At 71.2% G+C, this 55267-nt stretch carries 56 protein-coding genes and 1 pseudogene; 38 read left to right on the top strand and 19 right to left on the bottom strand.

Annotated elements, in window-relative coordinates:
• From AB0O21_RS33940 to AB0O21_RS33920, 5 genes are all read right to left on the bottom strand, one after another.
• Positions 1-407: biotin carboxylase N-terminal domain-containing protein (locus AB0O21_RS33940; RefSeq protein ID WP_365177639.1), on the bottom strand; the 407-nt coding region annotated here is incomplete at its 3' end.
• 70 nt (positions 408-477) lie between these two features.
• On the bottom strand, positions 478-1179 hold the full coding sequence (locus AB0O21_RS33935) for a 4'-phosphopantetheinyl transferase superfamily protein (protein ID WP_365177636.1): 702 nt from the start codon (positions 1177-1179) through the stop codon (positions 478-480).
• 36 nt (positions 1180-1215) lie between these two features.
• Positions 1216-1956 (bottom strand): 3-oxoacyl-[acyl-carrier-protein] reductase, encoded by a 741-nt coding sequence (gene fabG, locus AB0O21_RS33930; protein WP_365177633.1) that lies wholly within the window; start codon positions 1954-1956, stop codon positions 1216-1218.
• Between the two features lie 395 nt (positions 1957-2351).
• The gene (locus AB0O21_RS33925) at positions 2352-3302 is read right to left on the bottom strand and encodes an NAD-dependent epimerase/dehydratase family protein (protein ID WP_365177630.1); all 951 of its coding nucleotides are present in this window, start codon (positions 3300-3302) and stop codon (positions 2352-2354) included.
• Between the two features lie 25 nt (positions 3303-3327).
• On the bottom strand, positions 3328-4335 hold the full coding sequence (locus AB0O21_RS33920) for a ScbA/BarX family gamma-butyrolactone biosynthesis protein (protein WP_365177627.1): 1008 nt from the start codon (positions 4333-4335) through the stop codon (positions 3328-3330).
• A gap of 483 nt (positions 4336-4818) precedes the next feature.
• On the opposite strand from AB0O21_RS33920, the gene AB0O21_RS33915 reads away from it, so the two are divergent.
• Positions 4819-5583 carry a response regulator transcription factor gene (locus AB0O21_RS33915; RefSeq protein WP_365177624.1) on the top strand — a complete coding sequence of 255 codons (765 nt, stop codon included), beginning with the start codon at positions 4819-4821 and terminating at the stop codon, positions 5581-5583.
• 104 nt (positions 5584-5687) lie between these two features.
• Positions 5688-6308, top strand: coding sequence for a ScbR family autoregulator-binding transcription factor (locus tag AB0O21_RS33910; protein ID WP_365177622.1), 621 nt, complete (start codon positions 5688-5690; stop codon positions 6306-6308).
• A 55-nt stretch (positions 6309-6363) separates the two neighbouring features.
• Here the strand turns inward: AB0O21_RS33910 and AB0O21_RS33905 are convergent, their stop codons facing one another.
• Positions 6364-6951 carry a TetR/AcrR family transcriptional regulator gene (locus AB0O21_RS33905; RefSeq protein ID WP_365177619.1) on the bottom strand — a complete coding sequence of 196 codons (588 nt, stop codon included), beginning with the start codon at positions 6949-6951 and terminating at the stop codon, positions 6364-6366.
• A gap of 295 nt (positions 6952-7246) precedes the next feature.
• Here AB0O21_RS33905 and AB0O21_RS33900 point away from each other — a divergent pair, with 295 nt between their 5' ends.
• The 16 genes from AB0O21_RS33900 to AB0O21_RS33825 all read left to right on the top strand — a co-directional run bounded on the left by AB0O21_RS33900 (position 7247) and on the right by AB0O21_RS33825 (position 23862).
• On the top strand, positions 7247-8344 hold the full coding sequence (locus AB0O21_RS33900; RefSeq protein ID WP_365177616.1) for a histidine kinase: 1098 nt from the start codon (positions 7247-7249) through the stop codon (positions 8342-8344).
• Between the two features lie 275 nt (positions 8345-8619).
• Positions 8620-10095 carry an FAD-dependent monooxygenase gene (locus AB0O21_RS33895; RefSeq protein ID WP_365177614.1) on the top strand — a complete coding sequence of 492 codons (1476 nt, stop codon included), beginning with the start codon at positions 8620-8622 and terminating at the stop codon, positions 10093-10095.
• 48 nt (positions 10096-10143) lie between these two features.
• Entirely contained in the window at positions 10144-10803 is a 660-nt protein-coding gene (locus AB0O21_RS33890; protein ID WP_365177611.1) for a TetR/AcrR family transcriptional regulator, read from the top strand.
• A 19-nt stretch (positions 10804-10822) separates the two neighbouring features.
• The gene (locus AB0O21_RS33885) at positions 10823-11152 is read left to right on the top strand and encodes a TcmI family type II polyketide cyclase (protein WP_365177608.1); all 330 of its coding nucleotides are present in this window, start codon (positions 10823-10825) and stop codon (positions 11150-11152) included.
• 34 nt (positions 11153-11186) lie between these two features.
• The gene (locus tag AB0O21_RS33880) at positions 11187-12458 is read left to right on the top strand and encodes a beta-ketoacyl-[acyl-carrier-protein] synthase family protein (RefSeq protein ID WP_365177646.1); all 1272 of its coding nucleotides are present in this window, start codon (positions 11187-11189) and stop codon (positions 12456-12458) included.
• On the top strand, positions 12455-13672 hold the full coding sequence (locus AB0O21_RS33875) for a ketosynthase chain-length factor (protein ID WP_365177605.1): 1218 nt from the start codon (positions 12455-12457) through the stop codon (positions 13670-13672). Before AB0O21_RS33880 ends, AB0O21_RS33875 begins: the two co-directional genes overlap by 4 nt.
• A gap of 124 nt (positions 13673-13796) precedes the next feature.
• The gene (locus AB0O21_RS33870; RefSeq protein WP_365177602.1) at positions 13797-14066 is read left to right on the top strand and encodes an acyl carrier protein; all 270 of its coding nucleotides are present in this window, start codon (positions 13797-13799) and stop codon (positions 14064-14066) included.
• Positions 14067-14150: 84 nt separating this feature from the next.
• Positions 14151-14936, top strand: a complete 786-nt coding sequence (fabG, locus tag AB0O21_RS33865) for a 3-oxoacyl-ACP reductase FabG (RefSeq protein WP_365177599.1) — start codon at positions 14151-14153, stop codon at positions 14934-14936.
• A 44-nt stretch (positions 14937-14980) separates the two neighbouring features.
• A complete protein-coding gene (locus AB0O21_RS33860; RefSeq protein ID WP_365177596.1) occupies positions 14981-15925 on the top strand; it encodes an aromatase/cyclase in 945 nt (314 codons plus the stop codon).
• A 2-nt stretch (positions 15926-15927) separates the two neighbouring features.
• Positions 15928-18285, top strand: coding sequence for an SDR family oxidoreductase (locus AB0O21_RS33855; RefSeq protein ID WP_365177593.1), 2358 nt, complete (start codon positions 15928-15930; stop codon positions 18283-18285).
• Positions 18286-18372: 87 nt separating this feature from the next.
• Positions 18373-19767, top strand: a complete 1395-nt coding sequence (locus tag AB0O21_RS33850) for an MFS transporter (RefSeq protein ID WP_365177590.1) — start codon at positions 18373-18375, stop codon at positions 19765-19767.
• 50 nt (positions 19768-19817) lie between these two features.
• Positions 19818-20402, top strand: a complete 585-nt coding sequence (locus AB0O21_RS33845) for an NAD(P)H-dependent oxidoreductase (protein ID WP_365177588.1) — start codon at positions 19818-19820, stop codon at positions 20400-20402.
• 50 nt (positions 20403-20452) lie between these two features.
• Positions 20453-21415 carry an ACP S-malonyltransferase gene (fabD, locus tag AB0O21_RS33840; protein ID WP_365177585.1) on the top strand — a complete coding sequence of 321 codons (963 nt, stop codon included), beginning with the start codon at positions 20453-20455 and terminating at the stop codon, positions 21413-21415.
• Between the two features lie 30 nt (positions 21416-21445).
• A complete protein-coding gene (locus tag AB0O21_RS33835; RefSeq protein WP_365177583.1) occupies positions 21446-23011 on the top strand; it encodes an acyl-CoA carboxylase subunit beta in 1566 nt (521 codons plus the stop codon).
• Between the two features lie 17 nt (positions 23012-23028).
• The gene (locus tag AB0O21_RS33830; protein WP_365177580.1) at positions 23029-23277 is read left to right on the top strand and encodes an acyl-CoA carboxylase subunit epsilon; all 249 of its coding nucleotides are present in this window, start codon (positions 23029-23031) and stop codon (positions 23275-23277) included.
• A gap of 60 nt (positions 23278-23337) precedes the next feature.
• A complete protein-coding gene (locus AB0O21_RS33825) occupies positions 23338-23862 on the top strand; it encodes a nuclear transport factor 2 family protein (protein ID WP_365177577.1) in 525 nt (174 codons plus the stop codon).
• A gap of 78 nt (positions 23863-23940) precedes the next feature.
• Here the strand turns inward: AB0O21_RS33825 and AB0O21_RS33820 are convergent, their stop codons facing one another.
• A complete protein-coding gene (locus AB0O21_RS33820) occupies positions 23941-24819 on the bottom strand; it encodes a hypothetical protein (RefSeq protein ID WP_365177643.1) in 879 nt (292 codons plus the stop codon).
• A gap of 136 nt (positions 24820-24955) precedes the next feature.
• Between AB0O21_RS33820 and AB0O21_RS33815 the strand changes: the two genes are divergently transcribed.
• The 4 genes from AB0O21_RS33815 (at position 24956) to AB0O21_RS33800 (ending at position 28054) form a co-directional block, all read left to right on the top strand.
• A complete protein-coding gene (locus tag AB0O21_RS33815; protein ID WP_365177575.1) occupies positions 24956-25921 on the top strand; it encodes an alpha/beta fold hydrolase in 966 nt (321 codons plus the stop codon).
• Between the two features lie 13 nt (positions 25922-25934).
• On the top strand, positions 25935-26060 hold the full coding sequence (locus AB0O21_RS33810) for a hypothetical protein (RefSeq protein WP_365177572.1): 126 nt from the start codon (positions 25935-25937) through the stop codon (positions 26058-26060).
• A gap of 39 nt (positions 26061-26099) precedes the next feature.
• Positions 26100-27365, top strand: a complete 1266-nt coding sequence (locus AB0O21_RS33805; RefSeq protein WP_365177569.1) for an MFS transporter — start codon at positions 26100-26102, stop codon at positions 27363-27365.
• Between the two features lie 95 nt (positions 27366-27460).
• Positions 27461-28054 carry an NAD(P)H-dependent oxidoreductase gene (locus AB0O21_RS33800; protein ID WP_365177567.1) on the top strand — a complete coding sequence of 198 codons (594 nt, stop codon included), beginning with the start codon at positions 27461-27463 and terminating at the stop codon, positions 28052-28054.
• Between the two features lie 3 nt (positions 28055-28057).
• Here AB0O21_RS33800 and soxR read toward each other — a convergent pair whose 3' ends face one another.
• From soxR to AB0O21_RS33785, 3 genes are read right to left on the bottom strand one after another with little or no spacing between them, the layout of a single operon-like run.
• On the bottom strand, positions 28058-28513 hold the full coding sequence (gene soxR, locus AB0O21_RS33795) for a redox-sensitive transcriptional activator SoxR (RefSeq protein WP_365177565.1): 456 nt from the start codon (positions 28511-28513) through the stop codon (positions 28058-28060).
• 40 nt (positions 28514-28553) lie between these two features.
• Positions 28554-29435: a hypothetical protein gene (locus tag AB0O21_RS33790; protein WP_365177562.1), complete on the bottom strand. Its 882-nt coding sequence runs from the start codon at positions 29433-29435 to the stop codon at positions 28554-28556.
• A 59-nt stretch (positions 29436-29494) separates the two neighbouring features.
• A complete protein-coding gene (locus AB0O21_RS33785; protein ID WP_365177559.1) occupies positions 29495-30223 on the bottom strand; it encodes a TetR/AcrR family transcriptional regulator in 729 nt (242 codons plus the stop codon).
• A gap of 337 nt (positions 30224-30560) precedes the next feature.
• Between AB0O21_RS33785 and AB0O21_RS33780 the strand changes: the two genes are divergently transcribed.
• From AB0O21_RS33780 to AB0O21_RS33740, 9 genes are all read left to right on the top strand, one after another.
• Positions 30561-31301: a response regulator transcription factor gene (locus AB0O21_RS33780; RefSeq protein WP_365177556.1), complete on the top strand. Its 741-nt coding sequence runs from the start codon at positions 30561-30563 to the stop codon at positions 31299-31301.
• A gap of 209 nt (positions 31302-31510) precedes the next feature.
• Positions 31511-31759, top strand: a complete 249-nt coding sequence (locus AB0O21_RS33775; RefSeq protein ID WP_365177553.1) for an acyl carrier protein — start codon at positions 31511-31513, stop codon at positions 31757-31759.
• Positions 31756-32847 carry a beta-ketoacyl synthase N-terminal-like domain-containing protein gene (locus AB0O21_RS33770; protein ID WP_365177550.1) on the top strand — a complete coding sequence of 364 codons (1092 nt, stop codon included), beginning with the start codon at positions 31756-31758 and terminating at the stop codon, positions 32845-32847. The genes AB0O21_RS33775 and AB0O21_RS33770 overlap by 4 nt, the downstream gene beginning before the upstream one ends.
• A 145-nt stretch (positions 32848-32992) precedes the next feature.
• The gene (locus AB0O21_RS33765) at positions 32993-33949 is read left to right on the top strand and encodes a 3-oxoacyl-[acyl-carrier-protein] synthase III C-terminal domain-containing protein (RefSeq protein ID WP_365177547.1); all 957 of its coding nucleotides are present in this window, start codon (positions 32993-32995) and stop codon (positions 33947-33949) included.
• Complete coding sequence (locus tag AB0O21_RS33760) at positions 33946-34659, top strand: hypothetical protein (RefSeq protein WP_365177545.1); 714 nt, start codon at positions 33946-33948, stop codon at positions 34657-34659. The genes AB0O21_RS33765 and AB0O21_RS33760 overlap by 4 nt, the downstream gene beginning before the upstream one ends.
• A 39-nt stretch (positions 34660-34698) precedes the next feature.
• Complete coding sequence (locus AB0O21_RS33755) at positions 34699-35967, top strand: beta-ketoacyl-[acyl-carrier-protein] synthase family protein (protein WP_365177542.1); 1269 nt, start codon at positions 34699-34701, stop codon at positions 35965-35967.
• Positions 35968-36096: 129 nt separating this feature from the next.
• Positions 36097-37683 carry an MDR family MFS transporter gene (locus AB0O21_RS33750; protein ID WP_365177539.1) on the top strand — a complete coding sequence of 529 codons (1587 nt, stop codon included), beginning with the start codon at positions 36097-36099 and terminating at the stop codon, positions 37681-37683.
• Between the two features lie 306 nt (positions 37684-37989).
• A complete protein-coding gene (locus tag AB0O21_RS33745) occupies positions 37990-39288 on the top strand; it encodes a cation:proton antiporter (RefSeq protein WP_365177537.1) in 1299 nt (432 codons plus the stop codon).
• On the top strand, positions 39285-40514 hold the full coding sequence (locus AB0O21_RS33740) for a SpoIIE family protein phosphatase (RefSeq protein WP_365177534.1): 1230 nt from the start codon (positions 39285-39287) through the stop codon (positions 40512-40514). Before AB0O21_RS33745 ends, AB0O21_RS33740 begins: the two co-directional genes overlap by 4 nt.
• A gap of 96 nt (positions 40515-40610) precedes the next feature.
• Here AB0O21_RS33740 and AB0O21_RS33735 read toward each other — a convergent pair whose 3' ends face one another.
• Genes AB0O21_RS33735 through AB0O21_RS33725 form a run of 3 tightly spaced genes read right to left on the bottom strand, consistent with a single transcriptional unit; the run spans position 40611 to position 43214 of the window.
• Positions 40611-41246 carry a DUF6875 domain-containing protein gene (locus AB0O21_RS33735; RefSeq protein ID WP_365177531.1) on the bottom strand — a complete coding sequence of 212 codons (636 nt, stop codon included), beginning with the start codon at positions 41244-41246 and terminating at the stop codon, positions 40611-40613.
• Positions 41243-41833 (bottom strand): hypothetical protein, encoded by a 591-nt coding sequence (locus tag AB0O21_RS33730; RefSeq protein WP_365177528.1) that lies wholly within the window; start codon positions 41831-41833, stop codon positions 41243-41245. Before AB0O21_RS33730 ends, AB0O21_RS33735 begins: the two co-directional genes overlap by 4 nt.
• Before the next feature lie 40 nt (positions 41834-41873).
• A complete protein-coding gene (locus tag AB0O21_RS33725) occupies positions 41874-43214 on the bottom strand; it encodes an aminotransferase class V-fold PLP-dependent enzyme (protein ID WP_365177641.1) in 1341 nt (446 codons plus the stop codon).
• A 253-nt stretch (positions 43215-43467) separates the two neighbouring features.
• Between AB0O21_RS33725 and AB0O21_RS33720 the strand changes: the two genes are divergently transcribed.
• Positions 43468-44916 carry a multicopper oxidase domain-containing protein gene (locus AB0O21_RS33720; protein ID WP_365177525.1) on the top strand — a complete coding sequence of 483 codons (1449 nt, stop codon included), beginning with the start codon at positions 43468-43470 and terminating at the stop codon, positions 44914-44916.
• Between the two features lie 428 nt (positions 44917-45344).
• On the opposite strand, the gene AB0O21_RS33715 is transcribed toward AB0O21_RS33720, so the two are convergent.
• From AB0O21_RS33715 to AB0O21_RS33700, 4 genes are all read right to left on the bottom strand, one after another.
• The gene (locus AB0O21_RS33715; RefSeq protein WP_365177522.1) at positions 45345-46028 is read right to left on the bottom strand and encodes a class I SAM-dependent methyltransferase; all 684 of its coding nucleotides are present in this window, start codon (positions 46026-46028) and stop codon (positions 45345-45347) included.
• A 70-nt stretch (positions 46029-46098) separates the two neighbouring features.
• On the bottom strand, positions 46099-46563 hold the full coding sequence (locus AB0O21_RS33710; RefSeq protein ID WP_365177519.1) for a hypothetical protein: 465 nt from the start codon (positions 46561-46563) through the stop codon (positions 46099-46101).
• 105 nt (positions 46564-46668) lie between these two features.
• Entirely contained in the window at positions 46669-46896 is a 228-nt protein-coding gene (locus tag AB0O21_RS33705) for a hypothetical protein (RefSeq protein ID WP_365177516.1), read from the bottom strand.
• Positions 46893-47099 carry a hypothetical protein gene (locus tag AB0O21_RS33700; RefSeq protein WP_365177513.1) on the bottom strand — a complete coding sequence of 69 codons (207 nt, stop codon included), beginning with the start codon at positions 47097-47099 and terminating at the stop codon, positions 46893-46895. Before AB0O21_RS33700 ends, AB0O21_RS33705 begins: the two co-directional genes overlap by 4 nt.
• A gap of 180 nt (positions 47100-47279) precedes the next feature.
• Between AB0O21_RS33700 and AB0O21_RS33695 the strand changes: the two genes are divergently transcribed.
• Positions 47280-48059: an XRE family transcriptional regulator gene (locus AB0O21_RS33695; RefSeq protein WP_365177510.1), complete on the top strand. Its 780-nt coding sequence runs from the start codon at positions 47280-47282 to the stop codon at positions 48057-48059.
• Between the two features lie 345 nt (positions 48060-48404).
• Here the strand turns inward: AB0O21_RS33695 and AB0O21_RS33690 are convergent.
• Positions 48405-49560 (bottom strand): annotated as a pseudogene (locus AB0O21_RS33690) (RNA-guided endonuclease TnpB family protein); the annotation flags it as partial.
• Between AB0O21_RS33690 and AB0O21_RS33685 the strand changes: the two are divergent.
• Positions 49539-50108, top strand: coding sequence for a DUF1772 domain-containing protein (locus AB0O21_RS33685; RefSeq protein WP_365177507.1), 570 nt, complete (start codon positions 49539-49541; stop codon positions 50106-50108). The pseudogene AB0O21_RS33690 and the gene AB0O21_RS33685 sit on opposite strands and share 22 nt — an antisense overlap.
• A gap of 88 nt (positions 50109-50196) precedes the next feature.
• Here the strand turns inward: AB0O21_RS33685 and AB0O21_RS33680 are convergent, their stop codons facing one another.
• Positions 50197-50694: a DUF1772 domain-containing protein gene (locus AB0O21_RS33680; RefSeq protein ID WP_365177504.1), complete on the bottom strand. Its 498-nt coding sequence runs from the start codon at positions 50692-50694 to the stop codon at positions 50197-50199.
• 370 nt (positions 50695-51064) lie between these two features.
• Here AB0O21_RS33680 and AB0O21_RS33675 point away from each other — a divergent pair, with 370 nt between their 5' ends.
• The 4 genes from AB0O21_RS33675 to AB0O21_RS33660 form a co-directional block, all read left to right on the top strand.
• Entirely contained in the window at positions 51065-52309 is a 1245-nt protein-coding gene (locus tag AB0O21_RS33675; protein WP_365177501.1) for a transposase, read from the top strand.
• Between the two features lie 10 nt (positions 52310-52319).
• Entirely contained in the window at positions 52320-53711 is a 1392-nt protein-coding gene (locus tag AB0O21_RS33670; protein ID WP_365177498.1) for an AMP-binding protein, read from the top strand.
• A gap of 147 nt (positions 53712-53858) precedes the next feature.
• Positions 53859-54506, top strand: a complete 648-nt coding sequence (locus tag AB0O21_RS33665) for a ScbR family autoregulator-binding transcription factor (protein ID WP_365177495.1) — start codon at positions 53859-53861, stop codon at positions 54504-54506.
• 236 nt (positions 54507-54742) lie between these two features.
• Positions 54743-55267, top strand: a 525-nt coding sequence (locus AB0O21_RS33660; RefSeq protein WP_365177492.1) for a BTAD domain-containing putative transcriptional regulator, incomplete at its 3' end; no start/stop codon positions are given.

Here is a 55267-nt window from a genome sequence, read left to right as displayed (position 1 = left end):
GGGTCGGGGGTGCCGGCGACGAGGGGGGCGCCGGCGCGCTGGGCGATGTGGCGGGCGGCGACCTTGTCGCCGAGGTCGCGGATGGCCTGCGGCGGGGGGCCGATCCAGGTCAGGCCGGCGTCGATGACGGCCTGTGCGAAGTCGGCGTTCTCGGACAGGAATCCGTATCCGGGATGGATGGCGTCCGCACCGGAGTCGGCGGCGGCCTGGAGGACCTTGGAGATGTCCAGGTAGCTCGCGGCCGGGGTGTCACCGCCCAACGCGAACGCTTCGTCGGCCGCGCGGACGTGCAATGCGTCCCGGTCCGGATCGGCGTAGACGGCTACGCTCGCGATCCCGGCGTCCCGGCAGGCCCGGGCAACGCGGACAGCGATTTCGCCACGGTTGGCGATGAGCACCTTGCGCACGACAACTCCTTCTGTGATTCGTGCCGGTCGGCGACGATCGGGGGTTCCCACCGTCGCGAAGGCTCGGTCACTACTGCTCGATGGGGGAGGTCAGGACGGCCACCGCGGCGGCGAACCCCGGTTCGCACGGAACGTCCCGGACCGTCCAGCCGACGGGGCGGGCGGGGCACCCGGCGCCGCCGTCGCCCAGGTAGTCGGCGTCCAGCGGCCGCCGCAGTCCGGTGCCCAGTCCCTTGAGATAGGCCTCTTTGCGCGCCCAGAGCCGCGCGAAATGCTCCGGCCGGTCGGCCGCCGGCCGGGCATGCAGCTCCGCCTGCTCCGCCGGGTGCAGCCGGCCGCCGCACAACTCGACCGTCGATGCTCCCGGCAGGCGCTGGACGTCCACGCCGATCACCTGCCCGGCGATGCCCAGCAACGCCACTCCTCCGCTGTGCGAGAGGGAGAAGTGCAGCGCGGGCGGGTGGCCGGCCAGCACGGGACGGCCGCCCGCCTCGCGGCGCAGCGCCACGTCCTCGGGCAGGACGCCGAGGCGCTCCCCGAGGAGCCGGCGCAGGGCCACGTGCGCCGCGATGTACGGTTCGGCACGCGCCGGCCGGCGGAAGGAGGCGGCCCGCCGCCGTTCCGCCGCGTCCAGCACGGCAAGTTCCGCGGTGCCGGGCGGTCCCGAGGGACGGACCAGCCACAGCTCCGCGTCCGCGCAACCCGACCAGGGGATCCGCACCGCGCTCGGCGCCGTACCGACGTCCCTGGGGTCAGCTGCTGTCCAGTGCACGATCGGGTCTCCTTGTGGGCGCGGGAGGGCACGCCGTCAGATCGACAGGCCTCCGTCGATCTCCAGGACGGTGCCGGTGACGTACTGCGCCGACACGAGATAGGAGATGGCCTCGGCGACGTCCTCCGGGCTGCCGAAGCGGCGCAGGGAGATGCCTTTCTTCGCGTTCTCCCGGTAGGCGTCGGACAGTCCGGACACCATGTCGGTGTCGATGAAGCCGGGGGCCACCGCGTTCACCCGGATCCCGTAGCGGCCGACCTCCTTGGACAGGGCCTTGCTGAATCCGATGATTCCGGCCTTGGTCGCGGAGTAGTTGGTCTGCGTCGCGTTCCCGTGCACGCCGGCGACGGAGGAAAGGTTGACCACGCAGCCGGACTTCCGCTTCATCATGCCGAACACGGCCGCCCGGGCGACGTGGAAGGTACCGGTCAGATTGACGTCGACGACGTCCTTCCAGTCCTCGTCCTTCATCATGACCAGCGGCGTGTCGCGGACGATGCCGGCGGAGTTGACGACGACGTCCAGCGGCCCGAGCTCCCTCTCGGTGTCCTGCACCCAGGCGCGCACCGCTTCGGCGTCGGTGACGTCCACCTGGCGGCCCACCACGTGAACGCCCAGCTCGGCGGCCTCCTTCTCGAGGCTCTGCACGGCGTCGGAGTGGTTCTGGTAGCAGAACGCCACCTGGTATCCGTCGCGCGCGAGCCGCAGCACGACAGCGCGCCCGATGCCCCGCGAGCCACCGCTGACGAGGGCGGTCTTGAGGTTTTCGTGGGCCATGTGACAACTCCCGGAATGGTTATCTCGTGAAAGGGGGACACGGTGGACGGCGCGCAATGGGCCGACAGGAACGCGGAAGGCCGCTGCACGGGCAGCGGCCTTCCGCGTTGCGTGGGCATGGTCGCCGCACCGACCTTTGTGGTCTCACGGATTCGCGTTCGCGTTTCCTGTGGATCCGGCACGCACGGGACCGAATCCTCGTAAACAGGTTCTTCGAGGCGGCGACTAAATTCAATGCGGTGTCGGCTAAGTTTGCGCTAGGTGTTCTACGCGCCTTCGCACAATTCGGCGACCTTGGTGTCCATCTTCTTCGGAGTCGGTACCGCCTCTCAAGATTCCCGGATCCAGGATTCCGTCCGCTTTGCAAACCGAGCTGAACGAGATACAGGGGAGCGTCAGCTCCCGGTGTGCCGGACGTCAGTGCCGCCGGCCTTGAGGGTGCTCCGGTACCAAGGGGCGGCGCGGCGGAACCCGTCGGCGAAGCCGGGGCCCGGATCACGCCGGAGGTCGGACCAGAGCGGAGTGCTGTCGAAGTGGTGATCGGTTGTCAGCATGTCCAGTACGGAGGACGGTTGGCCGTTCTCCGTCAGGATCGCCCGGGCCTGCTCGACGGTGAGCTCCCCTTCCGGCCAGGGGGTGGCGGCGCACTCGGCGACGGCCCGCAGCAGGGCCTCGGCGGTGACGGGCACCGGATGGGCGGCGTGGTAGACGGACGTGCTCAGCGCGGAGGCCGGCGCGAGCGCGGTGGCCACCAGCAGCCCGGCCAGGTCCCCGACGCTGATCAGCGAGAGCAGGGAGGGCCAGCCCGCCACCGTGCCCGGCAGGGTGAGCGGAATCCGGGTCAGCCCGGGGCCCACCCAGGTGTCCCCTTCCCCGTAGACCAGATGCGGCCGCAGGACGATGCCGCCGGCCGAGAGGACGGCGTCCTCGGCGACGGCCCGCGTGCGGGACGTGGGTGACCCCGGGTTGCGGGTGAGCTCCTCGGGCCGGCTGCCGCGGAAGGTGCCGCGGCCGTAGACGGACGCCGTGCTGAGAAGGACGATGCGGGACACCCCCGCGCGGCGCGCCTCCTCGACGAGGGCGGTGGTGCCACGGGCGTTGACGGCCTCGTTGGCCTCGACGGTTCCGCCGACCTGGGAGGCGCAGTGGATCAGGATGTCGACGCCGTCGCACACCCCGTGCAGGGTGGCGGGGTCGGCGAGATCTCCCGGGACGACCGGGTGGCCGGAGTCGGATACGGGCCGGCGGTGCGACATGAGCCGCAGAGCGGCCTGCTTCCGCTCGGCTTCGCGGGTGACGCGACCGCCCACGAAACCGGACGCACCGGTGATCAGGATGGTGGCCATACTGCACTCCAGGTGGGGCGTCGGTTCAGCGAGTGCGGGGGCTGACGAGGAGCTCGGCCGTGAAGACGGTCTCCTCGTCCTGTGTGCCGCTCACCTTCACCAGCACGTTGCCCGTGGTGCCGTGGCTCTCGGTGCGCGCCTCGATCCAGCAGGGGGTGTCGAGCTCGGCGTAGCGCGCGAACTCGCTCTTCAGGCCGAGCACGAGGGCGTCGGGCATCCCGGTCGAGGCGTGGGCGGCCTGCCGGGCGGCCTCCAGCAGCACCATGCCGGGTACGTGGTCCACCGGGTGGTCGAAGTAGGTCGGGTGGGCGGTGTCGACCCGCAGCTCCCAGCGGTTCCCCGCGTTCTGCCCGGGCCGGGCGAGCACGACGTTCAGGGCGTTGGTGTGGCCGACGGAGGCCGGGTCGATCGCCGGCGGCGCCATGCGGTCGGTGGTGGTGGGGCGGTCGCACCGCAGCCGTCGGTACACGCTCGGGTTCATGCACCGGAAGGCCGCTCCGCCGGTGGCCAGCGCCTTGCCGCCGCGCAGCACGGTGACGTCGTAGCGCATGGCGCTGAGCGAGCCGCCCCGGCGGACGATGTCGCTGCACTCCGTGCGCAGTTCGATCTCGGTGGGGACGGTTTCCGCGGCGAGGAGCTCGGGCTCGGCGGTGAAGGACATGTCCCACATCAGGAACTGGTGTCCGAAGGGGACCCCGAACTCGGCGTGGGCGAGGAGGGATCCGACCTGCCGGACGGATTCGATCAGGAGCATGGGGTCCTGGTAGCCGCCGCCCGGCGCGAACAGCGAGTGGCTGCGCGGCCATTGGGCCCGGACGACGAAGCCGTCCTGCTCGTCCTCACCGGAGCCCGCGAGTCCGTCGGCCTCCCAGCCGGTCAGGAGAACCTCCGACACGGCGGCGCGGTGGACGAACTCGCGCGGAACCGTCGTGGTCAGACGGGGGTACAGCGGCGTCTTCATGGGGGCCCGGGTGGCGAGGGTTCCCACCGCTCCGGTGAGTGCCTCGGGGGACTTGGGGGCGAGGTACGGCATCGCATGCTCCTGTCAGTTTCCGGTCAGGGGGGAGCAAGCAGGCCGTACGCCGGCAGCCACCCCCCGTGGCCGACGATCTGCGAGACACAAGATACAGACAGGTCAGTTCGGTTTTTCAAGTAAAGATTTGCCCCTCTCGTCACACGCGCCCCACGAGCGCCACCCCATGGTGACGATATGCCCCTATTTGTTCCATCGTGGAGTCAAAACATGCAGCCCTGTACGGTTGTGGCCGAACATTGCGGCCGGATTCCTCCCCCGCGCAGGCCCGCCCGGATGGGCGGGCATCCCGTCAAGTAGCCGTAAATACTGGGCTGTTGCAGGTCACCGTGCTGACGTTAAGCCGGGGTCGGGGCGGTGCAACGCCACATCAAGATCAGTTGACAATCAGACAAGTCTGTTTGGTATGTTCGTGGTCGTGAGCGTTCAACAGCCCGCGATGACGTGACTGTGACTCAGGAGGGGCAGATGAATCGGCAGGCCGTGGATCTACTTGAACCGACACCGGAGCGCTATCTCCCGCACCGCCCGACCGTCGTCCAGCCCCAGCGGGCGGCCGCCCCGCAGGGCTCCGGCCAGGAGGGGGCGCTGCGCGTCCTGGTCGTCGAGAACGACCCCCGGGCCGCCGACGCGCTCCTCAAGGGCCTGGCGCGGCAGGGTTTCACCGCCCGCAGTGTGGACACCGGCGCCGAGGCGCTGCGCGCGCACCACGACGCCGACCTGCTGCTGCTCGACCTCGACCTGCCCGACCTGGACGGTCTGGAAGTGTGCCGGGGCATCCGGGCGGTCAGCGACACCCCGATCATCACCGTCACCGCGCGCGGCTCCGAGCTCGACCGGGTGCTCGGCCTGCAGGCGGGCTCCGACGACTACCTCGTCAAGCCCTACGGCTTCCGCGAGCTGCTGGCCCGGATGGAGGCGGTGATGCGCCGGGTGCGCACGCAGCCGACCGCGGCCCGGCTCATCAGCCACGGGTCGCTGCGGATCGACGCCGGCGCCCGGGTGGCCACGCTGGACGGGGATCCGGTGGACCTGACCCGCAAGGAGTTCGACCTGCTGCACCTGCTGGCCTCGCAGCCCGGCACCGTCATCCCGCGGCGCCAGATCATGGCCCAGGTGTGGGACGACGCCTGGTCCCCCCAGGGCCGCACCGTGGACACCCATGTCAGCACCCTGCGCAGCAAGCTCGGCTCCAGTGAGTGGATCACCACCGTCCGCGGAGTCGGCTTCCGGCTCGGACATCCGTAGGCCGCCGGACGGCCGTGTGGCCCGTGCATCTGACGGATCCCCTGCGTGAGCGTTATGATACAGACAAGTCTGTTAAATACGGGGTTTCATGGTGAGGATCTGGCATGGCTCAACAGGAACGTGGAAAGCGATCGAGGCGTTCGATCCTCGAGGCGGCCGCGCAGGTGTTCGACGAACGCGGCTATGACGCGGCGAGCACCAACGAGATCCTGGCCCGCACCGGGCTCACCCGCGGTTCGCTGTACCACCATTTCCCCTCCAAGGAGGCCATCGCGCTGGCCTTGGTGGACGCGCACGCCGAGGCCCTGGAGGCGCCGGACCAGCCGGTGAAGCTCCAGGCGGTGATCGACCTGACCCTGGAATTCGCCAGGGGACTCCAGACCAACCCGGTGCTCCGGGCCAGCGTGCGCCTGACGGTCGAGCAGACGTCCTTCTCCTGCCCGCCGGAGACCGCGTACGAGCAGTCCAGTACGGCCATCATCGAACTGCTGCGGCAGGGCCAGGAGCAGGGCGAGATCCTGCCGGGTGTGGACGTGAAGGAGGCCGCGGCGACCATCGTCGGCTCCTTCACCGGTCTCCAGATCATGTCCCAGGCGTACACCGGCCGGGCTGACCTGCCCGAACGGGTCAGCGTGTTCTGGCAGTTCATGCTGCCGGGCCTGGCCTACCCCGGCCTGATCGGGCGGCTGCGCACCACCCTGCCGCCGGTCGCCGAAGCGGGCTGATGCCCTGATGCCCTGGCGCCCGGACCGGCGGTTGGCCGGTCCGGGCACCAGGGCATCACGCGTGCTCGGGCCCGGACGGGTCCCGCTCACCGCCGGCCGGGCAGAACAGCGGACGCAGCAGCTCCCAGAGCCGCTGCGAGGTATTGGCGTCCCACCATCCGGGGTCGGAGTGCCCCAGCGACTCGAGTCCGGCGGCCACCACCACGGCCAGGTCGGCCAGGTCCTGCGCCGGGGGTGCGGCCTCGTGATGGGCGTCCGCGACCCGCTGGTGCACCAGGGCCAGCAGGTCGTCGCGGAGGGTCGGCGGTCCTGCCGACCCGTCCACCGCGAGCTGCATGCCCGCCCGGACGACCTTCTCCCTGAGCAGGGCCCCGCCCAGGGCGACGAAGAAGCGCTCCGGCGCGTCGGCCGGCGTCCCCTCGAACGCCTCCTCCGTCAGCGCGACGACCCGGCGGTGCGCCTGGTCGTACACGGCGGCGGTGAGCGCCGCGGTGGAGGAGAAGTGGTGGTAGAGGGCCCCGCGGCTCACTCCCGCCTTGTTGCAGATGTTGACCAGACCCGCATCGGAGGGCCGACCGTCCGCGATCAGCTCGGCCGTGGCACGGACGAGAGCCTGACGGGTCTGTTCGGACCGCGTCTGCATCAGGCTGCACCCGCCTTCTCTTTCTTCACAGCATGTGTACTGCATACGTAACTCGCTGGCGCCGGGACCGGCGGCCGAGGCCAAATCATACAACCATGCCTGTTTCCCTGGGTACCCCCGCTGGGAAATTCTCCCCGCCGTCCGCAATGCGTCCTTCAATGTCCGCCATCTGGACCGCGCTTGTCCGAAAATATCCCTCGCGCTCCACGGCTTGAAGTCATTGACAATCAGACAGGTCTGTTTGTTACGTTGGCTGTTGATGTTGTGCCATGGCACCGAAGCGTTGAGGAGCCCGATGAGCAGCACGACCGCCCCCGCCGTGGGAAGCGGATTCAGCGAAGCCCTGCACGAAGGCCTGGTCCGCGCAGCGGCCCGGATGACGCTGCGTCCGCGGCCCGCGGCCGGGACCGCCACCCTCATCCGGCCGGCCGGTGAGGCCCTGGGAGCGTGGCAGGCCGAGGCGGTCCTGGACCGGTTCGCCGCCCGGCTGCCCGGCGTACTCGCGCCGGCGGAGGCCGAGGTACCCGCGCTGCGCGCCGCGCTGCGGGAGTTCGGCCGCGCCGTCCTGGCGCGCGCCACCGGCCCGGCCGGGGACGGCGGCGCGCAGCCCGCCCCGATCGCCCCTCCCACGGCCTCGCCCCACCAGGTGGTCGCCGCGGCAGCGCTGCTGATGGAGTGTGCGCTGCTGCACGTACTGGAGAGCGGCATCGTGCACAACGAGACCGGGCTGCTGCGTGCGGCCGCGGTCGTCCAGCGCCTCGGCGAGTCCCTGCGGGACACCGCGGACGCGGTGTGGTCCGGCGACGACGGCTGGAACGAACGCCGCCGGCTGACCCGGCAGCTGCACGACGAACTCGGCGGCGCCCTGGCCACCGCCCGGCTCAGCCTCGACTCCGCGACCCGCGACCCCGGGGCCCGTGACACCCATCTCGCCGCCGCGGGCCGGGCGTTGGCCGAGGCCGCCCAGGAGAACCGGGCGCTGATCGACGGGATGCGGCGCCGCTGCGACCTGCCGCCGCTGCGCGAGGCCCTGGAGTCCTTCCTCGGCGGACTCCGCGCCCGGGGCGGCCCCCCGGTCAAGACGTCCGTCCAGGTCGTCGGGGACGAGCTGAGGCTGACCGAGCGGTACCGGGTGGAGGTCTACTTCGCGCTGCGCGAGGCGCTGCGCGACCGCGTGGTGCGCTCGGGCGCGCGGCAGGTGGCGGCCGAAGTGCGCATCACCAGGCGCTGGCTGTACGCGAAGGTGACCGACGACGGGAACGGGCCGGCCGAGGGCGGGGCCGGCGACCTGTGGTTCCTCACCGAGCGGATCGAGGACCTCGGCGGCCGCGCGGCCGTCGCCCCCGGCGAGGCCGCCGGCACCGTGGTGGAGATCCACCTGCCGCTGCGCTAGCGCGGCCCCGGGCCTCCCGGCGGCCCGTCTTTGCATTCCTCTGATGTTCGCCACACCTGGCCCTGTCAGTCATGAGAATGCATGACAGAACATCACGGAGATCTGAATCGGGGCGTATTGAAGTCCCTTTCGATTCCGAAGAAGCTCATTACTAACCTCGAAACCATTGCGCACTGATCGCCGCTCGGTCTTCGAACTGCTTCCGCATTCGCGTTGCGTCGACGCGCTGATGCTCTGACCCCGAAGGAATCCCTGAAATGGCCGAGGAGAGGTACATGGACGCTGCAGTAATTGTCGTGGGCGCAGGGCCGGCCGGGCTGATGCTCGCCGCCGAACTGCGGCTCGCGGGAGTTGATGTGATCGTCCTGGAGCGCCTCGAAAAGCGCACCGGTGAATCCCGGGGCCTGGGATTCACCGCGCGGACCATGGAGGTCTTCGCCCAGCGCGGGATCCTGTCCCGCTTCGGCGAGATCGAGACCAGCACCCAGGGACACTTCGGCGGCCTTCCCGTCGACTTCGGTGTGCTCGAGGGCGCCTGGCAGGCCGCGAAGACCGTGCCGCAGTCCGTCACCGAGACCCACCTCGAGGAATGGGCGGCCGGCGTCGGCGCGGACATCCGCCGCGGCCACGAGCTGCTCTCCCTGAAGGACGACGGCGACGGCGTCGAGGTCGAGGTCCGCGGCCCGGACGGCACCCACACGCTGCGCGCCGCCTACCTGGTGGGCTGCGACGGTGGGCGCAGCAAGGTGCGCAAGGCCGCCGGCTTCGACTTCCCCGGCACCTCGGCGACGATGGAGATGTTCCTCGCCGACCTCAAGGGCGTCGACCTCGAGCCGCGCATGATCGGCGAGACCCTGCCCGGCGGCATGGTCATGGTCGGCCCGCTGCCCGGAGGCATCACCCGCATCATCGTCTGCGAGCGCGGCACCCCGCCCCAGCGGCGTGAGGTCCCGCCCTCCTTCCAGGAGGTCGCCGATGCCTGGAAGCGCCTGACCGGCGAGGACATCTCGCACGCCGAGGCGGTGTGGGTCAGCTCCTTCGGCGACGCCACCCGCCAGGTCACCGAATACCGCCGCGGCCGCGTCATCCTGGCCGGCGACTCCGCGCACACCCACCTGCCCGCCGGCGGCCAGGGCATGAACACCAGCATCCAGGACGCGGTGAACCTCGGCTGGAAGCTCGCCGCCACCGTCAAGGGCCGCGCCCCGCAGGACCTGCTCGACACCTACCACAGCGAGCGGCACGCGGTGGGCAAGCGGCTGCTGATGAACACCCGAGCCCAGGGCCTGCTCTTCCTCAGCGGCCCCGAGGTCCAGCCGCTGCGCGACGTGCTGTCCGAGCTCATCCAGTACGACGACGTCAGCAAGCACCTCGCCGCCATGGTGAGCGGCCTGGAGATCACCTACGACATCGGCAGCGGCACCCACCCGCTGCTCGGCAAGCGGATGCCGCAGGCCGGCCTGACCGTCGGCGACCGGACGACCGACAGCACCGCGCTGCTGCACTCCGCCCGCGGCGTGCTCCTCGACCTGGAGGACAACCCGCGGCTGCGCGCCCGCGCCGCCGCCTGGGCCGACCGCGTGGACATCGTCACCGCCACGGCGGACGGCGTCTCCGCCGCCAGCGGGCTCCAGGGGACCTCGGCCGTGCTGATCCGCCCCGACGGCTACGTCGCCTGGGCCGCGCCCGGCAGCCACCACGACCTGCCCATGGCCCTGGAGCGCTGGTTCGGCCGTCCCCGGTCGGCATGAGCCGCCGCGCCCGAACAATCTGACTGCATGTCAATTGGAGGAACACCCATGGCCACGCCGGAAGCAACGATCGCACGTGCCCACGCCGGTCCGGCGGAGGAGCGTCGGGACGTCGTGGACGCGGCCCGTGGCGTCTTCGCCCGCGAGGGCTGGACGCACACCACCGTCGAGGACGTCGCCGCCCGGGCGGGCGTCGCGCCGGAGACGGTCGCGCACTACTTCAGGGACAAGGAGCAGCTGCTCCTGACCGTCCTGCTGGAGAGCGCCGCCTCGGTCGCCGCCGCGCTGACCGTGGTCGCCGAGAACCACCTCGTCGAGGTGACCGACCTGGAGCAGGACCTCGGCGCCCTCGGCCGCGCCTGGCTGACGCCGCTGACCGTCTTCCCCGAGCACTTCGCCATCGTCCGGCACATCAGTGCCGAGATCGGCCGGCTGCCCGCAGGACTGTGGGAGATGTGGCAGAACGCCGGCCCCCGGCAGGCCCAGCGGGAGCTGGCGCGCCGCCTGCAGCGCCTCGCGGACCTGGGACTGCTGGACATCGCCGAGGCCGACCACGCCGCCGGCCGGTTCATCCAGCTCGTCGCGGGAGGCGTCGTACAGCGCTCCTTCCACGGAGCCGTCCCGCTCTCCGACTTCGAGACGGACGAGCTCATCAACCACGGGGTGGCCGACTTCATCCGTCTGTTCAGCCCCACAGCCTCCCGTTGACCCACGGAAGAGAGAAGAGATGCACAGCACCCTGATCGTGGCCCGGATGGACGTCGACTCGAGCGCGGAAGTCGCCAAGCTCTTCGCCGAGTTCGACCAGAGCGAGATGCCGCACCGCATGGGCACTCGCCGCCGCCAGCTTTTTTCGTACAACGGCCTGTATTTCCACCTGCAGGACTTCGACACGGACAACGGCGGCGAACTCATCGAGGAAGCCAAGACCGACCCGCGGTTCATGCAGATCAGCCAGGACCTGAAGCCGTTCATCGAGGCCTACGACCCGAAGACCTGGCGTTCCCCGGCCGATGCGATGGCCACCCGTTTCTACAACTGGACGGCTTCTCAGTGAAGCCGTCGTACGCCGACATGAGGGGAGGCCACACATCGTGGGCCGCCGCGTAGTGATCACGGGAGTCGGGGTGCTGGCGCCGGGCGGAATCGGCGCCAAGAACTTCTGGAGTCTGCTGAGCGAAGGACGCACAGCGACCCGGGGGATCACCTTCTTCGACCCCTCCCAGTACCGCTCCAGGGTCGCGGCCGAGGCCGACTTCGACCCCGAACTGCACGGGCTGACCCCGCAGGAGATCCGCCGCATGGACCGCGCCGCCCAGTTCGGCGTGGTGGCGGCACGCGAGGCGCTGGCCGACAGCGGTCTCGACCTCGCCGGGTTCGACCCGCACCGCACCGGTGTCACCATCGGCAGTGCCGTGGGCGCGACCACCGGACTCGACGACGAGTACCGGGTCGTCAGCAACGACGGCCGGCTCGACCTGGTCGACCACACCTACACCCCGCAGCACCTCTACAACTACTTCGTGCCGAGCTCGTTCTCGGCGGAGGTCGCCTGGGCGGTCGGCGCCGAGGGCCCGGCCACCGTGGTGTCCACCGGCTGCACCTCCGGCCTCGACTCCGTCGGCCACGCCGTGGAGCTGATCCGCGAGGGCACCGCCGACGTGATGATCGCCGGCGCCACGGACGCCCCGATCTCACCGATCACGATGGCGTGCTTCGACGCGATCAAGGCGACGACCCCGCGCAACGACGACCCCGAGCACGCCTCGCGGCCCTTCGACGGCACCCGCAACGGCTTCGTGCTCGGCGAGGGCTCCGCGGTGTTCGTCCTGGAGGAGTACGAGAGCGCGAAGAAGCGCGGAGCGCACATCTACGCGGAGATCGCCGGCTACGCCTCGCGCTGCAACGCCTTCCACATGACGGGCCTGCGCCCCGACGGCCGCGAGATGGCCGAGGCGATCAACGTCGCGATGGCCGAGGCGCGGATGAACCCCGAGGCCGTCGACTACATCAACGCGCACGGCTCGGGGACCAAGCAGAACGACCGCCACGAGACGGCGGCGTTCAAGCTCAGCCTCGGCCGGCACGCGTACCGCACCCCGGTGAGCTCCATCAAGTCGATGGTGGGTCACTCGCTGGGCGCGATCGGCTCGATCGAGATCGCCGCCTCCGTGCTGGCGATGGAGAACAACGTGGTGCCGCCCACCGCGAACCTGCACACGCCCGACCCCGAGTGCGACCTCGACTACGTCCCGCTCGTCGCGCGCGAGCACCGGACCGACGCGGTGCTGACGGTCGGCAGCGGATTCGGCGGGTTCCAGAGCGCGATGGTGCTGGCCCGTCCCGAGAGGAGCACGGCATGAGCGGCAAGGCAGTTGTCACCGGAATCGGCGTCGCCACCGCCAACGGGCTCGGTGTGGAGGACTTCTGGGCCGCCACCCGGGTCGGCAAGAACGCCATCGACCGCATCACCCGGTTCGACGCGACGCAGTACCCGTCCCGGCTGGCCGGCGAGATCCACGGCTTCGAGGTCCAGGACCACCTGCCGGGCCGGCTGATCCCGCAGACGGACCGGATGACCCAGCTCGCCCTGGTCGCCGCGGACTGCGCCTTCGAGGACGCGGGCGTCAAGCCCGGGGACATCCCCGAGTACGACATGGGCGTCGTGACGGCCTCCACCTCGGGCGGCTTCGAGTTCGGCCAGAACGAGCTCAAGAAGCTCTGGAGCCAGGGCAGCAACCACGTCAGCGCCTACCAGTCCTTCGCCTGGTTCTACGCGGTCAACAGCGGCCAGATCTCCATCCGCAACGGCATGCGCGGCCCCAGCGGTGTGGTCGTCAGCGACCACGCGGGCGGGCTCGACGCCATCGCCCAGGCCCGCCGGCAGATCCGCAAGGGCAGCAAGCTGATCTTCTCGGGCGGTTTCGACGCCTCGATCTGCCCCTGGGGCTGGGTCGCGCAGATCGCCGGCGGGCGGCTGTCCACCAGCGAGGACCCGGAGCGCGCCTACCTGCCGTTCGACGACAACGCCCAGGGCTACGTGCCCGGCGAGGGCGGTGCGCTGCTGATCCTCGAGGAAGAGGAGACGGCCCGCGCCCGCGGCGCCGAGAACATCTACGGCGAGATCGCCGGTTACGGGGCCACCTTCGACCCGAAGCCCGGCAGCGGCCGTGAGCCCGGCCTGCGCCGCGCCATCGAGGTCGCGCTCGCCGACGCCGGCGTCGAGGCGGGTGATGTCGACGTGGTCTTCGCCGACGCGGCCGGCACCCCGTGGCTGGACCGCCAGGAGGCCGACGCCATCACCGCCGTCTTCGGCCCGTCCGGCGTGCCCGTCACAGCGCCCAAGACGATGATCGGCCGCCTGTACTCGGGCGCCGCCCCGGTGGACGTCGTCTCGGCCCTGCTCGCCATCCGCGAGGGCCTGATCCCGCCCACCACCAACGTGGAGCAGTCGGCCGCCTACGACATCGACCTGGTCACCGGGCAGCCGCGCACCGCCTCGGTGCGCACCGCCCTCGTGCTGGCCCGCGGCTACGGCGGTTTCAACTCGGCGCTGGTCGTCCGCGCGACGGACTGACGCGGGGGACCGACCGCCCCAGGACAGCGCCCGGTGCCGGCCGTCCCCCTGGCCGGAGCCGGGCGCTCCACGCTCTTTTCCCCATCCGCACACGGATGCGGCAGATCTCAGGAAGGGACACCACATGTCCGAGCAGAAATTCACCGTCGAGAACCTCAAGCGCATCCTGCGCGAGGGTGCCGGTGCCGACGAGGGCGTCGACCTCGACGGCGACATCCTCGACACCGACTTCGAGGAGCTGGGCTACGAGTCCCTGGCCCTGCTGGAGACCGGCGGCCGCATCGAGCGCGAGTACGGCATCTCCCTGGACGACGACATCTTCGTCGACAACCGCACCCCGCGGAGCCTCGTCGCGGCCGTCAACGAGTACTTCAAGGACCTCGTCGCGCCGTAGCCCCACCGTGGCCGCCGGGCCCGCCCGGCGGCCGCTCCGTCACCGTGCCCCCGTGCCCCCGTGCCCCCTTTGGAGAAGAAACACATGTCGCAGCAGGACAAGCGGGTCGCCCTCGTCACCGGCGCCACCAGCGGGATCGGGCTCGCCGTCGCCCGCCTCCTGGCCACCCAGAACCACAAGGTGTTCATCGGCGCCCGCGACGTCGAGAACGTCGCCGAGACCGTCAAGGAGCTCCAGGCCGAGGGCCTGGAGGTCGACGGCACCACGCTCGACGTCCGCTCCACCGACGACGCGCGTGCCTTCGTACAGGCCGCCGTCGACCGGTTCGGCACCGTCGACGTGCTGGTCAACAACGCCGGCCGCAGCGGCGGCGGGATCACCGCCGACATCGACGACGAGCTGTGGCACGACGTCATCGACACCAACCTCAACAGCGTGTTCCGGCTGACCCGCGAGGTGCTCACCACCGGCGGCCTGCGCCACAAGGACCGCGGCCGCATCATCAACATCGCCTCCACCGCGGGCAAGCAGGGCGTCGTCCTCGGCGCCCCGTACTCGGCCTCCAAGCACGGCGTCGTCGGCTTCACCAAGGCCCTCGGCAACGAGCTGGCCCCGACCGGCATCACCGTCAACGCGGTCTGCCCCGGCTACGTCGAGACCCCGATGGCGCAGCGCGTCCGCCAGGGCTACGCCAGCGCGTACGGCACCACCGAGGACGCGATCCTCGAGAAGTTCCAGTCGAAGATCCCGCTGGGCCGCTACTCCACCCCGGAGGAGGTCGCCGGCCTCGTCGGCTACCTGGCCTCGGACACCGCCGCCTCCATCACCTCGCAGGCGCTGAACGTCTGCGGCGGCCTCGGCAACTTCTGATCCGCCGACCCGCCCGAACGACCCCGACCCCAAGGAGAATGAGCATGTCGCAGCCCGGCCTGCGTGAGGTGGAGCACGAGATCACGGTCTCGGCACCGGCCCCCGCCGTCTACCGGCTGATCGCCGAGGTGGAGAACTGGCCCAGGATCTTCCCCCCGACCATCTACGTCGACCACGTCGAGAAGGGCGAGGGCACCGAGCGGATCCGCATCTGGGCCACCGCCAACGGTGAAGCCAAGAACTGGACCTCGCGCCGCACCCTCGACCCGGAGAACCTGCGGATCGACTTCCGCCAGGAGGTCTCCACCCACCCCGTCGCCGCGATGGGCGGCGCCTGGGTCATCGAGGCCGTCTCCGCCACCGAGTCGCGGATCCGGCTGCTGCACGACTACCGTGCCGTCGACGACGACCCGAAGGGCCTGGAGTGGATCGACGAGGCCGTCGACCGCAACTCCCGCTCCGAACTGGCCGCGCTGAAGAAGAACGTCGAACTGGCCCACGCCGCCGAGGACCTCACCTTCTCGTTCGAGGACACGGTCCACATCAACGGCTCCGCCAAGGACGTCTACGACTTCATCAACGAGGCCCGGCTGTGGCCCGAGCGGCTCCCGCACGTCGCCACCGTGCGGTTCGCGGAGGACACCCCGGGCCTGCAGGAACTGGAGATGGACACCCGCGCCAAGGACGGCTCGGTCCACACGACCAAGTCGTACCGGGTGACCTTCCCGCACGACAAGATCGCCTACAAGCAGGTCACCCTGCCGGCCCTGATGACCCTGCACACCGGCTACTGGACGTTCGAGGAGACCGCCGACGGCGTCGCCGCCTCCTCCCAGCACACGGTGACCCTCAACACCGGGAACATCACCAGGATCCTCGGCGCCGACGCCACCGTCGACGACGCCCGGGAGTACGTCCGCACGGCCCTGAGCACCAACAGCCGCGCCACTCTGGGCCACGCCAAGGAGTACGCGGAAGCCAAGGCCTGACCATGGCCGGGAACTACACGCAGACCCAGGTGATCGTGGTCGGCGCGGGTCCCGTCGGGCTGATGCTCGCCGGCGAGCTGCGCCTGGCCGGGGCGGACGTGGTGGTCCTCGAGAAGCTCACCGCGCCGACCACGGAGTCGCGGGCGTCCACCCTGCACGCCCGCACGATGGAGCTCCTCGACAGCCGCGGCCTGCTGGAACCGCTCGGTGACGTGCCGAACGACGTCATGGGCCACTTCGGAGGCATCCGGCTCGACCTCACCCTTCCCGGCCCCTACCCGGGCCAGTGGAAGGTCCCGCAGACCCGCATCGAGGAACTGCTCGGCGCATGGGCGGCGGACCTGGGAGCGGACGTCCGGCGCGGCCACGAGCTGACCGGGCTGACCGTCACCGGGACCCACGCCGAGGCCGAAGTACGCACCGCCGACGGAACCACCGAGGTGTTCCGGGCCGCGTACGTCGTGGGCTGCGACGGCGAGAACAGCGCCGTACGCCGCCTCGGCGGCTTCGACTTCCCCGGCGGCGGCGCCACCCGCGAACTGCTGCGCGCCGATGTGGCGGGCATCCGGATACCCGACCGCCGCTTCGAGCGGCTGGAGGGCGGACTCGCCATCGCCGCCCGGCGTCCCGACGGAGTGACCCGGGTGATGGTGCACGAGTTCGGCTCCGCGCCCCGCGACGGGAAGCCCGGGTTCGCCGACGTCGCCGACACCTGGAAGCGCGTCACCGGGGAGGACATCAGCGGGGGAACCCCGGTGTGGGTGAACTCCTTCGGCGACGCCAGGCGGCAGGCCGCCACCTTCCGCGACGGCCGGCTCCTGCTCGCCGGCGATGCGGCGCACCAGCAGATGCCCATCGGCGGCCAGGCCCTCAACCTCGGGCTCCAGGACGCCGTCAACCTCGGCTGGAAGCTGGCCGCACAGGTCCGCGGACACGCCCCGGACGGCCTGCTCGACAGCTACACCACCGAACGGCACGCCGTCGCCGAACGGACCCTCGGGAACATCGGCGCCCAGGCGCTGGTGCTGCTCGGCGGCCGCGAGGTCGACGCCGTCCGCGAGGTCTTCGCGGAGCTCACCGCCGGCGAGAACGTACGGCGCCACCTCGCCGGGATGATCTCCGGTCTGGACATCCGCCACGACGTGGGCGAAGGCCGGCACCCGCTGCTCGGCCGGCGCCTGCCGCACTGGCGGCTCGGCACCGCCGAAGGACAGATCACCGCCGGCCGGCTGCTGCGGTCCGGCCGGGGCCTGCTGCTCCTCCTCCCGGGCGACGACGCCCGCCACGAGGAGCTGCGCGCCGCCGCCGGGCCGTGGGCCGACCGGGTCCGCGCGGTGACCGTCCACTCCGTGTCCGGCGGCGAAACGGCGCCCGGCACCGGAGCCCTCCTCGTCCGCCCCGACGGCCACATCGTCTGGGCCGACGGGGACCACGAGACACCCCACGGCGTCACCACGGCCCTCGGCCGCTGGTTCGGCGCACCCGCGCGGCCGCGTACGGCGGCGGAGCACGACGCACCGACGGCACGGTCCGCGGTGACGGACAACGCCCCGGCACAGGCCGCGGCCACAGTAACGGCGAAGAAGGGCAGAACAGACATGGGCAGGCTCACGGGCAAGACCGCGCTCGTCACGGGTTCGAGCCGCGGCATGGGCCGCGCGTCCGCCATCCGGCTGGCGGCCGAAGGCGCACTGGTCGCGGTCCACTACACGAGCAACGAGGACGCCGCGGCCGACGTCGTCGCGACGATCGAGAAGGACGGCGGCCGCGCCTTCGCCATCCGCGCCGAACTGGGCGTCCCCGGCGACGTCCACGAGCTCTTCCTCGGCCTGGAGGACGGACTGCGCGAGCGCACCGGCTCCACCGACCTGAACATCCTGGTCAACAACGCCGGTGTGATGGGCGGCGTCAAGCCGGAGGACACCACGCCGGAGACCTTCGACCGGCTTTTCGCGGTCAACGCCAAGGCGCCGTTCTTCCTCATCCAGCGCGCGCTGAAGAACATGCCGGACGGCGGCCGAGTCATCAACATCTCCTCCGGCCTCACCCGCGTCGCGAACCCGGACGAGATCGCCTACGCGATGACCAAGGGCGCGGTCGAGCAGCTCGCCCTGCACTTCGCCAAGTACCTCGGCCCGCGCAACATCACCGTCAACAGCGTCGCGCCGGGTATCACCCGCAACGGCAACCCGGTCTTCGACATCCCCGAGGCGGTCGAGCAGATGGCGCAGCTGTCCGCCTTCGGCCGGGTCGGCGAGCCCGAGGACGTCGCCGACGTGGTGGCCTTCCTCGCCACCGACGAGGCCCGGTGGATCACCGGTTCCTTCGTCGACGCCACCGGCGGCACCCTCCTCGGCTGACCCGCCGAGGCGGGACATCGACCGGCCGGCCACGGAACCCCCGCCGTGGCCGGCCCCCCCACCCAACCCTTCCGGCGGAACGGGACCATGACGCTTTCGACGAACGCCCGCAGCACCGCTCCGGCCCCGGCCGGCGACCGGTGGACGCCGGCCCTGTGGGGCCTGCTGTTCGTGCTCGCGGGCAACATGCTCATCGACGCCCTCGAGGTGTCGGTCAGCCTCGTGGCCCTGCCCTCCATCGGCGGCGACCTGGGGCTGCCCGCCGCCCAGCTCCAGTGGGTGGTCAGCGGATTCGCCGCCGGCTTCGGCCCGCTGCTGCTGTTCGGCGGCCGCGTGGTCGCCATCCTCGGCCGCCGGCCCGTCTATCTGGCCGCCCTTGTCGTCTTCGCCGCCGCATCCCTCGTCAGCGCTCTCGCGCAGGGTCCGGAACTGCTCGTCGCCACCCGGTTCGTCAAGGGGTTCTGCGCCGCGCTCACCGCCCCGACCGGGCTCGCGATCATCCTGTCGGCCTTCCCGGAAGGCCCCGCCCGCAGCCGCGCGGTGTCCGTCTACTCCCTCTTCGGAGCCTGCGGATTCGCCACCGGCCTGCTGGTGTCCGGGCTCCTCACCGAAGCCGGCTGGCGCTGGACCTTCGCCTTCCCGGCCCCGGTCGCGCTGCTGCTGTTCCTCGCCGGGCTGCGCCTGGTCCCCGCCGACGACCCGGGCCGCGCCAAGCCCCGCCGGTACGACCTGGCGGGCGCCGTCAGCCTCACCGCCACGACGCTGCTCCTGGTCTACGCGCTCACCTCCGGCCCCCTGGACGGCTGGGACCACCCGCGCACCATCGGCGCGTTCGCCCTGGCCGCGCTGTCCGCCCTCGCCCACGTACGGGTGGAGCGGACGGCCCGGGAACCGCTGCTCCGCCTGGAACTCCTGCGCCACCCGGCCCTGGTGCGCTCCGCGCTCGGCGCCGCCGCGCTCAACGGCTCGTACCTGGGCCTGCTCCTGCTGAGCACCCTGCACCTGCAACAGCGGGCCGGCCTCGGCCCCCTGCAGACCGGACTCGCCTTCCTCCCGGCGAGCGCGCCGCTCGTGCTCAGCGCCCTGTTCTCCGGCCGGATGGCCGCCCGCTTCGGCACCGGCCGGCTGATCGCCGCCGGCGCCGGCGCCGCACTGCTCGGCGCTCTGCTGTACCCCGGGGACGCACCCGCGGACCTCCGGTACGCCACGGACGTGCTGCCCACCATGCTGCTGTTCGGCGCCGCGTTCGTCCTCGCCTTCGCCGCCTTCCACCTCCAGGCCACCACAGCGGTGCCCGCGGGGCGCCAGGCGGAGGCGAGCGGGCTCTACCAGACCGCCGTCCAGCTGGGCGCAGCACTGGCGACCGCCCTGACCGCCGCGCTGTACACGGAGTTCGGCCACCGCCCGGCGCTGCTGCTCGTCACGGCCGTCGCCCTGGCCGGCCTCCTCGTCGCCCTGCCCGGCCTGCGCAGGGCCCACTGACCCCCCACACCCCCCACACCGCTCCTCAGCACATCCCGAAAGGAACTCCCATGAGCAACGAACCCCTCCGCCTCGCGGTGATCATCAGCAGCGTCCGCGACGGCCGCTTCGGCCCCGTGGTCGGCAAGTGGATCGCCGAGCGGGCCAAGGGACGCGAGGACCTGACCGTCGACGTGATTGACCTGAAGGACCACGACCTGCCGGCCGCGCTCTCGTACAGCCCCTCGCCGGAGGCCGCCGAGATCCTCGGCCAGGTCTCGCCGCGCCTCGAGGCGGCCGACGCCTACATCGTCGTGACGCCGGAGTACAACCACAGCTTCCCGGCCTCCATCAAGCAGCTGATCGACTGGAACTACTCCCAGTGGCGCGCCAAGCCGGTCGGCTTCGTCTCCTACGGCGGCCTCTCGGGCGGTCTGCGCGCCGTGGAGCAGCTGCGACCCGTCTTCGCCGAGCTGCACGCGGTCACCGTGCGCGACGCGGTCAGCTTCCACATGGCGTGGGAGCAGTTCAACGAGGACGGCAGGCCGAAGGACGAGACGGGCCCGGCGGGTGCCGCCAAGGTCCTCCTCGACCAGCTGGCCTGGTGGGGCAACGCGCTGCGCGAGGCCCGCGCCAAGAACCCGTACCAGGCCTGACCAAGAGGCACGGGCCCACGCCCGATGACCGACCGAAAGGAAGTGACAGGATGACCCGCACAGCCTTCGTCTTCCCCGGCCACGGCTCCCGGCGCGTGGGCATGGGACGGCATCTGCTCGCCCTGCGGCCGGACCTGGCCGACACCTACTACCGCACGGCCGACGACCTGCTCGGCATTCCCCTGTCACGGCTGTGCTGGCAGGGCCCCTCCCGGGACCTCGACGACCCCGCGGTCGCCCAGCCGGCCGTGCTCCTCACCAGCCTGGTCACCCTGGAGGTGCTGCGCGCCCGGGGCGTGGAGCCCGACCTGGTCGCGGGCCACAGCCTGGGCGAGTACACCGCGCTGGTCGCGGCGGGCGTGCTCGACTGGACGGATGCGCTGGCCCTGGTCCGGCTGCGCGGCGAGCTCGTCGCGTCGGCCAACGACCGGGTGCCCGGAGCCATGGCGGCGGTGCTCGGCCTGGAACGCCCCGAACTGGCGCGGCTGTGTGCCGAGTCCGCCGCCGCGACCGGCCGGGTCGTCGAGCTCACCTGCGACAACGGCCCCGGGCAGACAGTGGTGTCGGGCGAGGCGCAGGCCGTGGCCCATCTGATGCGGGCTGCCGAAGCGGCCGGAGCCGTACGGGTGGCGGAAGTGGGGACCGGCGGTGCCTTCCACTCCAGTCTGCTGCGCGGCATCGAGGCGGAGTTCACCGAGGCCCTGATCGAGACCGAGTTCCGCGACCCGCGCATCCCCTTCGTCTCCAGTGTCACCGGCGCACCGGTGACCACGGGCGCCGAGGCGGTCGTCGCGCTGCGTGCCCAGCTCACCAGCCCGGTGCGGTGGAACGAGGCCATCGGCGAGCTGGCCGCCCGCGGCACCGGCCGGTACGTCGAGGTCGGCCCGGGCATGGTGCTCGGCGGCCTGATCCGCCGGATCGTGCCCGGCGCCCGCGTCCACGCGACGCACACCGCCCACCAACTGGCCCGGGCCGCAGACGGCTTCGCCGCCACCACCGTCACCGCCGCCTGACCACCGATCCAGGGAGAGTGCGAGAACACCATGCCTGCTGCGAACCAGACGATCCAGTCCCGGATCGACGAGCTGACCGCGATCAAGGAGTCCGCGCAGCTCGGTCCGGATCCCGCCGCCACCGAGCGCCAGCACGCCAAGGGCAAGCTGACCGCCCACGAGCGCGTGGCGCTCCTGCTGGACAAGGGGTCCTTCAACGAGGTCGAACCCCTGCGCCGGCACCGGGCCTCCGGCTTCGGCCTGGAGCACAAGAAGCCCTACAGCGACGGCGTCATCACCGGCTGGGGCACCGTGGACGGCCGCACCGTCTTCGTCTACGCCCACGACTTCCGCATCTTCGGCGGCGCACTCGGCGAGGCGCACGCCCAGAAGATCCACAAGATCATGGACCTGGCCGAGGCCGCCGGTGCGCCGCTCGTCTCGCTGAACGACGGCGCCGGCGCCCGTATCCAGGAGGGCGTCACCGCCCTCGCCGGCTACGGCGGCATCTTCCAGCGCAACACCAAGGCCTCGGGCGTCATCCCGCAGATCTCCGTGATGCTCGGCCCGTGCGCCGGCGGAGCCGCGTACTCCCCGGCTCTGACCGACTTCGTCTTCATGGTCCGCGAGACCTCGCAGATGTTCATCACCGGCCCCGACGTCGTCAAGGCGGTCACCGGCGAGGAGATCACCCAGAACGGCCTCGGCGGCGCCGACGTCCACGCGGGCACCTCGGGTGTCGCCCACTTCGCGTACGACGACGAGGAGCAGTGCATCGAGGACGTGCGCTACCTGCTGTCGATGCTGCCCGCCAACAACCGCGAGCTGGCGCCCGTGGTGCGCACCGGCGACCCCGCCGACCGGCTCAACGACGCCCTTCTCGACCTGGTCCCGGCCGGCTCGGGACAGGCGTACGACATCCGCAAGGTCATCGAGGAAGTCGTCGACGACGGCGAGTACTTCGAGGTCCAGCCGGCCTGGGCGCCCAACATCGTCTGCGCCCTGACCCGCCTCGACGGCCACGTGGTCGGCATCGTCGCCAACCAGCCCGCCGCCATGGCCGGGGTGCTGGACATCGAGGCGTCCGAGAAGGGCGCGCGCTTCGTGCAGTTCTGCGACGCCTTCAACATCCCGCTCGTCACCCTCGTCGACGTCCCCGGCTTCCTGCCCGGCGTGGACCAGGAGCACAACGGCATCATCCGGCGCGGCGCGAAGCTGCTGTACGCGTACTGCAACGCGACGGTGCCCCGCATCTCGCTGGTGCTGCGCAAGGCGTACGGCGGCGCGTACATCGTCATGGACTCGCGCTCCATCGGCGCCGACCTGGCGCTCGCCTGGCCCACCAACGAGATCGCGGTGATGGGCGCCGAGGGCGCGGCGAACGTCATCTTCCGCCGGGAGATCAACGCGTCGGACGACCCCGACGCGGTCCGCGAGATGCGGATCAAGGAGTACAAGGACGAGCTCATGCACCCGTACTACGCGGCCGAGCGCGGACTGATCGACGACGTCATCGACCCGCGCGAGACCCGCACGATCCTGATCCGCTCGCTGGACATGCTGCGCGCCAAGCACGCCGATCTGCCGTCGCGCAAGCACGGCAACCCCCCGCAGTGACGGAGAGGACGAGGACCATGAGCACTTCCCCATCCGCCGCCGGCACCGGCTCCCTCCTCGACGCGGGCGGTGTCGTCCGCGTCGAGAAGGGCGAGCCCACGCAGGAGGAACTGGCCGCGGTCATTGCCGTGCTGCTGTCCCGCCCGGGACAGGAGACGGCCGACGAGGACGCGACCGATGCCCGGGCCGGCTGGCGCCGGCCCGAGAGCGCCCAGGGCCACCGCACCCCGCGCAGCTGGCGGGCCCCCCGCGCCCAGTGGGTCTGAGGCCCTCGAACCTCACAGTACGAGAACGAACGAACACCGCGTGAACGGAGGCAGTGGCACGTGAACGTGACCACCGAAGAACTCGGGTCCCAGCCCGGGAGCCGACTTGCCGTCGAGCTGGCAGCGCTGCGCAATCAGGTCGGCGAGCTCAGCGACAGGGCAGCGATCAGCGCCCTGATCGACCGCTATGTGGTCCTGCTCGACACCCAGGACGAGAACGATCTCGACGAGTCCTGGCCCCTCACCGTCTTCACCCGCGACGTGCGGCTCCGCTTCCCCATCGGAGACCACGAGGGCGTGGCGGGCGTGGCGAAGTTCCATTACGAGGCCAAGCAGAAGTTCGCCCGGACCCTGCACCACAGCTCGAACCACGTCATCCACCTGGACGGCGACCGGGCGGCGGTGCGGTTCCACCTGACCGCGACCCATGTGCACCACAACGGTGACTCCGGGCCGCTCTTCGACATCGGCGGGTACTACACCGGCGAGGCCGTGCGTACGGAGCAGGGCTGGCGCTTGCGGGAGTGGGAGTTCCACCTCATCTGGGCCACGGGTCCGGGCCCGAACGGCAAGCCGATCATGTGAGCCGCCGCGTGCCGGAGCCCGGGCGGGAGCCGTTGCTCCCGCCCGGGCTCCGGTGCGTCCTCTGCGTCCTTTGCGTCCTCAGCGCTTGGCGAAGATCGCCAGCAGCTCCGCGGGGAAGGCCCCGTTGGCCGCGGCGAGGCCGGCGAGGCGGCCCACGATCCCGGTCAGGCGGGCCGCGCCCTCGGCGCCCAGCGCCTCGTACGGGGCCCGGTCCAGCCGGTCCGTCTCGGCTTCGAGGTCCTCGCGCAGCTGTACGCCCGACGAGGTCAGCCGGCCGTGGCCGTCCATCAGGCCGCGGGCGCGCAGCCGGTCCTCGGCACCGGCCCAGTCCTCCTCCGTCCAGCCGCGCTTGGCCATGACGATCTCCTTCGGCATGCCGTCACGGCTCGCCGAGTGGGAGACCAGCGCGTCGAGGCCGGTGAGCTCGGCGTTCTGCAGCGCCGCGATGTGGCTGTCGCCGCGGTGCTCGCGCAGCAGCGTGGCGGCGTACCACAGCGCCAGGTGCGGCTCCTCGGGCACCGGCTGGTCGGCGTGGGCGGAGTACAGCGGACGGCCGGCGCGGTCGCCCGCCCGGGCGGCCCGCAGCGCCAGCTCGGCGGCCTCGGCCGTCTCCGGTGCGGAGAGGGCGGCTTCGCCCAGATGGCGGCGCAGGGTGGCATCGGCCGAGCGCAGCCTCAGTTCGACCACGGTCGTGTGGGACACCCGGGTCCAGACCCACGGGATGTGACGGGCGACCAGCTCGTGCCGGAAGCCGTAGAACGCGGCCGTGACCACGCCGGGGCCCGCCGGGCCCAGGGCGGCGGAACGGCCCGCGAGGTAGGCGGCCATCGGGTCGTCGATGCCGTGGCCGGCCAGGTGGTCCGGCAGGTCGGGAGAGAAGTAGACCGTCGAGTGCAGTGAGTTGAGGGCTTCCTGGCAGCGTCGGCCGACGCGCTCGGGCAGGTGAGTCATGGTCATGGTCATGCCATCGACGCTAGCGGCGGCGACGGCCGGACGGGAGGGACTTTTCCCGTGAAATCCATATATTTGCGCAAATCAAATGATTATTTATTGCATTTGATGATCCTGACTCAGCGAAGGGAGCTCTGATCACATGGCCGACTCGCCGGACTCCGGTGCACCAGAGGTACGTGACATCGTCCTCGACGCCGCGGGCGTCCCCCTTTCCGCCCTGCTCGCCGAACCGCGGCACACGCCGCCGCGCGCCGTGGTGGTCGCCATCCACGGCGGCGGAATGAGCGCGGGCTACTTCGACAGCCGGGCCCGCCCCGGGCTCTCGCTGCTGAGGCTGGGCGCCGAGCTCGGATACACCGTGCTGGCGGTGGACCGGCCCGGTTACGGCCGGTCCGCCTCCGCCCTGCCCGAAGGGCAGAACCTCGACGACCAGGCGGCCACCCTGAGTGCCGCACTCGCCGACTTCGCCGCCCGCCACGACACCGGCGCCGGCTTCTTCCTGGTCGCCCACTCCAACGGAGGCAAGCTGGCGCTGGCCACCGCCCAGGAAGGCGGACCCGACCTGCTCGGCCTCGACGTCTCCGGACTCGGCACCCGCTTCGCCGTGGACGTGAACCAGCTGCCCGGCCCGGACGGGCACGGGGACTGGCGCCGGCACTGGGGCGCCCTGCGGCTGTATCCGCCGGACGCCTTCCGGCTCAGCGGCGCCCTGGTCAGACCGGTACCGCTGCGCGAGGCGCGCGAGGGACCGCTGTGGCCGGACCTCTACCCCGGCATCGCGGCCTTCGTCCGGGTGCCGGTCCGCTTCACCTTCGCCGAACACGAGCGGTGGTGGCGGTTCGACGAGCAGGCCGTCGCCGCCCTGAAACGCCCGCTGGCCGCACCCCGGGTGACCGTCGACCTCCAGCCGGACGCGGGGCACAACATCAGCCTCGGCTGGGCGGCCCGTACGTACCACCTCCGGGCGCTCGGCTTCCTCGAGGAGTGCCTCCTCGCCAAGGACGCCGCCCCTCCCACCAGGACCGCGCGGACCCCCCGCCCGCGCAGGGCCGCCGAAGGAGCGGCCGACCGCGCGGTGGCGCACCGGTCGCGCACCCACACCTGAAAGGCAGGGAGAAGTGAATTCCGACGTTCTCGAACACCAGGACCGGGCCCTGCAAGAGCCCGACACCCGACGGCCCGCGCTGCTCGCCGGCGAAGAAGAGGAGACCCCCGACCAGCACATCTTCCGTGGCGTCGACTGAACCGGCTCGGACCTAGCCCATGCACATTGAGGAAGACCGATGAAGAGCACCCTCGCGGGCGCATTCCAGTCCCTGACGATCCGCAATTTCCGGCTGTTCGCCGCGGGCCAGCTCGTGTCCGTCGCCGGCACCTGGATGATGGTCGTCGCCCAGGACTGGCTGGTGCTCTCCCTCACCGGGGACTCGGCCTCGGCCCTGGGCATGGTGACGGCACTTCAGTTCGCACCGCTCCTGCTGTTCACCCTCTACGCCGGCGGCCTCGCCGACCGGTACGACAAGCGCAGGCTGCTGATGGGCGCCAACCTCGTCTCGGGTGCACTCGCCGTGCTGCTCGCGGTGCTGGTGCTGGCCGGGGGAGTGCGGCTGTGGCACGTGTGCCTGTTCGCACTCGGCCTCGGCGTCGTCAACGCCGTCGAGGTGCCCGCCAGGATGTCGTTCGTCAGCGAGCTGGTCGGTGCCCGGCTGCTGCCGAACGCCTCCGCGCTGAGCGCCGCGTACTTCAGCTCGGCGCGGGTGGTGGGACCGGCCCTGGCCGGCCTGCTCATCAGCCGGTTCGGCACGGGCTGGGTGATGCTGCTCAACGCGGCGAGCTACCTGGCGACCGTCGTGGCGCTATGGATGGTGCGTCCGGGAGAGCTGCACCGGTCCGACCGCCGCCCCGAGCGGGCCCGGGTGCGGGACGGAATCCGCTACCTGGTGGCGCGGCCGGGCCTGATCCTGCCGATGGTGCTCGCCGGTGTGGTCGGGATGCTGGGATTCAACTTCCAGCTCACCCTCCCGCTGCTCGCCAAGACGGTCTTCCACGCCGATGCCGCCGCCTTCGGGCTGCTGACGGCGGCGCTCGCGGCCGGCTCGCTGGTCGCGGCGTTCGCCACGACGATGCGCCGCGCCCGGCCCGCTCTCGGCCTCGTCACGGCGGCCGCGGCCGGGTTCGGGACGCTGGAGATCCTGTCGGGCCTCGCGCCGACGTACACCACGACCGCACTGCTGCTGTTCTTCACGGGCATCGGGTCGATCTACTTCGCGCAGGCCGCCAACCACCGGATCCAGCTCGGCACCGATCCCGACTACCGGGGCAGGGTGCTCGCCCTCTACACCCTGGTCTTCCAGGGCACCACCCCGCTGGGAGCGCTGATCATCGGCGGAGTCTCGGGACACCTGGGCGCGCGGGCCGGGCTGATCCTCGGCGGTGCGGCCTCGGTCCTCGCCGCCGCCGCGGTCTGGGGCGCGGGTCGGCGCCGCACCACGGACCCCGCCGCCACCCCCGCCGGCGGCCGTCAGCCGCGCGGCGCCGAGCGCACGTAGCCGGTCGAGCGGGCTTGAGTTGAACCGCGGTTCAACTTTTAGCATCGGCCCGAGTCGATCAACCGGTCGGCGCCACCGACCCCTGGGGAGCAGCCATGTCCGCCAAGCCTCTGCGCATCGCCGTCATCATCGGAAGCGTGCGGGAAGGACGTTTCGGGCCCGTCGTCGCGAACTGGTTCGCCGACCGGGTGCGCGAGCACAGCGACATCGAGCTGGACGTGATCGACCTCAAGGACGCCGGACTGCCCATGGTCCTTCCGGGGTTCGGCGCCCAGCCGGCCGGAGAGACGGCCGCCGCCGCCGAGACGATGCGCGAACGGCTGGGCGCGGCGCACGCCTTCGTGGTCGTCACCCCCGAGTACAACCACAGCTACCCGGCCTCGGTGAAGAACGTCATCGACTGGCACAACCGCGAGTGGCACGCCAAGCCCGTCGGCTTCGTCTCCTACGGCGGCATGTCCGGCGGCCAGCGCGCCGTCGAGCACCTGCGCCCGGTCTTCTCCGAGGTGCACTCGGTCACCGTCCGGGACACGGTCAGCTTCCACAACGTGTGGTCGCAGTTCGACGGCGAGGGCAACCCCACCGACCCGGAGGGCTGCAACAGCGCGGCCAAGCTGATGATCGACCGCCTGCTGTGGTGGGCCGAGGCCCTTCAGGAGGCCCGGGCCAAGAGCCCCTACACGATGTGATCGCTACGGCTGGGCGAGCCGGCGCGCCCCCGGGCCCTCCTGGCCCAGGGCGTCGCCGGGGTTGGCCAGGGCGCAGCTGCTGAGCGACATGCAGCCGCAGCCGATGCACCCCGCGAGCCGGTCGCGCAGGTCCTCCAGCCGGCGGATCCGGTCGGTGAGGGTGTCGTGCCAGCAGTGCGAGATCCGCGCCCAGTCCTCCGCCGTGGGGGTCCGTCCCTCACCGAGCAGGCCCAGTACGGACTTGACCTCCGCCAGCGGGATGCCCAGCTGCTGCGACATGCGGATGAAGGTGACCCGGCGCAGGGCGTCCCGGGCGTAGCGGCGCTGGTTGCCGGAGGTGCGCTCGCTGGTGATGAGACCGCGGCGCTCGTAGAAGCGGAGCGTGGAGGCGGGCACGCCGCTGCGCGCGGCGAGTTCGCCGACGGTGAGCCGCGTGTGCTGCGGCGACGGTGTCGTCATGGAGGACCCAGGGGGTAGGGGATCGGATGCGGAGCCCCCGTCAGGAGGTCACCCGCGCTGTCCTGCGGGCCGCGCGGAACGTCTCCTCGACGTCCTGGGCCCAGTAGTACGTGCGGCCCGCGCGCTTGTCCCGGCGCCACCGTTGCTCGCTGGCGAGCCGGTACACCGTACCCGAGGGTACGCCGCGCAGCCGGGCGACCTCGGTGGCGCTGACCCACTCGGCGGCCCGGCGGCCGCCGCCCGCCGCGCCGCCCGCCGCGCCGCCCGGGGCGGCCTCGCCGAGGCGGCGTCCCAGGCGCGTCCACTCCTCGGAGGGCCAGCGGTGCGCGGAAGTCTCGCTGCATACGATCTCGGGCAAGGCGGCGCCCCCGGTGCGGACATGGGCGATCAGGCTGCCCTGGCAGTCGGGTTCGGTGCACGCGCCGACCTCCATCCGGCGGCTCGGGTCCGGTTCCACGATCCGGCGGGCGGCGCGGACCAGCCGGCCCACCTCACGGCTCGCCTCGGCCGCCGTCTCGTGCCCCGCCAGCCAGGAGGCGTGGAGAACGAGGAAGTGCGCGAGCGCCGTCACCGTCCGGGACGGAGCAGAGACGCGCCGCTCCTGGGCCACCAGCCCGCTCCAGGACCCGAGCACCGACAGGACCGACGCCCGCACCTCGGCGGCCCGGGTGTTGAACGGCATCCCCGGAAGCGGTCCGCCGGTGATCCGGCCCTCCGGCGGCGCACCGGCGCGGCGGGCGCCGGCGAGCGCCGACTCACAGGAGTGGTAGAGACCCGGCAGCCGCTCCAGGTCCGTGACGAGGCGCCGCGCGCACCCCGGGCAGAGCCGGCTGCCGCGGGCGGCCGGGTGCGGCTCACCGGTCGCGCACGCGGCCCCGCCGCAGAGTCGCGCCGCCGTCCGTTCCGTGTCATGGATGTCCATGACACGGAACGGTAGGCAGGTGCTCACATCGGGACAATGCGCGCCGTTCTAAGCTTTCGCTAACGCTCCACGGTGGCGGCGATGCTGTCCAGCACGCGGTCCAGCCCGAACCGGAAACGGGCGTCCGGGTCCAGGCGCTGGGTGTCCGTCTCCTCCAGGACACGGGCGAACATCGGGTAGTCCCCGCTCGCCACCAGGTGCCGGGCGTACGGCTCGGCCCGGCGGATCCACTCCTGCATGTCGACCTTGGTGCGCAGCGCCTCCTCCGCCCAGCCGACCTCGTTGCGGATGAAGCCCTCGACGTATCCGCTGAACAGGCCCACCACGCTGAGGAGTTCGTCGACCGAGAGGCCGAAGCGCCCGAGCGTGCCGAGGACGAACTCCTGCTGGCGCAGTGTGTTGGGCCCCCAGACGGGGTGTCCGGGCGTACGGGTCGCCAGCCAGGGGTGCCGCAGCCAGAGCGCCCGCCGCTGGTGGGCCGTCAGCGTCAGGTCCTGCCGCCAGTCGGACGAGGGCTGCTCCGGCAGCTCCACCTCGCCGGCGACGTGGTCGACCATCAGCTCGACGAGGTCGTCGCGGGTCGGGATGTAGTGGTAGAGCGTCATGACCCCGGTGCCGAGCTCGGCGGCGATCCGGCGCATCGACGTGCGCTCCAGCCCCTCCGCGTCGGCGATCCGGACGGCAGCGGCAGTGATGCCGGCCCGGCTCTGGCCCCGCCGGGGCCCGGGCCCCTGCTGGGCCGGGGCCTCGGGGCGCATCCAGATGCTCGCGTACTCGTCGTCGGCCACGGTTCTCCCCAGTCGGTTCTCCCCTGTTCCAGAGGCACTTGCGCACACGCTACCCCGCACCGCGGGCCGTGGATCGGGCGCGCACGGTAAAGGTCGGCGCGCATTTCGACAAGACGGTGTTAAGTGCTCTGTACGGGAACGCAGGATTCTTGATCCTCCCCGAGTGGTGCTCTAGCGTTCCGAGTGTCGCGGACGGGGGGAACGGAGTGTTTGTGACGAGCCGGCGAACGTTGCCGCGTAAAGATTCCCGTGAAGTCTTTGTGTTCTCCGCTCCCACCCGTGCCGATTTCTCTGTCGAAAACGCACGGCCCTGGAATCCGGTCGGGAGTGAGTCCACATGCTGGTCTTGATAGTGACGAACGACTTCGAATTTTCCGCCGAATTGACCCAGGGGCTGGAGAACAGCGGCCACCGGGTCGAGGTGGCGGACGGGCCCGACGCGGCCCTCGCCCGCCTGGTCGACGTGGACGCCGTCCTCCTCGATCTCAACCTGTCGGGTGCCGACGGCTTCGAGCTGTGCCGGGCGATACGCTCCGCCTCGCCCGTGCCGCTGATCGTCGCCGATGCGCACGACGACGTGTTCGACCGGGTCCTGAGCTTCAAGCTCGGAGCCGACGACCACGTGCACCGCTCGTGCAGCGTCCGTGAGCTGATGGCCCGCATGGAGGCCGTACTCCGCCGCGTCGACACCTCGTGGCAGCCCTGGAAGCACGGCGGCGCGCAGGCCGAGCAGATTCGCGAGCTCGGCGGGGTGCGGATCGCCCTGCGCGACCGGACCGTCACGGCGAACGGCTCCGAAGTGATGCTGACCCGCAAGGAGTTCGACATCCTCACGCTCCTCGCCTCGGACGTCGGACGGGTCTTCAGCAGGGAGGACATCATGCGGGAGGTGTGGGGCCACGACGGGGCCGGCGACACCCGGACCCTCGGCGTGCACATGGTCGGGATCCGGCGGAAGCTGGGTACCCCCGCCCTCGTCGAGACGGTCCGCGGCATCGGTTTCCGCCTGAGCGTGCCGCGGCACGCGCGTGTCCCCGAGAGGGAGGCCGTCGGCGCGGGCCGGCGCGCCGCCGTATAGCTCCCCCCAAGGTCCCCCCCCCGACGCCGTGGTCGCAGCGCTGTGCGCTGCGGCCACGGCGTTTTTTTTGCTGCCCGGGGGAGCCTCCCGGAACCTAATGAAAACCTAGAAAGCCACTGCTTGTTCTTTGTACGCCCAGAAAAGATGCTGTTCGTAATGTCCCGTGAATTGATTACGGACACAATCCCACGGATGAGCGGAGGCGGTCCATGACTGCGGTCACGACGGATGACAAGCAGCAGATCAAGGAGATCATCCTTGACATCCTCGAACTCGAGGAGGACGAGATCAGCGAAACGAGTCTGTTCGTCGAGGAGCACGACGCCGACTCCATGCGCCTGATCGAGATCCTCTCCTCGCTCGAGCTCAACTTCAACGTCACCATCGAGCAGGCCGACATGCCGCGCATGGTGAACCTGGCCGGCGTGTACGAGGTCGTCTCGGAAGCCGCTCGATGACCGGCTCCGCGACGCGGCGCCCGCGTCTGGACATCGTCGGCTGGTCGGCCACCTCGCCGTTCGGTACGGGCCGCAACGCCTTCGCCGAGGGACTGCGCGAGGGCCGCTCCACCGCCGCACCGCTCGACCACGAGCGGTGGCAGGTCCCGGCCGGTTCCGGCTGTCTGGTCCCGGACTTCGAGGTCCGCTCGGTGCTCGGCAAGAAGGGCACCCGGATGATGAACCGGGTGACCGGCCTCGCCGTCAGCACGGTGGGCGACCTCCTGGCCGGCATGGACCGCACGGGGCTCACCCCCGAGACCACCGGCCTGGTCCTGGGCACCTCCGGCGGCAGCGTGCAGAGCACTCTGGACTTCACCAAGGGCTCCCTGACCGCCCAGCGTCCCTTCCTCGTCGAACCGGGGCTCATCCCGTACGGCGTGATGAACGGCGCAGCCGGCCAGGTCGCCATCTGGCACGTCCTGAAGGGCCCGAACGCCACGCTGGCCGCCGGGCGCTCCGCCGCGGTGCCCGCCCTCAACTACGCCCGGCGGCTGCTGCTCACCGGCCGGGCCGGAACGGTGCTCTGCGGCGCGGCCGAGGAGTACTCGACCGCCCGTGCCTGGCTGGCCCGGCACACCGCGGAGGGCTCCCCCGACGAGCTGCTCCTGGGCGAGGGCTGCGCGATGTTCGCGCTCAGCGCCGCCGACCCCGACTCGGCTCCTGCGGGTGCCTCGCTCGTCGGCGTCAAGGCGATGACGTGCAGCGACGGCAACTGGGCCGAGGTCCTGCGGCGCTGCGTCGAGCGGCTGCTGTTCGACGCGGACGCCAAGCCGGACGAGGTCTGGGCCGTGAGCCCGTCCGGTGCCGCCGGAGCCTCCGGCGACGCCGAGCAGGCACTGGCCGAGGAGCTGGCCGAGGCCGGCGACGGCACGGTGGTCCCGGTGGCACACCTCCTCGGAGAGGCGCAGGCCGCCTCTGCCGCGTTCCAGCTGGCCGCCGTGGTCAGCCTGGCCGAGGACGACGTCCGGTCCGCCGGCCGCCTGTCCCTGGTCACCACCACGGACGAAGGCGGCACCGTCGCCGCCGCCCTGCTGCGCCACCACTGAGGACTCTCGGGGAACTCGGGACGGCTTGGGAGCCGGCCCGGGCCGTCGGACGAGCAGACCTCCGGTGCGCAGCCCGTACCCCCCCAGCCCGGACGCCCCGGCGGACCGGGCCGGGCCGCGCGCCGGAACACCCGAGAAAGGGCGCATGTTGATCACCCTGGAAGCAGTGGAGTCCCATTTCCCCGACCGCACGGTCACCATCGACGACCGTGCGGCCGAGCTGGGGCTCACCCCGGAGCAGACGCACATGTTCCGCCGCCACTTCGGCCTCGACCGCATGCGGTACGACCCGTCCGTGGACCTGGTGGAACAGCTCGTGTCCGCCGCCGAGCGGGCCCTCGAGGGCACCCCGCGGGCCGCCGTGCGCCACCTGCTCCTCGGCCACGCCCTGCACGGCGCCGGCCACCTGCCGCCCGACATCCTGCAGTTGCTCGCCCGGCGGCTGGGGCTGGAACACGCCACCGCCTTCGCGCTGACCCAGCAGAACTGCGCGGTGTCGATGTCCGCCGTGGACGTCGCGGGCGCGCTGTTGCAGACCGAGCCGGACCCGTCCGCGCGCGCCCTGGTCCTCGTCGGCGACAAGCCGCGCACCCGGGCGGCCCAGCTCATCATGAACACCTGCATCGTCGCGGACGGGACCGCCGCCGCGCTCGTGGCGTGGGACGGGCCGGGCGTGCCCGTGCGCTCCTTCGCCACCCGCACCCTCGGGCAGTTCTCCGACGGCATGCTCTCCACGCCCGAGACCTTCCGCGCCGCCGCCGAAATGCGCCCCCGGGTGCTGGCGGAGGTCATGGAGGAGGCGGCGCGGCGGGCCGGCCACACCCTCGCCGACATCCAGTGGTTCATCCCCTCCAACCCCAACGTCGTGTTCTGGAAGGACGCCGTCCCGGACGAGGAACTGCGGTCGAGGTTCTTCCTCGGCAACATCCCCCGGTACAGCCACTGCCTGGCCGCCGACGTACTCGCCAACTACGCAACCCTGCGGGAGGAGAAGCAGTTGGAGCCGGACCGGCCGGTCATGTTCGTCGCCATCGGCGTGGGAATGACGTTCTCCGCCATGGTCGTCACCCCCCGCTCCGAGCACGGGGCGGTCAGCCGATGAGCCTGCGCCTGGACACCGCCGTGGAGTACGCCGCGGAGCCGGCCGGACCGGACGCGCCGCCCGTGCACCACGTGGACCTCGTCGACCGGCTGCTGGAGCGCGCACCGGAGCCGGAGCCGGCCGCCGGCCCGGGCCCGGACCTGGTGGTGCTGGTCTATGCCGCCGCCGACACCCAGGGCCACAAGACCACCGCCTCCCACCTGAACCGGCGTACCGGCGGGGCGGCCCACAGCTTCGCCCTCACCGGCCAGGGAGCCGGCGGTCCGTTCACCGCGCTGCGCGTGGCCGACGCGTGCGCGCGGACCGGCCGCGGCTCCTCGTCGGTGCTGGCCCTCGTGGAGTGCGCGGGCGCCGACGGGGCGTCCGTCGCCTCCGGCGTCCTGCTCCGGCTCGACGGGAGCCCCGGTTTCGGCGTGGCCGAGACCACCTCCGTACCCCTGGACCGGCTCGCCGAGGCGTGCGCGGCCCTGGTGCCCGAGGAGGGACGGCTGCTGCTCGTCCTCGGGCCGGGGACGGATCCGGGGGTGGCCCCGGCCGAGCGGACGGACATCCGTACGACGCCTTCGGACAGCTCGTGCACCGCCGTGTGGCGGCTGTTGGCGAGGGAGTCGGAGTCGTGGCGGGAGCAGTACCCGGTGGTGGTGCTCTGCGCCGCAGACCCCGCCACCGGCACCGGTCACCTCGCCGTACTACGTGATCTGGACCAATGACACACGCCTGCGGGCAGGACCAAGGAAGAGGGGTTCGACATGAGTGACGTGACGGTGCCTGCGGGGCAGCGGCCCGCGCGGGACCGCGTGGTGGTGACCGGACTGGGAGTGTTCTCCAGCATCGGTGTGGGAGTGACGGAGTTCGCCGAGGGCCTGCGGTCCGGGCGCAACGGTGTTTCGCCCATCTCGGCCTTCGACACCACGGGCTTCGACCACGCCAACGGCTGCGAGGTACGGGACTTCGAGCCCGGCCCGTGGCTCCGCCGCTGGCGCGAGGACGAGCTGGGCCGGGCCGCGCAGTTCTCCGTGGCCGCGGCGCGGATGGCCGTGGCGGACGCGGGCCTGACGGACGAGGAGCTGCGCGACAGCCGCGTCCAGGTCACCGTGGGCACCACGGACGGCGAGTCGCAGGACCTGGACCGGCTGGCCGCCGAATGGGTCGCCGACGGGCCGCAGTCGTGGGACCCGGAGACCGCCCGCAGGGTGGGCGCGGGCCGCCTCTCCGCGGCGGTGGCCTGGGAGTTCGGGCTCACCGACAGCGAGGCCGTCACGCTGGCCACGGCGTGTTCGGCCGGCAACTACGCGATCGGCATGGGCCTGGACGCGATCCGGGTCGGCGACGCCGACATCGCCCTGTGCGGTGGCGCGGACGCCATGTGCCAGAAGTCCTTCGCGGCCTTCTACCGGCTGGGAACCATCGCCCCCGACTTCTGCCGGCCCTTCGACAAGGACCGCCAGGGCATCCTCACCGGCGAGGGCGCCGGCGTGCTGGTGCTGGAGCGGCTGGAATCGGCGCTGGCGCGCGGTGCGCGCATCTACGCCGAGGTGCTCGGGTACGGGCTGACCTGCGACGCCCACCACCCGGTGCAGCCCGAGCAGTCGAGCATCGCCCGCTGCATGCGGTCGGCGCTGGACGACGCGGGGGTGCGCCCGGAGGACGTCGACCTCATCTCCGCGCACGGCACCGGTACCCGTACCAACGACGTGACCGAGTCGCGCGCGATCCGCGAGGTGTACGACGGCGCCCCGCCGCGGACCGTCTCGCTCAAGTCGATGCTCGGCCACACGATGGGCGCCGCCAGCTCGCTGTCGGCGGTGGCCTGCTCGGTGGCGCTCACCGAGGAGTTCATCCCGCCGACGATCAACCACCGGGAGACGGACCCCGAGTGCGAGATCGACTGCGTGCCGAACCACTCGGTACCGGCCCAGCTGCGCGTGGTGCAGAACAACGGCCTGGCGTTCGCGGGCAACAACGCGGTGGTCGTTCTGGGCCGCTACCCGGACCCGGAGGGCCACGGCGCCGCGTAACAGCGGCGCGGCCCCGTCCCGCCCCGCCCCGCAAAACCCTTGCGTACGCCGTACGAAGATGGCACTCTGAAGCTATCTTCGTGCGCCGTACGAAGATAGTTCCGCCGTCGCGGAAAGTGAGGAGAAGTCATGGAAGGCGCCCCGCAGCTCCGTGTGGCACAGGCAGGCACCACCCCCACACCCGATGCGGCCGCCACGGCGGGCCGCCGCCGGGTCGGCCTGGGTGTCCTCTCGCTGCTGCTGGGCATGGTGCTCGGCGTTCTGGACCAGGTCATCGTCGGCACGGCCCTGCCCACGATGGTCGGCGAGCTGGGCGGGCTCAGCCTCATGCCGTGGGTCATCACGGCCTACGGGCTCGCCACCGCCGTCACCACCCCGCTGTGGGGCAAGCTCGGCGACCTCTACGGCCGCCGCCGCACCTTCATCGGCGCGATCGCCCTGTTCCTCATCGGCTCGATGGCGGCCGGTCTCGCACAGGACATGACCCAGCTCATCGCCTTCCGCGCCTTCCAGGGGCTGGGCGCCGGCGGGCTGATGGTCGGCGCCTTCGCCCTCGTCGGCGACCTGGTCCCGAACCCGGCCGACCGGATCAAGGTCCAGTCGGTCATCGGCGCCGTCATCCCCGTCGCGCTCGTCGGAGGCCCGCTGCTCGGCGGCGTCCTCACCGAGCACGTCGGCTGGCGCTGGGCGTTCTACGTCAACGTACCGGTCGGCGCCGTGGCACTGGCCGCCGCCGCCGCGGGCATCCCGGCCGCCGCCCGGAGCGCGAAGCAGCGCATCGACTACGCGGGCGTGGCCCTGCTCACCACCGTCGTGGTCGCATTGACCCTGCTCGCGGGCTGGGCCGGCAGCCAGTACGCCTGGGGCTCCTGGCAGATCGCCGGCCTGGCCGCTGTCGCGGCGCTGGCCCTCGTGGCCCTCGTCCGCGTCGAGCGCCGCGCCGCCGAACCGATCCTGCCGCCCCGGCTGTTCCACTCCCGGGACTTCAACGTCGCACAGGTCCTCGGCCTGCTGCTGGCCGCCGGCATGCTGGCCGTCATGGTCCACCTGCCGCTCTACATGCAGAGCGTCCGGGACGTCTCCCCGACCGTCAGCGGCCTGATGCTGCTGCCCTTCATGGGCGGGATGATCGCCGCGCAGCTGATCGCCGCCCGCGTCGTGCTGCGTACCGGCCGGATCCGGGCGCTGGTCCTCACCGGATCCGCCACGGCCGCCGTCGGACTGGCCCTGCTCACACTCCTGGACACCGGGACGGCGACGGCGCTCGCCGCCGGCATGGGCGTGGTGGCCGGCTTCGGGATCGGCATGGTCCTCCAGAGCACCCTCGTCGTCACCTTCGGCAGTGCGGACCGGCGTGACATCGGCGTCGCCAGCGGCCTGCTCAACCTCTTCCGGGCCATCGGCGGATCGCTGGGCATGGCCCTGCTCGGCTCCATCTACGCCGCCGCTTCGCAGGACACGCTCACCCAGCGCCTCGGCGCCGAGGCCGGGCGCGCCCTGTCGCAGTCCAGCGAGCACCTCACCCCGGAGACCCTCGCCCACCTGCCTGCCGAGGCCCTCGCGGCCTTCCGCTCGGCGGTGGTCGACGGCCTGCACAGCGTGATGCTGGGCGGCTTCGTCCTGGCCGCCGCCGGCTTCGCCGCCGCATGGCTGCTGCGCCCCCGCATGGCACCCCCCGCCGGCGCCCCCGGCAAGCCCCCCACGGAAGCCGCCTAGCCTGCGGCACCTCGGACACGGAACGGCCTCCGCCCGATCAGGCGGAGGCCGTTCGCGTTCCCCGGGGCGAACGGCGTGGGTACGGGGCCTTCGGCCGACGAACCTCGGCTGGGCTTTCCCCACCGTGGAACCCGCCGACTGAGGACGTCCCACAGCCGTCGGCGTGCCCCGCCCGGCTCGGTGCGACCGCCGCCCGTTGGGCCGACCGGGCTGGGCTGGGCGCGTTCGGAGCAGGGTTCCCGTAGGCCCGGCCGGCAGCGCCATAGGGTCGGACTCCGTGTCTCTGCGTGAGGCTGAGGAGTGCGGATGAACGGCTGGGCCGTCGTGGTAGCGGGGGGCGTGGTCGTCGGCTACGCCGTGCTGTCGCGGCGCCTGTCGACCACGGTGTTCTCGGGCCCGCTGGTGTTCATGCTCGTCGGTCTGGCGATCGGCCCGCTGGGCCTGGACCTGTTGGACCGGGCGAAGGATCCCGAGGTCACGCGGACGCTGCTGGAAAGCGCGCTGGTGCTCCTCCTGTTCGCGGACGCGGCGGGGATCAGGGTCCGGGACCTGCGCCGGGAGGAGTTCCTGCCGGGGCGGCTGCTCGCGGTCGGCCTGCCGGTCGCGATGGCTCTGGGGTGGCTGGTGGCCTGGCCCCTGCTACCCGGCCTGAGCGTGTGGGAGCTTGCCCTCGTAGGCATCATCCTGGCGCCGACGGACGCCGCGCTCGGGCAGCAGGCCTTCTCCAACAAGCGGGTACCGCCGCTGATCCGCGGCGGCCTGACCATCGAATCCGGTCTGAACGACGGCCTGGCCCTCCCGTTCTTCGTCCTGGCACTCGCGGCGGCAGGTGAGGGACACGGCCATCCGGGCGTCGCCGAGACGTTCCTGCGCGCGCTGCTGCTGAGCGGCGCCATCGGACTCGCGGCCGGCTGGACCGGGGCGAGCCTGTTGCGCTGGACGCTCGCCCGAGGGTGGAGCAGCTCCGACTGGCGGCAGTTCCTCGTACTCGCCCTCCCGGTCGTCGCCTACGTCCTGTGCGCCGTGGCCGAGGGCAGCGGCTTCATCGGTGCCTGGGTCGCCGGCCTGGCCTTCGGCATCCACCTGCGCCGGACCCCCGCCGACCTGGGCATCCCTTCCCGGGACTCGGACCCCGCGCAGAGCACGAGGTTCACCGAACGGCTCGGCCTCCTGCTCGCCTCGCTGAGCTTCCTCGTCTTCGGCGCGGTCATCCTGGGACCGACGCTGCAGCACCTGACGTGGCGCATGGTCGTCTACGCGCTGCTCAGCCTGACCGTCATCCGGATGCTGCCCGTCGCACTCGCCCTGGCCGGCACCGGGCTGCGCCCCGCCTCCGTGGCCTACATCGGCTGGTTCGGTCCGCGCGGGCTCGCCTCCCTGGTGTTCGGCCTGCTCGCCCTGGAGGAACACCTGCCCGGGGGAAACCTGCTGAGCGGGGTCGTCGCCGCGACCGTGGGCCTGAGCATCATTCTCCACGGAGCCTCGGCTCCCTTCTTGGGCACCCGCTACGGCGCATGGTTCACCAGGACACTCCGGGTGGAACCGCACCTGCGGGAGAACGCACTCGCGGGCCCCGAGGCCCCACGCCGGGCAGGTGGAGCGTGAGCACTTCCGACATCGACTTCGAGGCGGTCTTCCACGCCTTGCCGGGCGCCGTCGCGCTGCTGAGCAGGGATCTGGTGTTCGCCGACGCCAACGAAGCCTATCTGTCGCTGTCGGGCCTTACCCGTGAGCAGGTGATGGGCCGCTACCTGTTCGACGTCTTCCCTGACAATCCCGGCGACCCGTCGGCGAGCGGCATGCGCAATCTGCAGGCGTCTCTGCGGAGGGTCGCCTCCACCGGGGAAAGCGACAGCATGGCGCTGCAACGCTACGACGTGGAGGACCCTGACCGGCCAGGGGTGTGGGAGGAGCGGTACTGGAGCCCGATCAACGTCCCGGTGCTCGGTCCGGACGGTGCAGTGGCGCTGGTGCTCCACCGGGTGGAGGAGGTCACCGAGCTCATCCGCGCACGCGGCACCCGCAGCGGTGGTGACGGTGCCCGGGTCCTGGAAGCAGAGCTCTACACCCGCGCCCGGGAACTCCAGGAGCTCAACACGCGCCTGCGCGAGGCCCACGCACGCGAACGCGAAGTCGCACTTCACCTCCAGCAGGCGATGCTGCCCGTGCCCGACCCGCTCGGCCACCGCGCAGCGGTGCGCTACCGGCCCGCCACCGGCTCCCTCAACGTGTGCGGTGACTGGTACGACCTGATCGACCTGTCCGACCGCGACCACACCGTCGTCGCCGTCGGTGACGTCGTCGGCCACGGACTGCCGGCCGCCGGCGTCATGGGCCAGCTCCGCAGCGCCCTGTCCGCCGCCTCCCGGGTAGCGGGCGGGCCCGCCCAGGCCCTTGACGTCCTCGGCCTGTACGCCCGCCATGTCGACGGCGCGGAGTCCACCACCGCCGTTTCGGTTTTCATCGACTGGACCGGCCACACCCTCACCTACAGCAGCGCCGGTCACCCGCCGCCCCTGCTCTGTCACCCGGACGGCACCGTGACGTTCCTCGACCAGGCGACCGACCCCCCGCTCGGAGCCCGCCCAGAACACGTGTCCCGCCCCCAGAGCCAGGTCGGCTTCACGAACGGCTCCACTCTCGTCCTCTACACCGACGGACTCATCGAGCGCCGCCACGAGGACATCGACACAGGCCTCCACCGGCTGGCCGACTCCCTCACCCGCCACCGCACCGCCGACCCCGACCAGCTCGCCGACGCCCTCCTGACCGACCTGATCCCGCCCGCCGGCATCACCGACGACACCGCCCTGGTCGTCCTCCGGCTCTGACGGCACAGCGGCCGACATGTGACTCCGGCCCCGGTGGGATGTCGCCCCCGGGGCCGGAGTCGTGTTGGCAGGGCCGCCCGCCGTCGGCCCGAAGCGTTAGGCCGCGACCACCCGGCTCACCAGTTGGTCGCGGATGCGGGACGGGATCGCCGGGGCGAAGCGCTGGAGGTAGTGGTCCATGTGGGAGTCGTCGCCCACCAGGAACGGGAGGTCGAAGACCAGGAGCTTGCGGACCGCGAGGAGGGGGAGCGGGGCGCGCAGCGGGCGGAAGGACTCGTTGTAGAGGCCCGGCTCCTCGCACACCGGGTGGAACTGGCCGATCATCAGGCCCTCCGCCACGAACTCGTCCTTCGCCTTGCGCTGGAGTTCGTCCAGCTCCACCGAGTCCGTCGGGTCGAAGCCCGGAAGGACCAGCAGGATCGTCAGGAGTTCGCGGTCCTCCGCGGAGAGGGGCTCGGAGAGCGCCGCGTGACGGGTGCGCAGGGAGTCCACCGCCGAGGCCAGGTCCTCGCAGTCCGCGGACGGCAGGGCCAGGTGGAAGAGCTCCTTGCGCAGCGAGGGCTGCGTGTACGGGCACACCGGGCCGGAGCGGCCCAGCTCGGGGTGGCTGGAGACCAGGAAGTCCCGGCTCCACATGAGTACTTGGAGGAGCGGGCCCAGGGCGTCGGCCGGCACTTCGCCCCGTGCGATCTGGCCCGGTGTCCACGACTGGATCAGGTCGTCTCCCCTCATCGGGGGTCCCTCCACATCGGTCGGAGTACGGGTCCGTCCCCGGGCAGGGCGATGTCCCCGCCCAGGCGGTCGAAGCCGGCGCGCCGGGTCGCGGCCTCGCCGCCCGGCGAGCTGGCCTCCGTGTACGCGCCGACGCCCTCGGCGTCCGCCCGGGTGAGGAGTCCGCCCAGGAGTCCGGAGATCAGGCCGCCCTGCTGTCGGCCGGCGCGGACCGCGCCGAACGAGATGTAGTAGTGCGGCGGACCGTGCGGATGGCGCTCCGCCTGGAGGCGGGCGATGGTGCGCAGCGCGTCCGCGTGCTCGCCCAGGGCCTCCTCGAAGGCCGTGTCCAGGGCCGCCTCGTCGGGCTCGGCGCCGGGTGGCAGGAAGAGCAGCACCGCGTCGCCGTCCGGGGTGGTGAGCACGCCGTCGTACGAGGCGGACAGCTCGACGAACACCCGGAAGAACCCGGGCAGCAGCTCGGACCGCAGCCGCTCGTCGGGGATCATCCAGCGGGTCAGGGCGTCCTCGTGGAAGGAGGAGGCGAGGAGGGCGGACAGGTGGGTGACTTGGGAGCGGCTGAGGTTGGGGGAGAGGGTCGGGGACAAGGCAGGCCTCCGGTGGGAAGGAAGGGATGGCGGGAGAGGGTCAGGCCGATGCGCGGCCCAGCGCGGCGAGTTCCGACACGCGGGCGTGCAGCACCGGCATGTAGTGCTCGGACTCCGGCTTGATCAGGACGCTGCGGATCACCCGGGCCGCCTCCGCGTCCCGCACCGCGCGCGGGTGGCGGCGTACGAACGCGTCGGCGTCCGCCCGCAGCACGCTCAGGAACACCGGGTCCGCCTCGGCCGTCATGCCGTCGCGCAGCAGCCGGTCCGAGGCCGCGTCGATGGCGGAGAGGGAGCCGTCGGCGGTCGTCGGGAAGTACGTGACGATGTCGAGGTCCGGGCGCTGGTAGAGGGTCAGGTCGGGGGAGGCGGTGAGGAGGTCGGACCAGTGGAGGGCGGCCCGGCGGTTCGCGGCGAGGATCTGCCCGAAGCCGTCCGGGGTGAGGGGGAGGAGCTGCAGGGTCAGCCACAGGGCTGCTGCGGCCGCGCCCGCCCGCGAGCACTCCAGGCTGATCTCGCCCAGGTGCAGGTCCGAGTCGGTGAAGTAGGTGTAGGGGGAGTCGTGCGCGAAGTGCCGGCCGGCCCGCGGATCCGGGAAGAGGACGGCGCCGCAGCCGTACGGCTGCAGGCCCTGCTTGTGCGGGTCCACCACCACCGAGTCGCATTCGGCGATCGCCCGCCAGGGTGAGGGGTCGATACCGCCGGTGCCCGCCCGGCCGAGGATCGCGTAGAAGCCGCCGTACGCCGCGTCGACGTGCACCCGGGCCCCGTACCGCCGGGCCAGCGGCAGTACCTCGTGCACCGGGTCGACCGCCCCCAGGCCGGTGGTGCCGGTGGTGACGACGACGGTGCCGATCCGCCCGCCGCGCAGTGCGCCTTCGAGGGCGTCGAGGTCGATGCGGCCGTGGGCGTCGGCCGGGATGCGGTGGCCCTCCATGCCGAGGACGTGGCACATCCGCTCGTGCGTGTAGTGGCATTCGGCGCTGTACGCGATCCCGCGGTCCGGGTGCAGCTGCCGGGCGACGTACAGGGCCTCCAGGTTGGCCATCGTGCCGCTGGTGGTGAGGTGCCCGACGTGCGCGGCGAGGCCGAACATGGCGGCCAGTTCGGCGACCGCCTCGCGTTCCATCTCGGTGGTGGCCGGGCCGCCCTCCGCGGCGTGGTTGTTCGGGTTGAAGAGCATGGCGGTGAGGTAGCCGGTGACGGCCGCCGGGTGCGGGGGCTTGACCATCTGTCCGGCGTAACGCGGGTGGAAGAACGGATAGTTGTGGTCCATCCGCTTGGCGAGGCGGTCGAAGGCCTCGGTGAACGCGTCGGGGGCGATCCGGTGCGCGTCATGGGTCTCGTAGGGGCCGAACTGCCCGCCCCACCGCTCGGCCACCCCGAGCGCGCGCGGCAGCCAGTCGCGTAAGTCGTGCAGGTCGTGCAGGTCCACGGGAGCCTCCCCCAGCGGCCGCCGGGTGCGGCGGCGCAAGTCGGGCGTACGCGGTCGTACGTACGCACGAGAAGGGTTGCCGGGCCCCCGCAAGGCCCGCGCAACCTCACCCCATCCGGGTTCGAGTGACGCGCGAGCCGCCTCTGGTGCACTCGCGGCGCGACTCCCGCGCCACCCCACCCTTCCCAGGAGGAAACCCATGGTCACCAGACGCAGCGTGCTCGGCGGCGCCATCGGCGCGGCCGGTGCGGGCCTGCTCACCACCGGCGGGCTGGTGCCGCTGCTCAGCGCCCAGTCCGCGCAGGCCACGGAGGCGGTCACGCTGCCGGCGCCGTTCACCGTGCGGATGCCGGTGCCGCCGGTGCTCTCGCCGATATCCGTGCTGGGCGGCCAGGACACGTACGCCGTGACGATGAAGGAGGTCGCGCGGGAGATCATCCCGGGGGTGCAGACGAAGCTGCTGACCTACGACGGCCACTTCCCGGGCCCGGTGCTGCGGGCGCGCAGCGGGCGGAAGGTGGTGATCCGGCACCGCAACAGCCTCACCATGCCGGTCTCGGTCCACCTGCACGGCGGCAACGTCTCGCCGGAGAACGACGGCGGCCCGATGGACACCTTCGGCCCCGGCACCTCGCGCACCTACGCCTACCCCAACCAGCAGCCGGGCGCCGCGCTGTGGTTCCACGACCACGCGCACCACATGGAGTCGGAGCACGTCTTCCGCGGCCTGTCCGGCACGTACCTGCTCTCGGACGAGAACGAGCGGTCGCTGCCGCTCCCGGCCGGCCAGTACGAGGTCCCGATCGCGCTGCGCGACGCCCGCTTCGACGACGCCGGACAGCTCGTCTACGTCATGGACGACGTCTTCGGCCGGACCGCGATCCTCGCCAACGGACGCCCGACTCCGTATTTCGAGGTCGCCGCGCGGAAGTACCGCTTCCGGCTGCTCAACTCCTCCAACATGCGCTTCTTCCAGCTGCGCCTGTCGGACGGCGGCCAGATGATCCAGATCGGCACGGACGGCGGGCTGCTGGAGCGCCCCTTCACGACGGACACCGTCGGGCTGTCCCCGGCCGAGCGCGCGGACGTCGTCATCGACTTCTCCCGCTACCCGGTCGGTACGAAGATCGTCCTGGAGAACACCCTCGGCCCCGGCACCCCGGACCAGGTGGGCAAGGTGCTGCGCTTCGACGTCGTACGGACCGCCGCCGACCCGAGCAGGGTGCCCGACGTGCTGCGCACGCTGCCGGCCATGGCGAAGGCGACGGTGCAGCGCACCATCGTCCTCAGCATGGACGAGGACGGCCGCGAGGAGCCGCGGGGCCTGATGGACGGCCAGGAGTGGGACTACCAGCGCATCGACCAGACCATCGCGCACGGCACGTCGGAGATCTGGACCGTCACCAACGCCAACAAGATCATCCCGCACAACTTCCACATGCACCTGGTCCAGTTCCGGCTGCTGGAGCGCAACGGCGCCCCGGTCGGTCCGGCCGAGGCCGGACCGAAGGACACCGTCCGCCTCTTCCCCGGCGAGACCGTGAAACTGCACGCCACCTTCGACAGTTACAAGGGGACGTACGTCTACCACTGCCACCTGCTGGACCACTCGGCGATGGGGATGATGGCCAACTTCCGCGTCCGGTAGACACTTCTTCGGTGCTCCCAGCCCCCGGGATCCCTTCCTTCGGCGATTTCATGAGCGTATGGCTCGTGCCATGGCAAGCGTGGTGAATCAGTTCGCCGCAGGAGACCCCTCGCAGCTGAGGCGAGGACAGGCCCTCGGGTCCTGTGTCAGGTCGGAGTACATGCCGGCGATCCGCGTCACCCGTGGCGATCGGTCCTGGGTCAGGCGGCGGTTCTCTGGGCCGCGACGGCCTGGGCTCTTGCGGCAAGGCGGCGGACGGTGCTGCTGCCGGGCTGGGCCTTGATGCGGGTGCGCAGGGTTGCGAAGTGCTCGTCGCCGCGGGCGGTGGACAGGGTCGTGAAGTCGTCGAGTTTCTGACCCTGCCTCCGATGGCTGCCCGCGCTGGGTGGCTGTCGGGGGCCTTCTGCTTCCAGCCTTGCAGCTACCGGTCAGACAGCACAGCGCACGCCACGAACGAGCAGGGTTCCGATGCGGCGCCCGCCTACCGCTGGAGCGTCCGTTAGTTCTGCGGTCACGTCCTCGAATCCGTATTCCTTGAGCATTGAGGCCCAAGTCTCCGAGGGGTAGTCCCAGCGCTTCACCACGGCCGGGTCTTCGTCGGCCCCCCGGGGAATGTACGACGCCTGGCAGCCGTAGCAGCCCTCGACAGGGGGCCGCTGGGAGAAGGCGAACACGCCGCCCGGCTTGAGGTTCGCGTGAACGATGGGGAGCAACAGCCCGGGGTCAGTGAACCAGGCAGCGCCGAAGACGCTGTAGATCGCGTCAAAGACCGTGAAGGTTTCTCCGAGGTAGGCAAGGGCGTCGCCCTGGTGCAACTCCATGCCGTGCACCTCGGGCCATCTCTCGTGTGCCTTGGCAAGCTGCTTTGGGGAGAGGTCGACACCCACGGCCGTCATGCCGAGGGTGGCCAGGTGAGCGGCGTTCCCACCCGACCCGCACCCGAGGTCGAGCACAGTGTCACCCGGCTGCAACGCCAGCACTTCGGCCCCGGGGCCGTGGTCGGCGTACTGAGTCCAGTTGAACCACGTGGTCTCGCCCTTGGCATTTGTCGTACGCCGCTGGGGCTTGGACTTTGAGTAGTCGTCCCATGCGGCGCTGCGGGTGTCTGACACTTCACGTCCTTTGGTCGCTACGGGCAGCCGCCCGGCAGGGTCACCGGGCGGCTGTGGAGATCAGGTGGAGTTACTTACCGCCGACCGGGCTGTCGGTGCACCCAGCGTGGCACTGGGAGCAGTCGGCCACGCCCTCGTTGGGCCAGAACTCGGCGTCGACGGTGAACCCAGCCGTGCGGATCGCGGCGGTCGTCTGGGCCATGGCGGCGCGGCCGGCCTCGGGGTCCGCCCCGCCCTCGTCCTCGTCGGGAATGTGGTGGATGTAGTCCACGCCGAGGGCCCGCGAGAAGGCGACGTAGGGGACGCTCCGCTTGAGGAATTGGTGCCAGAACCAGTCCACGCGGAGGGAGGGCGTCAGCGGCTCGTCCGTGCGGACGCTGGTGGCCAGGAAAGCCACCATCTGGTTCACGCCGCGCTCTCCGAGGTCGTGGGTGAGGTCGGGCCAGTCCTTCCGTACTTCCTTGATGAGCAGCGCCCGCAGCTCCGGGCTGATGAGGTTCAGGACCTCGGTCGGGCTTTCGTGGGTGATCGTCACGTCTGTGCCTTCCTGGTCAAGGGACGACCCCTGGTCGGTCCCTTCGGATGGTGCATGAGCGTTCTGAGGGCCACCACGGAGGCTTCCGAGGTGGAGTCTGTGTGGTCAGGGAGCGAAGGGGGTCACAAGGGCCACGTCCTCGTACTTGCGGGCAAAGGTGGGGTGCCCGGTACGGCCCGTGTGGCTCATGCAGTCGACGTCTACCTGTGCCACGTCCGCCACGGGGCCAGCGGTCCAGCCGCAACCAGCGTCGAGGCACTGCGCGGACACGGTGACCCCTCCGGCGGGGTGGCTGATGATCCGGTGGGTGACGAAGCGAAGAACCGTACTCACGGGCGCTTCCCGTCCACGTGGGGGTGGTTCCGCATCTCGACGTTGCAGTCACTCACGCCGCTTCCGTCGCGCATGAGCCGGTGGTGCGAGCGCTGCTTGTCGAGCTCCACGCAGACGTCGCAGCCCTCTACGGGTACCGGTTCGAGGGTCGCCCGCATCGGCAGCTCTACCGGCGCCGTCTGGTAGTCGGTCGGACTCGTCATAGTGCCTTGCTGTCCCCTCGCTGTGTCGTTCCCTGTTGTGCGCCGATACTCCTCTTGGGGGCGCGTCGGAACGACGGCAGAACGGGCGTCGTTGGGGCGTCACCCGTAGGGGCGTCAGTGACACCTCCAAGGACGTCAATTGGGTGTCATTGAGTGTGAGTTCGGTCTAGCTTTGACGTCATGACGACGACCGCCGTGGTGCCGAACGATGTGCTGCGGGCCGTACGTATCGGCCTGCGGATGAGCCAAGACGACTTCGCCAAGGCCATCCGCCGGGCAGGTCAAGAACTGGGAGAGCCCAACGAGGCTTCGAAGCGTTTGGTACAGCGCTGGGAATCCGGGACAAGCAAGACACCCCGGGGTGTGTACTCCAGGGCGTTAGAGCGGGTCACGGGCCGTCCGGTGGAGGCCTTGGGCTTCACGTTGCCGGTACCGATGGCAAGAGTTCACACAGACGGCAAAGGAGGGCATGACATGGACGCGGGAGCAAGCGGGGTCACCTCCGCCGCTGTAGGTGCGCAGACAGCCATACAGGCGGCTGACGAGACGTTCTCGGGGGTGTGGCTCAGCCGCTACGAGTTCTACTCGTCCAGCCGGGCCGAGACGTACGAGGGCAAGCACTACGTCGTGCTCGTCCAGCACGGGAACCGGCTGACCGCTCAGAGCCTGCCCGGGGCCAGCAGCAACCCGGACAGCCCGCTCACGCTGGATCTGACCGTTGACCGCAACGTGGTCACCGGCTCGTGGGTTGAGCAGACCGCTTCGGACGGCTACTACAACGGCGCCCGGTACCACGGGGCCATTCAGCTTCTGGTCGAGCCGACCGGCCGACGGATGGCCGGGAAGTGGGTCGGGTTCGGGAAGGACTTCGACGTGAACACCGGGCCGTGGGAACTGCGCCTTGTCGACCGGTCCACGAGCAAGGCGACGCTGGAGCGGTACAGCAGCCCGCCCGAGTGAGGCACCGCCTGCTCCTGCCCTGTCCATGCGTCTTCTCCGGCGCATGGGCGGGTGTCCCGTGCCGGCCGTGCCGTGGCTCCGCTCGACGACCGCTCAAGGGCGTGTCGAGGGCCCGTCGGAAGAATCCTGGGCAACAGACCATGTTCGGCCGTGTCCCCCACGAGTCTCCGCATGAGTCCACCTACGAGTCCTGCCGCTCGAGCCCAGCTAGAGCGTCGGTGGAAACCCAAGGCCGGGTGTCCCGGGGCATGCCACGATCGGATGTCCGTGTCGAGGGCGAGCATTAGTCCCACCCCCCAGATGAGGATGTCCCTTGACTTCTTCCCTCCTGAAGGGGGGTTCTCGCGGCTCGCGCCGTGGGGTTTTCTGCTTCGTCGCCGACTGCCCGCCCGGAGTTCTCCGTTGAGGTCTTACACCAGCTCCACAGACTGTCACCGCCAGTCCGGCGGCCAGAAGGTTGCGCGCTGCGTTCACGTCCCGGTCGTGGGTTGTCCCGCAGCCCTCGCACGTCCATGTCCGGACGTTCAACGGCATCTTCTCCTGGAGGGTGCCGCAGTGGGAGCACAGCTTGGAGGCGGGGAAGAAGCGGTCGACCGCGATCACTTCCCGCCCGTACCAGGCGGCCTTGTACTCCAGCATGCTCCGGAACTCCGACCACGCGGCATCGCTGATGGCGCGGGCCAGGCTCCGGTTCTTGACCATGTTACGTACGGTCAGGTCCTCGATCACGAGCGTTTGGTCTTCACGCACGAGACGAGTCGAGAGTTTGTGCAGGTGATCCCGCCGCCGGTCGGAGATCCGGGCATGGATCCTGGCGGCCTTCCTGCGGGCCTTGGCCCGGTTGGCGCCGTCGCCCTCGGCCTTCTTCGCCAGACGGCGCTGGGCCAGGGCCAGGCGGGCACGGTCACGGCGCTCGTGCCGGGGATTGGCGATCTTCTCCCCCGTCGAGAGGGTCAGCAGATGGCTGAGGCCCACGTCGATACCGACCGCCGCATTCCTGGCGGTCAGCGGCTTGACGGTGGGGTCCTCGCACAGCATCGACACGAACCAGCGCGCCGCACTGTCCTGCGACACGGTCACCGTCGAAGGGCTTGCACCCTCCGGGAGCGGCCGGGACCACACGATGTCCAGCGGTTCGGGCATCTTCGCCAGGGTGAGCTTGCCGTCCCGGTACCGGAACGCGCTGGTGGTGTACTCCGCGCTCTTGCGGGACTTCTTCCGCGAGTTGAAACGCGGGTACTTCGCCCGCTTCCCGAAGAAGCCGGCGAAAGCGACCTGCAAAGTGCCGCAGTGCCTGCTGGAGCGGGACGGAGGAGACCTCATTCAGGTAGGCCAGTTCCTCGCTAACGTGTGGGGCCCTGAGGGCAGTTGCTGGTGGACGACGAATCGCCCGGCGGCGATCCGCCTTTTCCCGCCTGCTCCGCAGGGGCTTCGCTTCCTTCCCCACCCAACGGTGGGGGTATCCACGAAGGAGCCCAGATGAACTCCAATCCGGCGGGTAGCGGCTACTACGCCCCGCCCCAGCAGCCCGCGCCGGCGACGGCCGGGCGTTCCAAGCTCGCCACCGCCCTCCTCATGGTCTCGACGGTGCTCGTCGGCCTGATGGCGGGCCTCTTCTTCGCCTTCGACGTCTCGGTGATGCCGGGTCTGGCCGACGGAGACGAGCGTACGTACGTCACCGCCATGCAGGCCTTCAACGCGCAGATCGACGGCAACGGGCTCTTCGGCATGGCGTTCGTCGTCGCCCTGCTCGCCTCCGCGGCCTCGGCGGTCATCGAGTTCCGCAAGGGCCGCCGCGGCGTGGCGATCTGGGTCGGGGCGGCCGCCCTGGCCTACCTCGTCGTCCTGATGATCACCTTCACCGTGAACATCCCGCTGAACAACGAGCTGGCCGACGCGGGCGACGCGGCGAAGCTCACGGACTTCTCGATCGTCGAGAAGTTCAAGAGCACCTGGGTCTCCACCAACATCATCCGCACCCTGCTGTGCACGGTGGCCCTCACCGCTCTCTCCCGCGCCCTGGTCCTCTACGGCCGGGCCACCCGCTGACCCTGACCCCCGCCGGTCCTCATCTCCCCCACGCACCACGACGAAGTCCCCCGGCCCACCCGCCCGGGGGACTTCGTGCGTGCCGGGGTCAGCCGGCCTGGCCGTGCAGGTACAGGGCCCAGGCCAGGAAGCCCACCGCGGCCGTGCACAGCAGCGTGCGCCAGATGTTGGCGCGGGACCAGGGGCCCTCGAAGGCGCGGCGCACGGCGGCCGGGTCGCTGATCCGGGCGACCGGGCCGGCCTGCTCCAGGGCGTTGTTCAGCGGGATGTTCACCTTGTTGGTGAGCCCCATCGACAGGATGTAGCAGACCAGGGCCGCGATCAGCGGGGGCAGTACGTCACGGCCGTCGGCAGGGACGTGCAGGGCCAGGGCCAGGGCCGTGAAGAGGAACGCGCCGATGTAGCCGAGGACGAACCAGCCGTTGAGGATCGCCTTGTTGATGTGCTGCATGACCTCGATGACCGTACGGTCGTCGGTGCGCTTCAGACCGGGCATCACGGAGACGGAGAACCCGTAGAACAGACCGCTGACCAGGCCCATGGTGAGCGTTGCGGCGATGAGCGAGGCCAGGCGTGCGGTCTCCATACAGTCTCCCCCTGCTCGCCCGCCCTCGGAGGGTCTCGGTCATCGATTCTTCGGGAACGGGTCATCGAATAGTCAAGGCGCATGGCGACTATACGGGTGAGGGCGCCCGGCGGCGCGGAGGTTTCGAGAGGTCCTCCACCGTTCCTTGAGCCCGGCGCGGAGGAAGGGTTGCGAGCTCCGGGTTGGGCAGGCTTACGCAGTTCCTCAAGTGTCTGAGCGGGTGCTTGACGGCGGATATGGGTTCGTGGATCGAATGAGTGACCTTTCGTGTGGAGTGTCGTTGATCGGATGACAGCATCAGGTCGTGTGTGTGTTGGGGGGGTACGTGGCGCGGTTTCGCATGTATCCGTCTCCTGACCAGGAGAAACAGATGCTGGAGCATTGTGCGCATGCCCGGTTCGTGTGGAACCTGGCGGTCGAGCAGCATGCGCATTGGCGTCGGTGGCGGACGGCGGCTCCGTCCTTTGCGGAGCAGTGCCGTCAGCTCACCGAGGCGCGGCGGGAGAACGTGTGGCTGGGTGCGGGAAACGCGGACGTTCAGCAGCAGGCACTGGGGGACTTCGCGAGGGCCAAGAGTGCCCGCTTCACCTCCGGGTTCGGTGAGCCGACCTGGCGCAAGAAGTACAGGCATGAGGGCTTCCGTGTCATTGGCACCGACCGCGTACCCGAGTACGAGGTGGACGGCCGGCCGAAGCTGAACGCCAAGACCGGCAGGCAGGTCATGGGCCGGTCGGTTGTGGTGCAGAAGCTGAACAAGCGGTGGGCGCAGGTGAAGGTGCCGGGCTGTGGCTGGGTCCGTTTCCGCCGCACCCGCGCCGAGCTGCCGGACGCGAAGACGTTCCGTGTCACGTTCCGGAACAACCAGTGGCACATCGCGTTCGCGGTCATCCCCGAACCGATCGAGGCGCCGGGTGCGGGTGAGGTCATCGGCATCGACCGGGGCGTGAGGATCACCGCCGCCCTCTCGGATGGGCGGAAACTGAACTGTCCGCAGCTCACCGTCAAGGAGCGGGCGAAGATCCGCAAGCACCAGCGGCGAGCGGCCCGCGCCCCCAAGGCAAGCGAGACCAAGACGGCCGAGTACGCCAAGGTCGCCCGGCTCAAGGCCCGCGAGGCGAATCGGCGTAAGGACTGGTGTGAGAAGATCTCGACCACGCTGGCCCGCACCTATGATCTGGTGCGGTTCGAGAAGCTGAACATCAAGAACATGACGCGCACGGCCAAGGGCACCCAGGGCGAGCCGGGCAAGAATGTGGCGCAGAAGGCCGGCCTGAACCGGGCGATCCTCGCCCAGGGCTGGGGCCTGCTGCGCCAGCGCACTGAGCACAAGGCGCCGGGCAGGGTCGAAGATGTACCCGCCGCCTACACCAGTCTGCGATGCAGTGCCTGTGGATGGATCGACAAGAACTCGCGCAAGAGCCAAGCCGAGTTCGTCTGCTCCTTCTGTGGCTTCACCTGTAACGCGGACACCAACGCAAGTATCAATGTCGCGGCAGGGCAGGGCGGGATTCCCCGCCCCCGGCGATCAGCCGGTGCCGGAGGGGTGACAACGGCCACCGGCCGTTCGAACGCCCGTGAACCTCAACCCGCCTGGGTTGGAATCCTCCTCTTTTAAGAGGGGGAGGATGTCAAAGAGGGGAATCATCGTGCTCACGGCACTGCTCACGGCACTCGAAGGTGCCTACGGGGACCGCGCGGACGCCGTCACCGTCGCCGGCCGCACCGCTTCTTACGAGGAACTGCTCGGCGCGGCCGGGGCGGTGGCCGCGGACGTCGCCGGGGCCCCGGCCTTCGCGGTGACCGCAACGCCCTCCCTGGAGACCGTCGCCGCGGTGGTCGGGGGGCTGCTGGCCGGAGTGCCCTGCGTACCGCTGCCGCCCGACGCCGGGCCGGCCGAGCGGGAGCACATCCTGCGCGACTCGGGGGCCGCGGAAATCGAGGTGGACTTCGCCCGGCGTTCTTCGGCAGGCCGGTCGGGGAAGCCCGCCGCGCCCGGGGACCCCGCGCTGGTCCTCTACACCTCCGGGACCACCGGCCCGCCCAAGGGCGTGGTGCTCAGCGGCGCCGCCATCGCCGCCGACCTGGACGCGCTCGCCGGAGCCTGGCAGTGGACCGCCGAGGACACCCTGGTGCACGGGCTGCCGCTGTTCCACGTGCACGGGCTGGTCCTCGGCGTGCTCGGCGCCCTGCGCACCGGCAGCCGCCTCGTGCACACCGGGCGGCCGACGCCCGGGGCCTACGCCGCGGCCGGCGGCAGCCTCTACTTCGGGGTGCCGACCGTGTGGTCCCGTATCGCCGCCGAACCGGAGGCAGCCGCCGCGCTCTCCGGGGCCCGGCTGCTGGTGTCGGGCAGCGCGGCGCTGCCCGCGCCCGTCTTCCGCGACCTGGAACGGCTCACCGGGCACCGCCCCGTGGAGCGCTACGGCATGACGGAGACCCTGATCACCCTGAGCGGGCGGGCGGGCGGCGAGGTGCGGCCCGGCACGGTCGGCACCCCGCTGCCCGGCATCACCACGCGGATCGCGGCCGAGCCGGGCGCGGAGATCGGGGAACTCCAGCTGACCGGGCCCACCTTGTTCTCCGGGTACCTGGGCCGGCCGGAGGCCACCGCCGCCGCGTACACCGAGGACGGGTGGTTCCGTACGGGAGACATCGCGGCCGTCGACGAGACGGACGGCGTGCACCGGATCGTGGGCCGCGCCTCCATCGACATGATCAAGTCCGGGGGCTACCGGATCGGCGCGGGCGAGATCGAGAACGCCCTCCTCGACCACCCCAAGGTGCGCGAGGCGGCCGTGGTCGGCGTGCCGGACGCGGACCTCGGACAGCGGATCGTCGCCTACGTGGTCGCCGAGGGCGTCACCGGCGCCGAGCTCACCGAGTTCGTCGCCGCGCACCTGTCGGTGCACAAGCGGCCGCGCGAGGTGCGCTTCGTCGCGGCGGTGCCGCGCAACGCCATGGGCAAGCCCCAGAAGAAGCTGCTGCTGGAGGGCGGGGGCGGCGCGCAGTCCGGCTGAGCGGAGCGGGCGGACGAGAGGGCTGTCGCGCATCTAAAAACCGCACAGGCGGTTTGTTAGAGTGGATTGTTGGCGGACCCGCACCCTCGCGCAGCTCCGCGGCACCTTCGCCAGGCCCGCCTCTCCGCGGGCGCGCACTCTCTCGCAGTGACGGAGCAGTCCATGGTCAAGCAGGAACGCGCGGCGCGGACGCGTGACGCCCTGATCCGGTCCGCGGCCGAAGTCTTCGACCGGGAGGGCTTCCCGGTCGCCTCGCTCGCCGCGATCAGCGCGCTGGCCGGGGTGAGCAACGGGGCGCTGCACTTCCACTTCCCCAACAAGGCCGCTCTGGCCGACGCGGTCGAGGAGGCGGCGCTGGCCCGGCTGCTGGCCGTCGCCGAGGCCGAGCCGGCGCCCGGGGCGAGCCGGGTGCAGCTCCTGGTCGACGTCACCCACGGGCTCGCCGAGAACCTGCGCGGCGACGTCGTGCTGCGGGCCGGCTTCGAGCTGAGCGGTGAGGTGTCCCGCGCGCCGGAGGTCGACCTGCGGGAGCGGTGGCGGTCCTGGGTCGAAGGGACGCTGGAACAGGCCTACGACGGGGGCGAGTTGCGGCCGGAGGTGGCGGCGGGGGACGCGGGTGGCGCCGTGGTGGCCGCGACCGTGGGGTTCGAGGTGCTCGGGGCCCGGGACGCGGAGTGGCTGTCGGCGGCCACGGTCACCCGGTTCTGGAGGCTGCTGCTGCCGACGCTCGTGCCGGCCGCGCTGCTCGCGGAGCTGGAGCCCGAGGGGACGGGGGAGGGGGTGCGGGAGGGATAGGCAACAGACCGTGCGGTTGGTTTATCGAGCGTATCAGCTCGTTCTGGAGTGGCCCTGGAGTCTTCCTGTGGCGCCTGTCGATTCCCACATGAATGGCATATGCCCAGGTCAGAGGGTTGTTTGAGGGGTCCTTAGATGGGTTATGAAATTAAAACGGCGCGGTCGGTTTTGTATTGACAAACCGTGGGTCCTGTTTTTAACTGGATTCGGCTCATCCAAGGACAGGGGAGTACGGCGTGGACATCCAAGTACTGGGCACACTGGCGGTGCGGGAGCAGGGGATCTCCGTCACGCCGACCGCCCCCAAGCCGCGACAGGTCCTGGCGATCCTGGCGCTCCATGCCGACCAGGTCGTCCCGGTATCGGCGCTGATCGAGGAGCTGTGGGCGGGCACCCCGCCGCGCAGCGCCCGGACCACGCTGCAGACCTACGTGCTGCAGCTGCGCACCCTCATCGCGGCGGCCCTGGACCAGAGCCCGGCCGAGGAGGGCGCGCGGCGTACGGCCAAGGACGTACTGGTCACGCTGCCCGGCGGCTACCTGCTCGACAGCGGCGGCGGCGTCAGCGACATACGCGAGTTCGAGCGGCTCTCCGGGATGGGCTACCGGGCCATGGACGCCGGCGACTTCCCCGGCGCCGCCCGCAAACTGCGCGAGGCCCTCGGTTTGTGGTCGGGTCCGGCGTTCGCGGATGTGCAGGGCGGGATCCAGTTGGACATGGAGACGCGGCGGTTGGAGGAGACGCGGTTGTGTGCGCTGGAT

It is taken from the genome of Streptomyces sp. NPDC091371 (assembly GCF_040684275.1).
In the GTDB taxonomy this organism is placed as follows: Bacteria; Actinomycetota; Actinomycetes; order Streptomycetales; family Streptomycetaceae; genus Streptomyces.
The sequence above is the reverse complement of the archived record's forward strand: the minus strand, read 5'-3'. Positions and strand labels throughout refer to the sequence as shown.

Excerpts from the sequence above, each read along its gene's own strand:
- soxR (WP_365177565.1), bottom strand. The coding sequence starts at position 28,513 with ATGACGACACCGTCGCCGCAGCACACGCGGCTCACCGTCGGCGAACTC.
- AB0O21_RS33775 (WP_365177553.1), top strand. The coding sequence starts at position 31,511 with ATGACTGCGGTCACGACGGATGACAAGCAGCAGATCAAGGAGATCATC.
- AB0O21_RS33890 (WP_365177611.1), top strand. The coding sequence starts at position 10,144 with ATGGCCACGCCGGAAGCAACGATCGCACGTGCCCACGCCGGTCCGGCG.
- AB0O21_RS33870 (WP_365177602.1), top strand. The coding sequence starts at position 13,797 with ATGTCCGAGCAGAAATTCACCGTCGAGAACCTCAAGCGCATCCTGCGC.
- AB0O21_RS33815 (WP_365177575.1), top strand. The coding sequence starts at position 24,956 with ATGGCCGACTCGCCGGACTCCGGTGCACCAGAGGTACGTGACATCGTC.
- AB0O21_RS33845 (WP_365177588.1), top strand. The coding sequence starts at position 19,818 with ATGAGCAACGAACCCCTCCGCCTCGCGGTGATCATCAGCAGCGTCCGC.
- AB0O21_RS33895 (WP_365177614.1), top strand. The coding sequence starts at position 8,620 with ATGGACGCTGCAGTAATTGTCGTGGGCGCAGGGCCGGCCGGGCTGATG.
- AB0O21_RS33695 (WP_365177510.1), top strand. The coding sequence starts at position 47,280 with ATGACGACGACCGCCGTGGTGCCGAACGATGTGCTGCGGGCCGTACGT.
- AB0O21_RS33760 (WP_365177545.1), top strand. The coding sequence starts at position 33,946 with ATGAGCCTGCGCCTGGACACCGCCGTGGAGTACGCCGCGGAGCCGGCC.
- AB0O21_RS33685 (WP_365177507.1), top strand. The coding sequence starts at position 49,539 with ATGAACTCCAATCCGGCGGGTAGCGGCTACTACGCCCCGCCCCAGCAG.
- AB0O21_RS33905 (WP_365177619.1), bottom strand. The coding sequence starts at position 6,951 with ATGCAGACGCGGTCCGAACAGACCCGTCAGGCTCTCGTCCGTGCCACG.
- AB0O21_RS33800 (WP_365177567.1), top strand. The coding sequence starts at position 27,461 with ATGTCCGCCAAGCCTCTGCGCATCGCCGTCATCATCGGAAGCGTGCGG.
- AB0O21_RS33720 (WP_365177525.1), top strand. The coding sequence starts at position 43,468 with ATGGTCACCAGACGCAGCGTGCTCGGCGGCGCCATCGGCGCGGCCGGT.
- AB0O21_RS33850 (WP_365177590.1), top strand. The coding sequence starts at position 18,373 with ATGACGCTTTCGACGAACGCCCGCAGCACCGCTCCGGCCCCGGCCGGC.
- AB0O21_RS33755 (WP_365177542.1), top strand. The coding sequence starts at position 34,699 with ATGAGTGACGTGACGGTGCCTGCGGGGCAGCGGCCCGCGCGGGACCGC.
- AB0O21_RS33925 (WP_365177630.1), bottom strand. The coding sequence starts at position 3,302 with ATGGCCACCATCCTGATCACCGGTGCGTCCGGTTTCGTGGGCGGTCGC.
- AB0O21_RS33920 (WP_365177627.1), bottom strand. The coding sequence starts at position 4,335 with ATGCCGTACCTCGCCCCCAAGTCCCCCGAGGCACTCACCGGAGCGGTG.
- AB0O21_RS33780 (WP_365177556.1), top strand. The coding sequence starts at position 30,561 with ATGCTGGTCTTGATAGTGACGAACGACTTCGAATTTTCCGCCGAATTG.
- AB0O21_RS33790 (WP_365177562.1), bottom strand. The coding sequence starts at position 29,435 with ATGGACATCCATGACACGGAACGGACGGCGGCGCGACTCTGCGGCGGG.
- AB0O21_RS33700 (WP_365177513.1), bottom strand. The coding sequence starts at position 47,099 with ATGACGAGTCCGACCGACTACCAGACGGCGCCGGTAGAGCTGCCGATG.
- AB0O21_RS33750 (WP_365177539.1), top strand. The coding sequence starts at position 36,097 with ATGGAAGGCGCCCCGCAGCTCCGTGTGGCACAGGCAGGCACCACCCCC.
- AB0O21_RS33855 (WP_365177593.1), top strand. The coding sequence starts at position 15,928 with ATGGCCGGGAACTACACGCAGACCCAGGTGATCGTGGTCGGCGCGGGT.
- AB0O21_RS33675 (WP_365177501.1), top strand. The coding sequence starts at position 51,065 with ATGCTGGAGCATTGTGCGCATGCCCGGTTCGTGTGGAACCTGGCGGTC.
- AB0O21_RS33680 (WP_365177504.1), bottom strand. The coding sequence starts at position 50,694 with ATGGAGACCGCACGCCTGGCCTCGCTCATCGCCGCAACGCTCACCATG.
- AB0O21_RS33875 (WP_365177605.1), top strand. The coding sequence starts at position 12,455 with ATGAGCGGCAAGGCAGTTGTCACCGGAATCGGCGTCGCCACCGCCAAC.
- AB0O21_RS33805 (WP_365177569.1), top strand. The coding sequence starts at position 26,100 with ATGAAGAGCACCCTCGCGGGCGCATTCCAGTCCCTGACGATCCGCAAT.
- AB0O21_RS33770 (WP_365177550.1), top strand. The coding sequence starts at position 31,756 with ATGACCGGCTCCGCGACGCGGCGCCCGCGTCTGGACATCGTCGGCTGG.
- AB0O21_RS33745 (WP_365177537.1), top strand. The coding sequence starts at position 37,990 with ATGAACGGCTGGGCCGTCGTGGTAGCGGGGGGCGTGGTCGTCGGCTAC.
- AB0O21_RS33670 (WP_365177498.1), top strand. The coding sequence starts at position 52,320 with ATGTCAAAGAGGGGAATCATCGTGCTCACGGCACTGCTCACGGCACTC.
- AB0O21_RS33830 (WP_365177580.1), top strand. The coding sequence starts at position 23,029 with ATGAGCACTTCCCCATCCGCCGCCGGCACCGGCTCCCTCCTCGACGCG.
- AB0O21_RS33765 (WP_365177547.1), top strand. The coding sequence starts at position 32,993 with ATGTTGATCACCCTGGAAGCAGTGGAGTCCCATTTCCCCGACCGCACG.
- fabG (WP_365177633.1), bottom strand. The coding sequence starts at position 1,956 with ATGGCCCACGAAAACCTCAAGACCGCCCTCGTCAGCGGTGGCTCGCGG.
- AB0O21_RS33900 (WP_365177616.1), top strand. The coding sequence starts at position 7,247 with ATGAGCAGCACGACCGCCCCCGCCGTGGGAAGCGGATTCAGCGAAGCC.
- AB0O21_RS33835 (WP_365177583.1), top strand. The coding sequence starts at position 21,446 with ATGCCTGCTGCGAACCAGACGATCCAGTCCCGGATCGACGAGCTGACC.
- AB0O21_RS33820 (WP_365177643.1), bottom strand. The coding sequence starts at position 24,819 with ATGACCATGACTCACCTGCCCGAGCGCGTCGGCCGACGCTGCCAGGAA.
- AB0O21_RS33910 (WP_365177622.1), top strand. The coding sequence starts at position 5,688 with ATGGCTCAACAGGAACGTGGAAAGCGATCGAGGCGTTCGATCCTCGAG.
- AB0O21_RS33735 (WP_365177531.1), bottom strand. The coding sequence starts at position 41,246 with ATGAGGGGAGACGACCTGATCCAGTCGTGGACACCGGGCCAGATCGCA.
- AB0O21_RS33860 (WP_365177596.1), top strand. The coding sequence starts at position 14,981 with ATGTCGCAGCCCGGCCTGCGTGAGGTGGAGCACGAGATCACGGTCTCG.
- fabG (WP_365177599.1), top strand. The coding sequence starts at position 14,151 with ATGTCGCAGCAGGACAAGCGGGTCGCCCTCGTCACCGGCGCCACCAGC.
- fabD (WP_365177585.1), top strand. The coding sequence starts at position 20,453 with ATGACCCGCACAGCCTTCGTCTTCCCCGGCCACGGCTCCCGGCGCGTG.
- AB0O21_RS33885 (WP_365177608.1), top strand. The coding sequence starts at position 10,823 with ATGCACAGCACCCTGATCGTGGCCCGGATGGACGTCGACTCGAGCGCG.